Source organism: Niveispirillum sp. SYP-B3756 (genome assembly GCF_009495745.1).
Lineage (GTDB): Bacteria > Pseudomonadota > Alphaproteobacteria > Azospirillales > Azospirillaceae > Niveispirillum.
In genome coordinates this window covers 1-57,671 of the sequence record NZ_WIDQ01000006.1, presented here as the reverse complement: position 1 = coordinate 57,671, position 57,671 = coordinate 1, and the positions used below count along the sequence as shown (strand labels likewise).

Genomic DNA, 57,671 nt, shown 5'->3' with positions numbered 1-57,671 from the left:
GGCATCCTGAAGGCCGGGGGCGCCTATGTGCCGCTGGACCCGGCCCTTCCCCATGCCCGCCTGGACTATATCATCGGCAATGCCGGCTTGGCGCTGGTGGTGGGTTCGGCACCGGAAGGCGGCCTGCCCAGGGGCGCCGAAGCGGTGGCGGTGACGGAGGAGGAGAAAACCGTCGGGCCGCCGGTGGCGAATCTGACGCCGGAACATCTGGCTTATGTCCTCTATACCTCCGGCTCCACCGGCCAGCCCAAAGGCGTGCTGATGCCCCACCGGGCGCTGGTGAACCTGATCCGCTGGCAGGTGGCGGAGCCGTCCTTCGCGCATGGTCTGCGCACCCTGCAATTCACCACCCTGGGGTTCGACGTGGCCTGCCAGGAAATGTTCGCCTGCTGGGCGTCGGCCGGCACCCTGGTGCTGATGGCCGATGCCCTGCGCCGCGACGTACCGGCCATGATCGCCCAAGCCGCGACCTGGGGCATCCAGCGCATCTTCCTGCCCTTCACCGCCTTGCAGCAACTGGCCGAGGCTTGGCCGTTGGCCACCCGCCGCCCCCAGGGTTTGCTGGAGCTGATCACCGCCGGCGAACGGCTGAAGGTCACCCCGTCGCTGCGCGCCCTGTTCCGTGACCTGCCGGATTGCCGTCTGGTCAACCAGTATGGCCCGACGGAAACCCACGTTGCGACCGCCCTGGTCCTGCCGGCCGACCCCGATCGGTGGCCGGAGCTGCCGCGCATCGGCCGGCCAGTGGCCAATACGGCGGTCTATATCCTGGACGAGGATGGCCACCCGCTGCCGGTGGGCGTGCCGGGCCAGCTCTGGATCGCCGGCAGCGCGGTCAGCCGGGGATATCTGGGCCGATTGGACCTGACAGAGCAGAGCTTCCGGCCAAATCCTTACGGACCGGGAATGATGTATGCCACGGGCGACCTGGCCTGCATCCGCTGGGATGGCGCGGCGCCGGAACTGGACTTCCTGGGCCGCATCGACGCCCAGGTCAAAATCCGGGGCTACCGTATCGAGCCGGAAGAGGTGGAGCGCGCGCTGATCGCTCAGGGCCGGGTGCGTGACGCGGCCGTGGTCGCCTGGACCGACGGCAGCGGCGAGAAGCGGCTGGTCGCCTATTACGTGCCGGCCGATGCCGCCGCGGGTGACAGCCGGGTGGTGCGCGACGGGCTGGCAGCGCAGGTGCCCGACTACATGGTCCCCACCCTGTGGGTGCCGCTGCCGGCCCTGCCGCAAACCCGCACCGGCAAGGTGGACCGCAAGGCCCTGCCCGCCCCGGACCGGACGGGTGCCGCACCTGCAGCCCGGATCACCCCGCCCCGCAGCGCCACAGAGCAGGCGGTGGCCGCCATCTGGCAGTCCGTGCTGCAAGTGCCGCAGGTGGGGCTGCACGACAATTTCTTCGATCTGGGCGGCTATTCCTTCCTGCTGCTGCGCGTGCTGGCGGAGGTGCGCCGGCAGTTCCCGGCCGCCCGTCAGGTCACCATGGTCAGCCTGTTCGAACACCCGACCGTGCAGGCACTGGCCCACCTGATCGACGGGGCGCAGGCCGTCGCCCTGCGTCACCGGGCCGCCCAACGTGAAGCCCAGGCGCCCCTGCGCCAGGACTTGAACCAGCGTCGCACCGCTCAGCGCCACGCCACATCCTCTATTGCCCCGGAAGAGATCCCTTCATGACCGCCGCCCCCCAGCCGACGGAAATCGCCATCGTCGCCATGGCCTGCCGTTTCCCCGGCGTCCGTGACGTGCAGGAATACTGGTCCATGCTGCGCGACGGGCGGGAGGCCATCACCAGCTTCAGTGATGAGGAATTGCGGGCCAGGGGCGTGCCGGCCGACCTGTTGGCCGATCCCGCCTATGTGAAGCGCGGCGCGGTGGTGGAGGGCATTGAGGATTTCGATGCGGACCTGTTCGGCTATTCACCGCAGGAAGCCGCGTTGCTGGACCCGCAGAACCGCCTGTTCCTGGAATGCGTCTGGGAAGCGCTGGAGGCGGCAGGCCATGCTGGCGAAGGCGGCACAAGGGATATCGGCGTCTTCGCCGGTGCCGGTGTGAACACCTATTTCCTGAATAATCTGGCCGGCAATACCGAGGTGCTGGAAACCTTCGGCAGCTTTCAGGTCATGCTGGCCAATGACAAGGACTATCTGGCCACCCTGGCCTCCTACAAACTGAACCTGACCGGTCCCGGCGTCACCGTGCAGACCGCCTGTTCCACCTCGCTGGTCGCCGTGCACATGGCCTGCCAGAGCCTGATCAACGGCGAATGCGACCTGGCACTGGCAGGCGGCGTCGCCCTGTCCACGCCGCAAGACCTGGGCTATCTGTACCAGGAAGGCATGATCATGGCCCCGGACGGTCATTGCCGGCCCTTTGATGCACAAGCGGCCGGCACGCTGAACGGTGCGGGCGCCGGCGTGGTGCTGTTGCAACCGTTGGGCGCCGCCCTGGCGCAGGGCGCGCCCATCCTGGGCATCATCAAGGGCAGTGCCGTCAACAATGACGGCGCGCGCAAGGTCGGCTACACCGCCCCCAGCCCGGACGGCCAGGCCCGCGTCATCGCGGAGGCCATGGCCGTGGCCGGCGTCCATCCCGACGAGATCGGCTTCGTTGAGGCCCACGGCACGGCCACCCCGCTGGGCGACCCCATCGAAATAGCCGCCCTGACCCGTGCCTACCGGGCGGGCGGCGGTGGCAACCGCGCCTGCGCCGTTGGCTCGGTCAAGGGCAATATGGGCCATACCGGGGCCGCCGCCGGTGTCGCCGGTCTGATCAAGGCAACCTTGAGCCTGATGCACGGCCAGATCCCGCCGACCCTGCATTTCCAGACACCTAACCCGGCGCTGGCCTTGGCCGACGGTTCCTTCCATATCAATAACCTGCTGACGGACTGGCCCTCGACATCGGGCGACCGTGTGGCCGCCGTCAGTTCCTTCGGCATCGGGGGCACCAATGCCCATGTCGTGGTGGCCGAAAACCGCTTCGCCGCCAGCCAGTTCCTGCCGGCACGGCGCCGCTGGCACCTGCTGCCCCTGTCGGCCAAGACGCCCGAGGCGCTGGCGGCGTTGAGCACGTCCCTGGCCCGATATCTGGAAACGGCGGATGCCGATCCAGCGGACATTGCCCACACCCTGCGCACCGGCCGCCGCACCTTCGCCACCCGCACCTTCGCCGTGGGCCGCACCGTGGCGGAGCTGCGCCAGTCGCTGGCGGCGGCGCCAACGGCGGCGACCAAGCCCGGCCGGGGTGTCGCCTTCATGTTCACCGGTCACGGCGGCCAATCGGCCGGCATGACGCGTGGCCTTTACGAGACGGAGCCCGTCTTCCGCCAGGCGCTGGACGAACGCGCGGCGGCGCTGGCCAACCGCACGGGCCTGGACGCCCTGGCCGTGCTGCACCCCCTCCCCGGACGCGAGGCCTGGGCGGAGGCGCAGTTGGAACGCATGGATGTCAGCCAGCCGCTGATGTTCATCGTGCAGATGGCGCTGACCCGGCTGTGGCAGTCATGGGGCATCACGCCGGTGGCGGTGATCGGCCACAGCAGCGGCGAATATGCCGCTGCCTGCCTGGCCGGCATCCTGTCGGAAGAGGATGCGCTGGCCCTGGTCTCGGCGCGCGGCCGACTGATGGACCAGACTCCGGCCGGGGGTATGCTGGCCCTGCGCAACAGCGAAAGCGAGATCCGCGCCCTGTTGGCCAGCACCCGCCTGAACGACCGCCTGTCGCTGGCGGTGGTCAACGCCGCCGACATGGGCGTGGTGTCGGGCCATGAGGACGCGTTGGTGCACCTGCAGGCGCGATTGGCAGAGATGGGGGTGGATAGCCGCCGACTGCAAGTGTCGCGCGGTGCCCATTCCTGCACCATGGACCCCATCCTGCCGGCCTTCGCCGAGGCGGCGGCGGACGTCAGCTATCACGCCCCTACCCTTCCCTATTATTCCGGCATGACCGGTGGGCGGGTCGATGGCGTAACGGTGGCGCACGCCGACTATTGGGTCCGCCATCTGCGCGACACCGTGCGCTTCGCCGACGGCATCGGCCAGGTGCTGGCGGATGGCGGCGACACGGCGCTGGTGGAGATCGGCCCCGGCACGGCGCTGGGCACATTCGCCAAGGCCCACGCCGGCTTCGATCCCGCACGCCCGGTGGTGCCGTCCATGCCCCATCCACGGCAGGCGGCCGAGGGCGAGCAGGAGGACGAGTTGATCGCCCGCTCGCTGGGCCGGCTGTGGCAGTCCGGCGTGACGGTCGACTGGCAAGCCTATGGCGGCGACGAAGCGCGGCGGCGCGTGCCGTTGCCCACCTACCCGTTCCAGCGCCGCCGCTGCTGGATCGACGCGCCGGACGCGGCGGCGGCACCCCGCAACCTGCCCGCACGCCTGACCCGCAAGGCCGATCCGGCCGATTGGTTCCTGGTGCCCACCTGGCGGCGTGCCGCCCCCCTGGCCACCAGCAATCTGCCGGATCACGCGCTGATATTCGTGGGTGACGCCGGGGCCGATGCGGGCCAGCGGCTGGCCGATCACCTGGAAAGCCAAGGGTGCACCCTCCTGCGCGTGCACCCCGGCGCGCAATACGCCGCCCCGGCGGGCGGGATTGCAACCGTGCGGCCGGACGCGGCGGCGGATTATGCCCGCCTGCTGGCGGATATCGCCGAGCTGCCACGCACCATCATCCACGCCTGGTCCCTGGTCCCCGGCGATACCCGTCGCCTGGGCTTCACCAGCCTGTGCCTGTTGGCGCAGGCGCTGGGCGGTGGCATCCATGACCTGACCATCTTGGCAACCGGCTTGTCCGACGTGACGGGGGCCGAAGAGCTGGACATGGAGCAGGCGCTGGTGGCGGGACCGGCCATGGTCATCCCCCAGGAATATCCCAGCCTGCGCACCCACCTGATAGACATCGCCGCCGTCCCGGCGGCGGGTCTGTCCCAGCGGCTGGCAGCAGAGCTGGCGGCCCCCGATCGCGGCCCCCGTGTGGCCCTGCGCGGATCTCACCGCTGGCTGCCGGCCTATGAGCCGCAGCGTATTGAAACCACGGGATCGCCCCGGCGCGCCCTGCGGCCGGGTGGCGTCTATCTCATCACGGGTGGCCTGGGCGGGGTGGGCCTGGAAATCGCCGGCCATCTGGCCAGCACCGTCCAGGCCCGCCTGGTCCTGGTGGGCCGGCGTGCGGCCAGCCCCGCCCCGACGGTGGTGGAGCGGGTGCGGGCGCTGGAGGCCGCCGGCGCCCAGGTGCGCCTGTTCGCCGCCGATGCCGGCGACGCCGATGCCATGGCGGCCGTGTTCGCGGCGGTGGAGGCGGAGTGGGGTGCCATCCACGGCATCATCCATGCCGCCGGCGCCGTGGGCCAGCACATGCACCAGCCGTTGGACGAGTACGACCCGGCGCAGGCGGCGGAGCAGTTCGGCGCCAAGGTGGACGGCATCGCCATCCTGGCCCGGTTGCTGCGGGAGCGGCCCCAATGGGATGAACATCTGGATTTCTGCGTGCTGATGTCGTCCATGGCGTCCGTGCTGGGGGGGCTGGGCCTCGCTGCCTACGCCGCCGCCAACGCCGCCCTGGATACGGCAGCACAAGCGGCGGAGCGCACGGCGCCCGGCCGCTGGCTCAGCCTGAACTGGGATAGCTGGAACGTTTCCCGGATTGACGGGCGCGGCCCCGGCCGGGATCTGCACGCGCTGGAGATGTCGGCGGCGGAGGGCCTGGCCGCCTTCCTGCGGGTTCTGCACCATGGCACCAGTTCACAGACGGTGGTGACACGCGGCGATCTGGAACCCCGCCTGCGCCAATGGATCAACCTGGGGGGCCGTGACACGGCCCCCGTGGCGGCGGCGCCTCTGGAGGACGCGGCAGAGGATGGTGGCGTTGAGGAGGGCGGGGTTGAGGGTGGCATCATCGCCATCTGGCGCAAACTGCTGGGCCATGAGCACATCCGGCCGGAGGATAATTTCTTCGACCTGGGCGGCCATTCCCTGCTGGCCACCCAGATCCTGGCGCAGATCCGCCACCGCTTCGGCGTGTCGCTGCCCATGCGCGCGCTGTTCCGCGCCCCCACCGCACAGGCCCTGGCGCAGGCGGTGGAAGAGGCGATGGGCCTGGCGCCCGACGCCGACGCCGGGCCTGCGCCCAACCTGCCGGCGGAAGGTCCGCTGCCCCTGTCCTGGATGCAGCAGCAATTATGGGTTGCCCATCAACTGGATGCGCGCTCGGCTGCCTATAACGTGCCCCTGGCTCTGCGGCTGACCGGCGATTTGAACCGGGAGGCCCTGGCGCGCGCGCTGGAGGCGATCTTCCATCGGCATGAGGCTCTGCGCACCCGTTTCCCCCGCCGCAACGGTGTGCCGACGCAGGAGGTGATGCCGCCCACCCCCCTGGATCTGCCGCTGACCTCGCTGGCCCACCTGGGCGTGGCGGCGCGCGTGGCGGCACAGGCCGCCTTCCTGGATACGGCGGCGGCACAGCCCTTCGACCTGGAGGTGGGCCCTGCCGTCCGCACGTATCTGCTGGAACTGGCGGCGGATGAGCATGTGCTGCTGCTGGCGATGCATCACATCGTCACCGACGGCTGGTCCCTGTCGATCTTCATGCGGGAATTGGCCACCCTGTATTCGGCGTTTGCCCAGCGCCGGCCGTCGCCCCTGGCGGCGCCCACGGCACAGTACGCCGATTTCGTCCGCTGGCAGCGCCAGGACCTGGGAACGGACACCTTGGCCCGACAGTTGGACTATTGGCGCGGCCAGTTGGAAGGCCTGCCGGAACGTCACGGCCTGCTGGGTGATCACCCCCTGCCGGAGGAGCGCGGCTTCGCCGCCGACGTGGTCACCCTGTCGCTGGGCACCGATCTGGCGCGACAGGTGCGCGGCTATGCCCAGGCGCGGGGCCTGACGCCCTTCATGGTGCTGCTGGCGGGGTTCTACGGCCTGCTGTTCCGCTATACCGGCCTGGACGATCAGGCCGTGGCGGTCAGCGTCGCCAACCGCACCCAGCATTGGCAGGAAGACATTATCGGCTTCTTCGTCAACCTGCTGGTGCTGCGCGCCCGGCCCCAGCCGGACATGGCGTTCGAGACCCTGGTCGACGCGGTCGGCCGCACGGCGCTGGAGGCCTATGCCAACCAGGACGTGCCCTTCGCCCAGGTGGTGGAGGCATTGGCCCCGCAACGGCGGCATAATCAGCACCCGCTGGCCCAGATCGGCTTCGTGCTGCAAAACCTGCCACAAGCCCAGGTGCCCGCCAGCGACCTGACCGTGGATTTCGTGGACGCCAACAAGCGCGCCAACCAGTTCGACCTGCTGTTTTCCATCACCGAGGCTGGCGACGATCTGGCGCTGAGCCTGGAATATGCGGTCGCGCTGTTCGGCCGCGACACGGCGGAGCGGTTGGCCCTGCATTACCGCACCCTGCTGGCGGGCGCCGTGGCGGCGCCGCAAACCACGCTGTCCCGCCTGCCCCTGCTGCCAGCGGATGAGGCGGCGATGATCCGGGCCCTGTGGGGCACCATGCCCGCGCCGGTACCGGCCGGCATCACGCCCGTGGCCCCACCGGCGGAAACGCCAACCACCCTGGTGGGGCTGTTCGGTGGCTTGGCGCTGCGGCAGCCACAGGCGATGGCACTGCGCTTTGGTGACCAATGCGTCAGCTATGACCGTCTGCAGGCCGATACCGACCGCGTCGCCCACCATCTGGCGGCGCTGGCCCTGCCCGGTGGATCGCCGGTCTGCGTGGACCTGCCGCGCGGGCCGGCGCTGATCACCGCTTTCCTGGGCATCCTGAAAGCGGGCCTGGCCTATGCGCCGCTGGACCCCGCCGCACCGGAGGAGCGCCGCCAGGGCATCCTGGCGGATTTGGGCCATCCACCAACCCTGACGGTGGCGGCGATGGACGCCATCCTGTCCGGCCCGGCAGTGGCGGCCTTCGACAGGGCCCCCGAACCCGGCGACGTGGCCTACATCATCCACACTTCCGGCTCCACCGGCCGGCCCAAGGGCACATTGCTGACCCATGGCGGCCTGCTGGCGCTGGCGCTGGAACAGCGCCGCCTGCTGGGCGTCCAGCCGGGCGACCGCGTGCTGCAGATGGCCAGCGCCGGTTTCGACGCCTCGGTCTGGGAATTCACCATGGCCCTGGGGGCTGGTGCCGAACTGGTGCTGGCACCCGCCGACGCGCTGTTGCCCGGCCCCGGCCTGGCGCGGCTGCTGGATGACCAGGGCATCACCCATCTGACGATCACGCCCGCCGCCCTGGCGGCCCTGCCCTACCGGCCGCTGCCGGCGCTGCGGGTGCTGGTGGCGGCGGGTGCCGCCTTGCCCGCCGACATGGTGGCCTTATGGGGGGCGGGACGCGTCTTTATCAACGCCTATGGCCCCACGGAAACGACGGTCTGTGCCACCCTGGCCCCCTGCGAGGCCATCAATGCAAAACCATTGATCGGCCGCCCCCTGGCGGGCTGGACCGTGCGGGTGCACGACGCCCAGGGCAACATCGTCCCGGCCGGCGTGGCCGGCGAACTGCATATCGGCGGCGTGGGCTTGGCCCAAGCCTATTGGAACCGGCCGGATTTGACCGCAGAACGCTTCATCACCGACAGGACCACGGGGGAGCGGTTATATGCCACCGGCGACCGGGTTGCCTGGCGGGTGGCCCCGGATGGCGGGCCGGCGGCGCTGGAATTCCTGGGCCGGCTGGATGAACAACTGAAAATCCGTGGCTTCCGTGTCGAGCCGGGCGAGGTGGAGGCGCAGTTGCGCCGGAACCCGGCCGTGACACAGGCCGCCGTGATCGGCTATCCACGCAAGACGCCCACCGACCTCGTGGCCTATGTGGTCCCAAGCACCGCTCCTGCGGCGGCGGATTTGGTCTCCCGGCTACGCGCCGACCTGGCCTGCGCGCTGCCCGGCTACATGGTGCCGGGCTTCATCGTCATGGTGGACGATCTGCCGCTGACCCCCAGCGGCAAGATCGATCTGGCCCGATTGCCGGACCCGCGCGGCAGCTTCACCGACGACGACCACCAGCCGCCCCGTGATGCGGTGGAGGAAGCACTGTGCGAACAATGGCGGACGATCCTGGGCATCACCCGCATCGGCACGGCCACCAGCTTCTTCGATGCCGGCGGCACATCGCTGAAGGCGGTCGAGGCGCTGGCGGCGGTGGAGCGGGCGTTTGGCCTGACGCTGCCCATTGCCAGCCTGTTCCGCCACCCCACCATTGCCGCCCTGGCGACGCTGGTGCGTGACGGAGACCCGGCATCGGATAAAGACTGGTCACCCTTGGTGCGGTTGGCCGAGGGCGGGAACAGTACGCCCAGCTTCTGGTTCCCTGGCGTGGGCGGCACCGTCCTGTCCTTCGCAGCCCTGGCGCGGCACCTGGCCCGCCGCCAGGGTGGGCCGGTTTATGCCCTGCAGCCGGCCGGCCTGGACGGCATCACACCGCCCGATCCCGACGTGGAAAGCATGGCGGCGCGGGCAGTGACCGCCCTCCGCGCGGTCCAGCCCACCGGTCCCTATCGCCTGGGTGGACATTCCTTTGGCGCCAAGGTGGCCTTCGCCGCCGCCCAGCGACTGATCGCGGCGGGGCAGGCGGTGGAACTGTTGATGGTCATCGACGGCTACGCCCCGGGCCCGGCCCTGTTGACCGAGGCCCGCGACATGGACGATGGCCAATGGCTGGCCGCCGTTCTGGAGGAACTGGCTGCCGCCGCCGGCCATCCACTGGTGCTGGGGCCCGGCTATTTCGCGGACAAGGATACCGATACAGCGCTTGGCGAAGCCCGTGACCTGCTGCGCACCCATGGCCTGCCCGACGTGGCCGGCGGCCATCTGCGCGGCATGATCCGCCTGATGCGGGCCAACGCGGCCATGGAATACGCGCCGGTGGATTTCAGCCCCGTGCCATTGCTGCTGCTGCGGGCGACGGCCACGCTGGACCGGCCGGACCGCGCGCAACTGCCGGCGGAGCTGCGGGGCGACGATTTGGGCTGGGGCCGGTACAGCGCCGCCCATCCCGCCGCCCATACCCTGCCCGGCACCCATTTCTCCGTGCTGGCCGATCCCGTCGCCGAACGACTGGCCCAGCTTTGCATGGCGCATTGGAGGGCCGATTAGCATGAAAGTTGCGTATTTTATTGACGTCCTCACTCAACCGGTGACCCTGATTCAGGGGGGGGTGGAATGTCCGGTTCACTTGAGGACAGGCTTGGTCATTAGTTGGGTCCGTTGCGGTCTGTGGAGGACCGCATCCCTATACGGGCTCGGCGGGCAAGATCACCAATGGCCAAACCAGGGGGGGTGCCTGTTACGTTTACCGGAACGGCCATGCGAGAGAATACGCCGTTGCTGCCCGGCCGGTCATCCGTTTCGGGCAAGGGCGTTGCGGCTCAGCGACTCTCTCGACGCCATCCCGGTGCGCCCTTCCAGGAACATCGTGATCTGAAGGCTTTGATTGCCATCCCGAACGGCGTTTTCGACCTCGCCATTCGCAACGGTGTGATTGGGGGGCGATAAGGGCCAGCAAATGGATCAGTGGCCCGGTGGGGCGACTCTTATATCGACAGAGACAATGACGGCGTCGTGGCGCCAGCATTCCTGGTCATACTCAACGACACGGCCGGCGGGATCAAAGCTGGTGCGGATGACGGACAAGCCGGGCGAACCGGATCGGGCCCGCAAGGTTTCCGCATCGTCGCCCAGGATGGCACAGGGCTTCATGGCGATGCGGTTGCGCGCGGCCGCCACGCCATAGGCGTTCTTCAGCACGGCTGTCAGCGACCCGTCCAAGGAATGATCGATCAGGCCGGGCGCCAGATCGGGGTTGACATGGATGCGTTCGACCAGCACCGACCGCCCGTCGATGCTGCGCAGGCGGCGGATATCATAAAGCGGCGTGCCCTCGGCCACACCGAAAATGCCGGCCACCGCGTCGGGGGCCGGCACCAGGCGCTTGGACAGGGTCTCTGTTTCCGGCCGGCGTCCCTGGGCCGTGACATAGGCCATGAAGCCTTCCGATCGTGTCGGATCGTACAGGATGGGGGCCGGGCAGACATACCAGCCGCTGCGGTCGCGGCGATAGATCAGCCCCTCCGCCTCCAACTGGAACAAGGCCTCGCGCACCGTACCACGGGCCGAGCCCAACCCGTCTTCCAACTGCCGTTCCGAGGGCAGCCGGTCGCCAACGCCCAGCACGCCCGCCTGGATCTGGGCGGCGATGCGGTCACGCAGTTCCAGATATTGCAACTGGTTGTGGGCGGGTGCGCTTTCCCGCCACCAGGGCTTGGCCCCACTCGTTCCCATTGATGCTCCCGTCGGTTCCGGTATCGCGGCGATTCCGCCGGCCCGGGGCAGAACACCCAGGAAGTGACGCTACGTCAAGCCTGCGTGTCCAGGCGTCATGAAAACGTCGCGCCATCGTAAAATTCCATCTGGTATAGTCCAGTTTACCTTGCAACGGAGCCCAGAGATCATGATGACGCGCAGTACGAGACGGCGTTTCTTCGGCATGGCGGCGGCGGGGGCAACGGCCAGCCTGCTGCCGGCCAGCATCCTGAAGGCGATGGAGATCCCGGCCAACAACCGGACCGGTACGATCCGCGACGTCGAACATATCGTCATCTTCATGCAGGAGAACCGGTCCTTCGACCATTATTTCGGCACGTTGAACGGGGTGCGCGGTTTCGGCGACCCGCGGGCGCTGCGCCTGCCCGGTGGGCGCAGCGTCTGGCAACAGCCCAGCGACCAACATGCCGACGGCCATGTCATGCCCTTCCATGGCGACAGCCGCCGCACCAATGCCTATACGGTGGACGGGTCGGACCAGGGCCATCAGGCGGCCATCACCATCGTCAATGGCGGCCGCTATGACAAATGGGGCGCCAGCCGCGAACTGCACAAGCGCATGGTCTATCACCGGGCCTCCGATTTGCCCTTTTACCATGCGCTGGCGAATGCCTTCACCATCCTGGACCAGTATCATTGTTCGACCCTGACCCAGACCTATCCCAACCGCCTGCACCTGATGACGGGTTGCAATGGCGGCGGCAAGGTGGGCGGCGACCCGGTGATGAGCAATTACGGGGAGGATGAGACGCCCAGCGCCGATCAGACCACCGACAAACCGCTGGCAAAGGGCCCCCTGACCTGGACCACCTATCCGGAGCGGCTGGAAGCGGCCGGGATCGACTGGAAGGTCTATCAGGAATATGACAATTTCGGCGACAATGTCATTTCCGTGTTCAAGCCGTTCCGCCCGGCGCCGAAGGATACCCCGCTTTACACGCGCGGCCGGTCCTGGGTGTCGGAGCATAAGACGGGGCCGGACCGGACCCGGTCGGATGGGCAGCAATTGGTGGAGGCGTTCCGCGCCGATCTGGCCGCCGGCAAGCTGCCGCAGGTGTCGCTGATCGTCACGGCGGCGGACCTGTCCGAACATCCCGCCGCCGAGCCGGCCAAGGGCGAGCATGTCTGCGCCAAGCTGATCGAAGCCCTGGTCGACAATCCGGAGGTCTTTGCCAAGACCGTCTTCATCATCAATTATGATGAGGCTGGAGGCTTCTTCGATCATCTGCCCCCACCCCGCCCGCCCTTGTTCCCAGAGGACGGCCATTCCACCGTGCCCGTGGCCGGGGAAGGCAAGCATTACCCCGATGATGGCAATCCGCATCATCCCAACAAGGGCACCTTCCCGCTGGGCCTGGGCATCCGCGTGCCAGCGATGATCGTGTCGCCCTGGAGCCGGGGTGGTTATGTCTGTTCGGAACTGTTCGACCATACCTCCGTCCTGCGCTTCATCGAGGCGCGGTTCGGCGTGCGGGAAAAGAATATCAGCGACTGGCGCCGTTCCGTCTGTGGCGACCTGATTTCGGCCTTCGATTTCGCCAATCCCAACCGCGACTGGCGCGGGCTGGTGCTGCCGGACACGGCCGATTACATGCAGCGGGTCCGCATCTCCGCCGAAGCGCCGGGCCTGACCATCCCGGAAAAGCAGACGCCCACGGTGCAGGAGGGACCACAGCGCCGGTACCGTCCCCTGCCCTATCGGCTGTCGGCCGATCTGCGGCTGGTGGATGGAAGGCCGCAATTGCTGCTGGACAATAAGGGCCGTACGGGGGCCGTGTTCCAACTGTTCGACAACCAGGACCGGCAGGGGCCCTGGCGCTATACGCTGGGGGCGGGCCATGATTACCGGGCCCAGCCCTGGCAGCCTTTGGACGGGTCGGTCTTCGATCTGAGCCTGCATGGGCCGGCTGGTTTCTTCCGGCATTTCGCCGGCAGCGTCGCCGCCGATCTGGAGGTCAACCTGCGCGAAAGTGCGGCGCGGGGACAGGTCGACCTGTTCCTGCGCAACTGGGGCGCGGGCATGGTGACCCTGTCCGTTGCCCAGGCACCGGTCTATGGCGGCGGCAGCCGGCAAGTGGAACTGCCCGGCGGTGCCGAACAAGTCCTGTCCTGGCCCGTCGTCGCCAGCGATCATTGGTATGATCTGACGGTGACGGCCCTGTCCGGCCCGGATTTCCTGCGCCGCTATGCTGGCCATATCGAAACCGGCCAGGACAGCCGCACCGATCCCGCCATCGGTCCCATGGTACTGGGCGAGGTCACCGCCGGCTGACGCTGGCTTTTTCCTAAAAGAACGCCCGCTGCGAGGGGATCGCGGCGGGCGTTTTTGTTTTCCGGTAGCCATCGCCCAACAAGAAGGGCCGGAGGATCGCTCCCCCGGCCCGTCGCATGATATGCCGAGACTCAGTACGCGTAGGAGACCTTGAACAGGAAAGTGCGGCCCGGCTCCATATAATCCTTCTGATAAGAGGGGTTCCTGCCCTTGGTCGTGTAGTAACGGTATTCGTCCGTCAGGTTCTGGGCATCGAAGCCAACCGAAATCCCGCCCTCGAAACTATAACGGGAATGGAAATCCAGGCTCTTGTTGGGCTGGACCCATTTGTCGATGGCATTGTCGCGCAAATCTTCAATGTAGGAGGAACGGTAATTGTAGGAGAGCAGCAGTTCCAGCCCATCATACTGGTACCCCAGGCCGGCATTATACATCAGGCGCGAGGCGTTGATCAGCGGGATCTTGTTGCCCTGGCGATAGGCCAGGCCCGTTTCCGCCTCGCTATATTGCCAGGTGACATTGCCATAGATTGTGAAGCCATCGAACGGGGCGGCGACCCCGGCCAGATCCTTCACCAGATTCAGTTCCATGCCATAGACCTGGGCCTTGCGGCCATTCTTGGGCTGGGTGATGGTGATATTGCCCTGGCTGGTGTCGGCCGTGATCTCGTTGCCGTTGGCGAAGATGAAGTTCTTGATATTCTTGTAGAACAGGCCCGCCGACACCATGCTGGTCTCTGACAGGTAATATTCGGCCGACAGGTCGATATTGGTCGATTCCGCCGGCTTCAGGTCGGGATTACCCTGGCTGATGGAGACGATCTCGTTGGCAGCATTGCGCCCAATCGACTGGCCGCCGCTGATATAGCCATATTCGGGGCGGGAGAAGCTGGTCCAGACGGCGGCGCGATAGACCTGATCCTCCGTCGGGCGCCAATTCACCGTGGCGCTGGGCAGCACCTCCGTATAGCTGGCGTCGCTGCTGCCCCAATGGCTGTTGGTGTCGAACACCCAGAAGCGGTTATCGACCTGCGTGTTTTCCACGCGCACGCCGGTGATCAACTGCACATCGCCGAAGCGGGCATCGGCCAGGGCATAGCCGGCATAGATGGTCTCGCGGCTGTGCTTGTCATTGCCATTCTGATCACTGACGCTGAAATTCTGCGCGCCCATCTTGTTGATGGCGTTGATCACCTGATCGCGGCCCATCAGGGAGCCGAATTCATAGGTGCCGTGCAGGATGCCGGCCAGGCTGCGCTCGATCAGGCCGGAACTGCCCAGGTTGGCGACGTTCAGATCGCCGGAGAACAGCTTGGTTTCATCATAATCGCGGGTGGAGCGCTGGAACTTTGCCCCGGCCTGCACATGGTGCAGCCAGGAGCCGTCCTGCATGTCATAGCGGACATCGACCTTGCCGCTGTATCGGTCGTTCGTGGTCTTGTCGCGGCTGTGGCTGGCACCATCGGGCAGCAGCAGCCCGTCCCAGCCGGTGATCGATCCGGCCGCCGCCGGGATCTGATACAGCGGGAAACGCGGATCGGCGGAGGAGAACAGGAGACCAGACTTGTTGAACGGCGCCACATTGGCGTTCGACAGGAAGCTGATGCTATAGGCGTCCGGCGTTTCCCGCTCACCCCAGCTATAGGCGGCGTCATAGGTCAGGGTCAGGGCATCGACCTTGGTTTCGCCCCCGGCATTGACGGTGCCCAGATTCTGCTTCTGGTCCTTCACCTCAAAGCTGCGGGAGAATTTGAAATTCTGCGGATCCCAGGTGCCCGACCGGCCGTTCAGCGACCAGTAGGAGCTGGCATTGCGGTCGGCATCGGTGATGATCCCGTCCTTGTCGACATCGACGATCTGGGCCGTGTTGTAGCTATAGACGCGATTGCCATTGGCCTGCACGCCGGTGATGGCCTTGACCGGATCAATCAGGTCGGTGGCTTCCGGATTGACCTGGGTGAAGCGCTTGGTGCGCGACGCCTTGATCATCAGGGAATTGACGTCTTCCACCCGCTTGTACTGTGCGTACTGGCCGCGCAGATACAGCTTGGTATCGCCGCCCTGGTAATCCAGCGAGATATTGCCGCCGATGCGCTCCTGGGCAATGCGGCGATAATCCAGGTCGATGCCGGGCAGATACATCGATTTGTCGTCGATATGCTCCTCGGCATTCTTGCGCCAGCGATAGGGTTCCCATTCGCCGTCATTCTCCGTCTCTTCGGAGACAAGGTGCGACTTGGTGTAATAGCCGGTGGCGAAGATGCCGAACTGGTCATCGGCGCCGAAGCGGCTGCCCAGGTCGATCTGACCGGAATTGGTGCCGGCCGCTTCGCCCTGGCTGTCGGCGCGGTCGTTCCAGCCATAGGTATAGAAGGCGCGGGCCACAGGCTTCTTGAAATCAAAGGCCGTGGGCGTGCGCATGTCGATGGTGCCGCCAATGGCGTCGCCATCCATGTCGGGGGTGGAGCTTTTGGAGACCTTGACGGCCTGCAACCCGTTGGGCGGCAGCACCGACAGCGAGACCTGCCGGCTGGACCCGTCAGTTTCCGCCACGCGCACGCCGTTCACCGAATAGGCGTTGAAGGTCGCGGCCAGGCTGCGGACGGTGACATATTCGCCCTCGCCCGTTTCCTGGTTATTGACGACGGAGATGCCGGGCACGCGCGACAGGGCGTCAGCCATGTTGGCATCCGGCAGCTTGCCCAGATCGTCAGATGAGATGACGTTGGAGACGCCATTGGCGTCCTTCTGCTGTTCCAGGGCGCGCTGGGTGGACAGGCGCTGGCCCGTCACCACCACTTCCTCACTGGTGCCAGTGGCCGGTGTGGCGGCCATTTCGGCCTGGGCGGCATGGGTGCAGATGATGATGGCGGCCAGGCTGGCGCCGGCAAGATGGGCATGGCGGCATACGCGGCCTGCCTGCTGACGATTGCGCATGATAGCTCCCCTTATTGGCTGGTCCGGTGTTCAGGGCGGGCAAGCCGCCATCCCCTGGTCATCCGCGGACGCGGGATCGACGCGTCCAGGCGGTGTCCTCCAAGGCGGCATCGCCCCTGGAACCGCAGCGCAATATGAGGCAAGGAAAACTGGTGTAAACCAGATTTGATTGTCTGTTCTGAAACTTCAAAATTCAGCAACAAATCGACTGTAACGAAATTTACATATCCGCAATGACTGTAAATGAACGGTTCACGTGAAATGAATTGGATGGCGGTCTTGGAACACAAGGGCCGGATCAGGCCTGTCTACAACGATTATGTCTTTGTACGCCAGGATGGCACCGGCCAGCTTTCCGACATGGATTCGACAACTGACAGGAAGGCGCGGACGATGCCCAGGCGGCTGCGGTCGCGCAGGCACAGGACATATTCGTCCATCTCCATCCGCAGACCCTCCAGGGGGCGCAGCGTCAGGTCCGGGTCGCCGGTGAATTCCCCTTCACAGATGAAGGCCAGCCCCATACCGGCCTTCACCGCGGCTAGCTGCGCCTCCCGCGAGGCGATTTCGGTCACATCCGGCAGGGTCAATTCCGCCTCCGCCAGCACGCGTTCGACGACGCGACGCGTCATGGAACCCGGTTCGCGCATCAGGATGCGTTCGCGCAGCAGGGCCACGGGCGGCACCGTGGGGCCATAGGACAGGCGGTGCCCGGCCGGCATGACCAGCATCACCTGATCGCGGCCCAGCGGCAGGCCCGTCAGGCGCGGATCAATGGTGGGGCTGGCCAGAACAGCGACATCCAGGCGCATATCCAGGATGTCGCGCCGGATCGTTTCGGCATTGCCCAGCGACAGGCGCAATTTCACGCTGGGATGGCGGCGGGTGAATTCGGCCAGCAGCGGGATGGCCAGCACGGGCCCGTCGGCCCCGACATTCAGGCTGCCGCCCGTCAGGGCCCGGTGTCCGGCCAGCAGTTCCGCCGCCTCCTGCTCCGCCGCGAACATGCGCGCGGTGATGGCCTGCAGCGACTGGCCCGCCGGGGTCAGCGAGACGCCCCGCCGTTCACGGATAAACAGCAGCATACCGTACCGTTCCTCCAGCGCCTTCACCTCTGCCGACAAGGTGGGCTGGGACACGGACAGCACACGCGCCGCCGCCGTGAAACTGCCTTCACGCGCCACCCAATGGAAGGCCCGCAGCTGGGTATATAGCATGGGAATGTCCTATAGACTGTTTCTATGCCAGCCATTGATACGACGGATTTCCATTATAGGACACCCCCCGTCATGGTGTCGTCCCGACAAGAGCCATCCTGTCGGTGCCCCTGCGCGTGCTTGCCGCGTGCCGGTTCCACCATCCTTCACGGCGTTTCGAGGTTGCCATGCGTCACTGGTTCCGCCCGCTGCCCGCACTTGCCCTGCTGATCGGTCTGGCCGTTCCGGTTGCCGGGGCGCAAGAGCGGACCCCGATCACCGTCTATACCGCGCTGGAGGCCGACCAGTTAAAGGCTTACAAGGCGGCGTTCGAGGCGGCGCATCCGGCGGTGGAGATCCGCTGGGTGCGCGATAGCAATGGTGTCATCACGGCCCGGCTGCTGGCGGAAAAGGCGGCACCCAACGCCGATGTCGTCATGGGCGTGGCCACCACCTCGCTGATGCTGATGGACCGGGAGGGAATGCTGGAAGGCTACGCGCCCAAGGAGCTGGCATCCGTTAAGCCCGCCATGCGCGACGCCAGGCCCGACCCGCACTGGATCGGCATGGATATCTGGGCGTCCGCCCTATGCGTGAACAAGCCGGAGCGGGAGAAGCGCCACCTGCCTTTGCCCCGCAGTTGGGCCGACCTTACCGACCCCGCTTGGGCCGGGCAGATCACCATGCCCCACCCGGCTTCTTCGGGTACGGGCTTCCTGATGGTCAGCGCCTGGTTGCAGATGATGGGGGAGGAGAAGGGCTGGGCCTTCATGGACGCGCTTCACCGTAACATCGCCACCTATACCCATTCGGGTTCCAAGCCCTGCAAGGCGGCGGCAACGGGGGAATTCGCCCTGGGCCTGTCCTTTGAATATCGTGCCAACAAGTTGATTGAGGACGGCGCGCCGCTGGAACTGGTGCTGCCGGCCGAAGGGCTGGGCTGGGACATGGAATCCATCGCCCTGGTCAAGGGCACAGCTCATGAAGCCGCCGCGCGCACCCTGATCGACTGGGCCGTGACCAAGGACGCCAATGCGCAATATGCCAAGAACTTCGCCATTGTCGCCCGGCCGGAAGTATCCACCTCCCTGCCGCATGTGCCGGCGGACCTGGAAAAGCGGCTGATCAAACAGGATTTCGCCTGGGCCGCCGCCAACCGCGACCGCATTCTGGCCGAATGGTCGCGCCGCTACGACGCCAAGTCTGAACCGAAATGACCGCTTCTTCCATCCATCCGGCGGCACACCTTGTCCTGACGGGTGTCGGCCAGCGTTTCGGTGCCTTCACGGCGCTGGACAATGTTGACCTGACGGTCCGGCGCGGGGAATTCGTCACCCTGCTGGGCCCGTCGGGCTCGGGCAAGACGACACTGTTGCGCGCCATTGCCGGCCTGTCGCCGCCCACCGCCGGTTCCATCCAGCAGGACGGGGTTGACGTCACCAAGATATCCGTGGAACGGCGCGATGTCGGTATCGTCTTTCAATCCTATGCCCTGTTTCCAACCTTGAGCGTGGCGGACAACATCACCTATGGCCTGCACGGCCAACCACGCGCCCAGCGTCGGCAGCGGCTGGCGGAGATGCTGGACCTAATCGGGTTGGCGGCGCATACCCACAAATATCCCGGTCAATTGTCGGGCGGGCAGCAGCAGCGCGTGGCGCTGGCCCGGGCGCTGGCCCCCGGTCCCGGCCTGCTGCTGCTGGACGAGCCCCTGTCCGCCCTGGATGCAGAGGTGCGGCGCGACCTGCGGGGAGAGCTGCGCCGCCTGCAGCGCCAGTTGGGCATCACCACCCTGATGGTGACACACGACCAGGAAGAGGCGCTGACCCTGTCCGACCGGATCATGGTGCTGAATCATGGACGTGTCGAACAGGTGGGCACGCCCGCCGATCTGTATGAACGGCCAGCCAGTCTGTTCGTCGCCGGCTTCATCGGCGCCATGAACCGCCTTCCCCTGGAAGTGACCAGCGGCGGCAATGCCAGACTGGGCACCTTGGTCTTGAACCTGCCTGTGCCGGACAGGGCCGCGCCGGGCACCGCCCTGTCGCTGTGCATCCGGCCGGAAGGGGTGGAACTGACCGAGCCGGCCGATCAGGCGCCAGCCCTGTCCGACGGTGCCCTGCATCTGCCGGGCCGGATCATCGACAGCGAATATCAGGGCGCCCAGATTGCCCAGCGGATCGCGCTGGACGGGCTGCCCGGCCTGTCCCTGTCCGTCACCGGCCCCGCGCGGGGCGCCAGGGCGCCGGGGCAGCCGGTGGGGGTGATCCTGCCCCTGGATCGGCTGCATCTATTCGCCGAGGGGGCGGCGGCATGACCATCGCCCCCGCCCTGCCCCCGTCCTTGGCCGCCGGAACCGCGACGGTGCCGCGACCCGGCCTCCGCAGCCCCCGTCCGGGGGCGGTAATGGCCATCCTGCTACCGCTGCTGTTCCTGGTGCCGGCCTTGCTGCTGCCACTGGCGTCGGTTCTTTCCAAGGCCGTGCAGGACCGGGCCGGCAGCTATGTCGGTCTGGCCAACCTGACCGAATATCTGTCCAGCCCGCATCTGGCCCAATCATTGTCCAACAGCCTGACCCTGTCGGGGCTGAGTGCCGGGATCAGCGTTGCCCTGGCCTTCCTTTATGCCTATGGGTTGACCCGCACGCGGGTGCCGGGTCGTGGCTTCTTCGCCCTGGTGGCGCAATTGCCCTTACTGGCCCCGTCGCTGCTGCCGGGCATCAGCCTGGTCTATCTGTTCGGCAACCAGGGTTGGCTGAAGGGCTGGCTGGGCGGGCACAGTATCTATGGTTCCATCGGCATCGTGATGGGCGAGGTGTTCTGGACCTTCCCCCATGCGGTGATGATCCTGACCGCTGCGCTGTCGCTGGCCGATGCCCGCCTGTATGAGGCGGCCCGCGCCCTGAAGGCGGGCCCCTGGCGGCGGTTCCTGACTGTCACCCTGCCAGGAGTGCGGGCGGGTCTGGTTTCTGCCTTTGTTGCCGTCTTCGCCATGGTCATCACCGATTTCGGCGTGCCCAAGGTCATTGGCGGCAACACACCCCTGCTGGCGACCGACATTTACAAGCAGGTGATCGGGCAGCAGAATTTCCAGCGCGGCGCTATCGTGGCCCTGCTGCTGCTGCTGCCGGCCCTGATCGCCTTCCTGGTTGACCGGGCCATGGCAGCCAAGCCTGCCGCAATGATGGGTGGCAAGGCCGTGGCCCTGGTCCCCGACCGGCAGCCTTGGCTGGACCGGCTGTTCTTCCTGTTCTGTGCGTTGATGGCAGTCTGTCTGCTGGCCATTCCCAGCACGGCCCTGTTCGCGTCGCTGGCCAAGCTCTGGCCCTACAATCTGACGCCCGGCCTCTGGCATTACCGGTTCGAGATGATGGATGGCGGTGGCTGGGACGCCTATGCCAATTCCGTCCGCCTCTCGGCACTGGTGGCGCTGTTCGGCACGCTGCTGATCTTCCCCGCCGCCTGGCTGGTGGCCAAGGGACGGGCGCCGCGCCTGCTGCGCCAGGTGCCGCACGCGCTGGCCCTGCTGCCGCTGGCCGTGCCAGGGCTGGTGCTGGGGCTGGGCTATGTCTTCTTCCTGGCCGATCCGGGCAATCCGCTGCGGGTGCTGAACGGCACGCTGACCCTGCTGGTTGTCTGCACCATCGCCCATTATTACAGCGTGCCACACCTGTCGGCGATCACGGCCTTGCGCCGCCTGTCTCCGGAGCTGGAGGAGGCGGGGCGGTCCTTGAAGGTGCCCGCCTTGCTGACCCTGTGGCGCGTGACGCTGCCCATGGCCCTGCCCGTCGTGCTGGACATGGCGGCGTACCTGTTCATGAGCGCCATGACCACCGTATCAGCCGTGGTCTTCCTTTATACGCCCGACACGATGCTGGCGTCGCTGTCGGTGCTGGCCATGGATGACGCGGGCGACACTGCCCCGGCTGCCGCCATGGCCATGCTGATCTTCTTCACCGGGGCCGCCCTGCGTGCGGCCTGGGCCTTAATGACAAGGGGGCTGCTGCGCCGTGCCCGGCGCTGGCAGACGGCCCCCGCCGGAGTGTGATGATATGTGCGATCATTTTGATCTGGTCGTGGTGGGCGGCGGCATTGTCGGCCTGGCCCATGCCCTGGCCGGCGTGCGCCGCGGCCTGTCCGTCGCCCTGTTTGACCGGGACGAACGGGCCAGCAATGCCTCGATCCGCAATTTCGGCTTCGTCACCGTGACGGGGCAGCGGGCGGGCCGTACCTGGGAACGGGCGCGCTATAGCCGCGATGTCTGGGACCGTGTCGCCGGCCCCGCCGGCATTCCCGTCGTCCACAGCGACCTGCTGGTCGTGGCGCATCGTCCGGAGGCGATGGCCGTGCTGTCCGCCTTCGCCGATACTGATATGGGGGCTGACTGCCGGCTGCTGGACCGGACGGGGCTTTACGACCGGCTGCCCATGGCGGCAACCGGGGCGACCGGGGGACTTTACAGCCCGCATGAGCGGCGGGTGGAGCCGCGTACAGCCATCCCCGCCCTCTGGTCCTGGCTGGAAATGCAAGGTGTGCGTTTCTTCCGGCGGGTGGCGGTGCGCGGGGTAGAGCCGGGCTTTGTCGACACGACTGTCGGCCGTTTCCGCGCCGGCCATATCGCCATCTGTCCCGGCCCCGATCTCGCCACCCTGTTCCCCGACCGGCTGGCGGCGCATCGCCTCAGCCTGTGCAAATTGCAGATGCTTCGCGTGGCGGCGCCCGGCTGGCGCCTGCCGGCGGCGGTGATGGGCGATCTGTCCTTGGCCCGCTATGATGGCTATGCCGCCCTGCCCGCCGCAGCACCTTTGCGGCAGCGGTTGCAGGCGGAGGTGACGGATGCGCTGGAAAACGGCATCCACCTGATCATCGTGCAGTCAGCCGATGGCAGCCTGGTCATCGGCGACAGTCACCATTACGGCCCCACGCCGGACCCGTTCGCCAGCCAGCAGGTGGATGACATCATCCTGCGCGAAGCCCGCGCCCTGCTGGACCTGCCGCCCGACCTGGCGGTGCAGGAACGCTGGAACGGCTATTACCCGTCCAGCCCCGACCAGACGGCCTTCATCGACCACCCGGCCGACGGCATCGCCCTGACAATGGTCAGCAGCGGCACGGGCATGAGCACGGCCTTCGCCCTGGGGGAGGAAGCCCTGGCCCAGTTGCTGGGCGAGCCTGACCCGCTGGCAATTTAAAACGACAAGACGCCATCCCGTCCGGGATGGCGCAGACACTGAATGGAGATCATCGGATGACCGATGCAACTGACGGCCGGATCAAGGCCGTGGTGCTGGATTGGGCTGGCACCATGCTGGACCATGGCAGCCTGGCCCCCCTGGGCGTGTTCCGCCGCGCCTTTGCCCGCCTGGGCGTGGAGATCACGGAGGAAGAGGCGCGCGGCCCCATGGGCCTGCCCAAATGGAACCATATCCAGGCCGTAGGAGGGCTGCCGCGCGTGGCCGCCGCCTGGGAACAGGTCATGGCGACGCCCTTCACCGATGCCGACGTTGACCGGCTGCACGCCCTGTTCCTGCCGCTGACGCTGGAAGCCGTGGCAGAGCGGGCGACGCTGATCGACGGGGCGCTGGCGACGCTGGCGGATCTGCGCCGGCGCGGGCTGAAGATCGGGTCCACCACCGGCTATGACCGCCCGACCATGGAAGCGCTTTTGCCGCTGGCCGCCGCCCAGGGCTACAGCCCCGATTGTCTGGTCACCGCCGGCGATCTGCCGCAGGGGCGGCCCAGCCCGTTGATGATGTTCAAATGCTTCATCGACCTTCAGATCTGGCCCGCCCATGCCGTGGTGAAGGTGGATGACACACCACCCGGCATTGAGGAGGGGCGCGCCGCCGGCACCTGGACCGTGGGCGTCAGCGCCACGGGCAACCTGATGGGCCTGGATGCCACCGCCACGGCCGCCTTGCCGCCGGAAGTGTTCGCCGCGCGCAACGCCGCCGCTGCTGGGGTGCTGAGGGAAGCGGGTGCGCATTACGTCATCAACAGCGTCCGCGACCTGCCCCCCGTGCTGGACGATATCAACCGGCGGTTGGCGGCCAGCGAAAGGCCCTGACGGACGGACTTCGCAGTTCCTACTGCGGCGTTAATCTGGTATAGACCAAATATTCCCGACATCTTGACGCACAGGTGCAGAGTGCAGAGTTCGCGCAGCCCGGCCCTTGTCGTGCCGGACGCCATCACCGAGGGCGACATCAACAAGGGCAGCCGCCGGGCCGCCTGGACCGCAGCGCTGGGCCCCACCGCGCGCCAGGCGGTGGCCAGGGATGGGGCCGTGTTCCTGCGCCAGTCCCTGTCCACCCCCTGCCTGTCAGCCGTGCGCAAGGCGGAAGGCATCTGGATCGAGGATATGGATGGCCGCCGGATCATGGATTTCCATGGCAACAGCGTTCACCATATCGGCTATGGTCACCCCCGCCTGAAAGCGGCGCTCGCCCGCCAGATGGATGAACTGCCCTTCGCACCCCGCCGCTTCACCTGTGATCCGGCCATGGAACTGGCGGAGAAACTGTCGGCGCTGGCACCCTGGCCCGGCGGGGCCAAGGTGCTTTTTGCACCGGGTGGATCAGAAGCGGTGGAAATGGCCTTGAAGCTGGCGCGCATCGCCACGGGCCGCTTCAAGACCGTCAGCTTCTGGGATGCTTTCCACGGGGCCGGGCTGGGCGCGTCCAGCCTGGGCGGCGAGCAATTGTTCCGGGGCCATGGGCCGCTGCTGACGGGAACGGAGCATGTGGCACCGTTCGCCTGCTATCGCTGCCCCTATGGTTTCCCTGGCCGTGGCGTGCCCGACCTTTCCCGCTGCGCCATGGCGTGTGCCACCATCACCGAATATACGCTGGACAAGCAGGGGGATGTGGCCGCCCTGGTGGCCGAACCGATGCGGGCGGTGCCCACCATCGCGCCAGCGGGCTTCTGGCCGCGTATGCGCAATGCCTGCGATCGGCAGGGCAGCCTGATGATCTTTGACGAGATCACAACGGGCCTGGGTAAGACCGGCTCCTTCTTCGCCCACGCGCATGAAGACACGCTGCCCGACATGCTGGTACTGGGCAAGGCGCTGGGCGGCGGTATGCTGCCGCTGGCGGCGCTGCTGGTGCGGCCTGATCTGGACGTAGCCGATGCCATCGCCATCGGCCATTACACCCATGAAAAGAACCCCCTGCTGGCCCGCGCCGGGTTGACCACCCTGCAGATTATCGAAGAGGAAGGGCTGGTGGACAATGCCGCCCGCCTGGGCGCCTATGCCATGGAGCGGTTGATGGAGATGCGGCAGCGCCATCCCATCATCGGCGATGTGCGCGGGCGTGGTCTGCTGATCGGGGTGGAACTGACCCGCACCGATGGTTCCCCGGCCCTGGATGCTGCGGAGGAGATGCTCTACCGCTGCCTGACGGCGGGCCTGTCCTTCAAGCTGACCATGGGGTCGGTACTGACCCTGTCCCCGCCGTTGACCCTGACGCGCGTCGATCTGGACCAAGCCCTGTCGATCCTGGAGGAATGCTTAGCAGGACTGGATTGTTATCATACCAACCCACCTAAAGGTTGACCTTTAGGCGGCTTGGAGGCCGGCGGTCGCCGGCCTCCAAGCCGCCCAAACTAGACCTGACTGTCCGGGCTAATCGGGGGCCAGTTCACCAAGGTGGGCCGGACAAAGCCGACCGAAGGGATTGCAGGAACGCATTCGCACGGCTGCTTCGCCCCCTGCGCGCATGGACCAGGGCAACGACATCAGCGGGCGGTGGTGACCATTGCGGCAGTATCTGCCTTAATTCCCCCGCCGCAAGGCTGCTGGCCACGTCCCACTCGCTTCTCACGATGATGCCTGCGCCGGAAAGCGCCCAGTCACGGATGACATCGCCATCATTGGTCGACATTGTCGGCTTTATCCGCACGGTCGCCATCCCGTGCTTTGGATGCGTGAACCGCCATAAGGTCACGTCTTCGTTATTCTCCAGCAATGCCAGACAGCGATGCAGGGCCAGATCTTCCGGTCGTGCAATGGCCGGGTTGTTTTCCAGATAATGGGGGGCGGCGCAGAGAATGCGACGGTTGGGGGCCAGCGTGGTCACCAGCCGGTCGCTTTCCGGCAAGGCGCCGATATGGACGACGATGTCCCAGCTTTCCGACATCTGCCGGATCGGGCTGTCCGACAGTTCAAGCGTCACGGTTGCCGAGGCATGGCGTTGGGCGAAATCCCGCACGATAGGCGCGATATAGCGCCGGCCGAAGCCGTGGGGTGCGGCAATCCGCAGATGCCCGCGCACCTGTGTGGTTCGCCGGGCCAAGCGTTCGGACAGATCATCCACCGCTTCGATGATGGCGGCCCCCTCCGACACCAGCAGTTCGCCTTCGTCGGTAAGGGTAAGACCGCGAGAGGTGCGATCCACCAGATTGACCCCCACCCGTGTCTCCAGCGCCCGCAGCCGCTGGGTTACCGCAGGGGCGGTGACGTTCAGCCGCCGCGCGGCCTCCGCCAGGGAATGAGAGTCGGCGATGGTGGCAAAGAAGACCAGATCGTCGGTGGAGATCATAAGGTCAACCTTAACTAAACATAAATTGATTGTTAATTGTACCCTTGGTGTTTTTGCACAATCCTTCCTTCTGCGCAACGTCCCGGGATCGGTGGTCCCGGTCATTCTCGGTTGGTGCGGAAGGGTCGGACATGGAATTCACGGTCTGCGATCACCACTATATCGGCGGACGCTGGGTCGCTCCGTTAACGCCCCAGGACGGCATCGCGGTCATCAACCCGGCAACGCAGAAGACCATTGGCCGGGTTGTGTCCGGCGGTGCCGATGATATCGAACAGGCTGTCGCGGCTGCGCGCGCCGCCTTTCCGGCATTCTCCACCTGTCCGGTGCGTGATCGTGCCGCCCTTTTGGGGCGAATTCTGACGCTCCTGGAAGAGCGGTCAGAGGAAATGGCCCAGGCGATCACCCGCGAGATGGGGGCCGCGATCACCTTCTCCAGGGCCTCCCAGGTTCCTTTCGGTATCGCGCATATAAGGGCGGCTATCGAGGTGCTGGAAACCTACGCCTTCATCCGCCAGCGGGGAACGACGGCTACGATCAAGGAGGCGATCGGGGTCTGCGGGTTGATCACGCCGTGGAACTGGCCGCTTTACCAGATCACCGCCAAGGTCGCGCCGGCGATTGCCGCCGGATGCACGATCGTGCTGAAGCCCAGCGAGGCGTCGCCCTTCAGCGCGCAGCTGTTCGCGCAGGTCATGCATGATGCGGGGACGCCAGCCGGCGTTTTCAACCTTGTTCATGGCAGCGGCCCGCAGGTGGGGGCCGCACTGGCCGCGCACCCGGATGTGGACATGATCTCGATCACGGGATCGACCCGCGCGGGGGTTCTGGTTGCCCAGGCGGCGGCGCCCACCGTGAAGCGGGTCACGCAGGAACTGGGCGGCAAATCCCCCAACATCCTGCTCGACGATGCCGATTTTGATCGGGTTGTCCCCCTGGGCGTGGCGTCGGCCTTCCGCAATGTCGGGCAATCCTGTTCCGCGCCCACCCGGATGCTGGTGCCGGCCAGCCGGTTGGCGCAGGTTGAGGAACTGGCCGCTGCGGCGGCTGCCAGCATGGTGGTGGGCGATCCGTTGCAGGAGGGCACGAGCCTGGGCCCTGTTTCCACCCAAGCCCAGTTCGACAAGGTCCAGACCATGATCGCCATCGGCATGGCGGAGGGGGCTTCGCTGGTCTGCGGTGGACCGGGGCGACCGGAAGGGCTGGAGCAGGGTTTCTTTGTTCGGCCGACAATTTTCTCCCAGGTCCGCTCCACCATGCGCATCGCCCAAGAGGAGATATTTGGCCCCGTCCTCTGCCTGATCCCCTATGCCGACGAGGCAGACGCGATCCGTATCGCCAACGACACCGTCTATGGTTTGGGCTGCCATATCCAGTCGGCCGACCGCGACCGGGCCCGGCGTGTCGCGGCGCAAATCAGGGCCGGGCAGGTCCATATCAACCATCCGGCCTGGGACGCCCACGCCGCCTTCGGCGGCTACAAACAGTCAGGAAATGGCCGCGAATATGGGGAATTCGGCATGGAGGAATATCTGGAGACCAAGGCCGTCCTTGGATATTTCGCGCAATGAGCGGGGGCAAGTTCACCCGTCGGGCCGTGCTGGGGGCCGCCGGGGCTGGGCTGGCGGCGGCCGGGTTTCAGCTGCTGCAAAAACCCCCAACCGTCGCCCCCCGTCCGGCCGGCGGTTCGTCAGAACCCCGCGTCGGCGGTCGCATCCGGGTGGCCAGCACATCATCATCGACCGCCGACACCCTGGACCCGGCGAAAGGCGCGATGAGTACGGATTATGTGCGGCATTACATGCTGTACAGTGGCCTGACCGAGCTGGACCGCGATCTGAACCCGCACCCCGCCCTGGCAGAGATGATCGTCAGCGACGATCAGATCGTGTGGCACGTGACATTGCGCCAGGGTGTTCAGTTCCATGACGGCAAAAGTTTTGACGCATCCGATGTGGTCTTTTCCCTGCTGCGGCACAAAAATCCCAGCCTGGGCTCAAAAATGCGGGAGATCGCCAAGCAGTTCAAAGAAGTCAGGGCGACAGGCCCGCTGGAACTACTGATCGAACTGACCGGCCCCAATGCGGATTTGCCGGCAATCCTCGCCCAGTCCCATTTTCTGATCGTCCCCCAGGGACAGACCAATTTTGCCACGGCCAATGGCACGGGGCCGTACCGTCTGGTTGAATTTCAGCCCGGCATTCGCACCATCGTCCGGCGGAACCCCAATTTCTGGAAACCCGGCAAGCCTTATCTGGAGGAGATTGAGCTGATCGGCATCCCGGATGAGATGAGCCGGGTCAACGCCCTGCTGTCGGGCGATGTGCAGATCATCAATGCCGTCAATCCGCGTTCAGCCAAACGCATCCGGGGGGAACCGGGATACGACCTGCTGGAGACGCGATCCGGCCTCTATACCAACCTTATCATGCGGCAGGATCACCAACCGACCGCCAACCCCGATTTCACGGCGGCGATCAAGTACCTGCTGGATCGGCCCTTGATCAACCGGGCACTGTTTCGGAATTACGGGACCATCGCCAACGACCATCCGATACCGCCATTCCATCCCTACTACCGCGATGACCTTCCCCAGACCAGCCTCGATCTCGACCGGGCCAAATGGCATGTGCAGCGGGGCGGCTTGTTCGGAATGCGCCTGCCCATGTATGCCGCACCGGTGGCCGAAGGGTCGGTCGAGATGGCGTCCGTGCTTCAGGAATATGCGTCGCGCGTCGGCCTTCAACTGGCGGTCAACCGCATGACGTCGGATGGATATTGGTCGACCCATTGGATGAAGCATCCGCTGAGCTTCGGCAACACCAACCCACGCCCGACGGCGGACATGATCTTCAGTCTTTTCTACAAGTCTGACGCGACATGGAACGAAACGGGTTGGCGAAATCCCCGGTTCGACGGGCTGCTGCTGGAGGCCCGCGCCGAGCCGGACACGGCGCGGCGTAAACAGCTCTATGGCGAGATGCAGGGTCTTGTGCGGGACCATTGCGGCAATGCCATCCCCGTCTTCATGAGTGTTCTGGACGGTTATGATCGACGCGTGAAGGGCTTGTATCCCGTCCCGCTGGGCGGGTTCATGGGCTACACCTTCGCCGAGCATGTGTGGTGGGATGCCTGAGGCATTAAGTTCAGGCTTATCTGTTCATGCAGAAATCGTTAATTGTCTCGCTCCCGCTGCGGGGGCAAAAAAAGATCACCCTATCTGCGAGGATACCTCTGTGACATATGCGGAATTCCAGACCAAGCCAGAGCCGGAGCCGCTGCGTCTGGCCGATCTTGAAACCCCCTGTCTGCTTCTGGATGCCGATTGCATGGATCGCAACATTGCGCGGTTGCGGCAGCGGCTTGATGCTTTGGGGGTGTCGCTGCGCCCGCATCTCAAGACCGCGAAGTCGGTCGATGTGGCCCGCCGCGTGATGAGTTCGGCCGCAGGCCCGGCCACGGTCTCGACCCTGAAGGAGGCGGAGTATTTTGCCGCAGCCGGCGTCCGCGACATGATCTATGCCGTCGGCATTGCCCCCGGCAAACTCGACAAGGTACTGCAACTCCGCCAGAAGGACGTCGATATTGCCGTCGTTCTGGATACGGTGGAACAGGCGCAAGCCGTTGCCGCCGCATCGCGGGCAGCTGGCCAGGCAATCCCGGCGCTGATTGAGATTGATTGCGACGGCCATCGCTCGGGGATTCTTCCCGGCGATGCCGCCTCTCTGCTGGCGATCGCTCAGGCACTCACCGATGGTGCGGAGCTTCGCGGTGTGCTGACCCATGCCGGTGCCAGCTATGGCGCGCGGACCGAACAGGCGCTGATAGAGGCGGCGGCACAGGAACGCCGGGCCGTTGTTCAGGCGGCAGAAACGCTGCGGGCGGCTGGCCATGCCTGCCCCGTGGTCAGCCTGGGCTCCACCCCCACCGCACATTTTGCAACCGACCTTACCGGTGTCAGCGAAGTGCGGGCCGGTGTGTTCGTCTTTTTCGATCTGGTGATGACGGGCATTGGTGTCTGTACGGTCGATGATATCGCCTTGTCGGTCATGGCCACAGTGATCGGGCATCAGCGGGAAAAGGGCTGGATACTGGTCGATGCCGGCTGGATGGCCATGTCGCAGGATCGCGGCACCGCCAAACAGCCGGTCAGCCAAGGGTACGGACTGGTCTGCGACAGCACAGGTACACCCTTTGGCGATATCATCCTGGCAGACGCCAATCAGGAACATGGGATCGTAACGGTTCGGCCCGGTTCCGGCGCGACGCTGCCTGATCTGAAGATCGGTGATCGCGTGCGTATCCTGCCCAACCATGCCTGTGCGACGGGCGCGCAGCATGGCAGCTACCGCGTCGTTCGCGGTACATCCGATATTGTCGAGGCCAACTGGCAGCGGTTCGGAGGCTGGTCATGAACAGCATCGAACCTGTATTCACCGAAGCCGCACCGGCGCCCGCGGGTCACTATGTGCAGGCTATGCGGGCGGGGGAAACGCTTTATATCTCCGGTCAATTGCCCATTCGGGCGGATCGGCAGCCTTTGTCCGACCCCGGCTTCGACGCACAGGCCCGGCAGGCCATCACCAATATGCTGGCGATCCTGAATGCCGCCGGCGGCACGCCGGCAAATCTGGTCCGCGTGACAGCCTATATCGTGGGCGTTGCGAACTGGCCGGAATTTAACCGCATCTATGCGGAAATGCTGCCCGATGCGCGGCCGGCGCGGACGGTGGTGCCGGTGCCGGAGCTTCATTACGGCTTCCTGGTCGAAATCGACGCCGTGGCGCATCTGCCGACGGCCCCCTGATCCATTGCGTCAATGTGGGAACGACAAAAGATGACGAGCAACAGCGAATGCCCTTCCTTCGTCAATCTAGGGATCATGGCCGAACAGATTGCAGCGGCGGCCGGATTAGACCCGTTCGGGGCGGGGGCACATATTCTCCCCGTGCGGGCCGGTCCCTGTGAAGTTTTCACCGCGACGATTGCCGCCGGAACGGGTGAGCATGTGGAAACCCGCGGTGATACGTGGCTATTCGCCAGCAGCGGCGCGCTCACCCTTGATACCGGTTCCGATCGGGCTGTGATCGAACCCGGAAGCAGTGCGGTGATTGCCAAGGGCACGTCGTTCCGCTGGCACGCCGCGCAGCCGGTGACCCTGATCGGTATGCGTTATCTGGAGGCAGTCGACGGGGAGAGCGGGATCTTTGTGATCGATAATGCGGCCCCGCTGTCTCCCTCCAACCCGCCGGCCGATGATGTGCTGATCAGCGAAAGGCCGGCTTGCCGCTCAAACAACGTCTTCCGCTCGGCCAGCGGGGAGTTCCTGTGCGGCACCTGGGATTCCACGCCCTATCAACGGGTCCCGATTTTCTTCCGTCACAGCGAGTTGATGCATCTTCTGGAAGGGGAGGTGTCATTTACGGACGAGGCCGGGCGCACGGGGACGTTCCGAAAGGGCGATACCCTCATCATCGAGCAGGGCGCCCGGTGCAGTTGGGCCAGCTTCGTGACTGTGGCCAAGATCTACGCGCTGTACAAACCGGCGCAGTAACGGGTCGCGCGCCGGCACGGCAGACTGAATCATCCGCACCTGAGGTTTCACCATGGTTCCCGTTGTTCGATCCGTTGCCAGCGACGAAGCGCTTCCGCCGTCAACCGATGTTGTGGTGATCGGTGGGGGCATCATTGGCACTGCCGCAGCCTATTATCTGGCCAAGCGCGGGCTGTCTGTCGCTCTGCTGGAAAAAGGTCACGTCGCCTGCGAGCAGTCGAGCCGGACCTGGGGCTGGTGCCGGCAGCAGAACCGCGATCCCCGCGAAATGCCCCTGTCGCTTCTGTCGATGTCCCTCTGGGACGGTTTGGCGGGGGAGATTGGCCAGGATTTGGGCTTTCGGCGCACCGGTCTGGTCTACGCGACCGACGATGCCGCCATGCTGGCCACCTGGGAAGCCTGGGGGAAGACAACCGCACGGGAGTTCGGGGTTGAAACCTACATGCTGAACGCGGCCCAGGCGGCGCAGCGCATCCCGGAAACCCGCCGCAAATGGTTGGGCGGCCTGCATTCCGTCACGGACGGCAAGGCCGAGCCCGCCTGGGCCGCACCGGTGCTGGCCGAAGGAGCGCGTGCCCTGGGTGCCACCATCCACCAGAATTGCGCCGTGCGTGGCCTGGACATCACCAATGGCCGGGTTACGGGGGTCCGGACCGAAAAGGGCATGATCAGGGCGAATGCGGTTCTATGCGCGGCAGGCGCCTGGGCATCCACCCTCCTGGCGCGCCATGGCGTGGTGTTCCCCCAGGCCAGCGTGCGCCAGACGGCGGTCAGGACCAAGCCGACCCGGAATGTCGGCGACGTGATCTATTGCCCCGATCTGGCGATGACGCGGCGTCTGGATGGCAGTTACACCCTGGCCATCAGCGGGCGTGCCACGCTGGAACTGACCGCACAAGGTATGCGGTTCGCCCGCGGTTTCTTGCCACAATTCCTGAAGCGGCTGAAGGCAGTGCAGATCGGGGTCGGGGAATCCCTGTTTGCGGGCCCTGAATCCCTTTCATCCTGGCTGGGCCGTGATGAAAGGATGTTCGAACGCCATCGCGTTCTGGACCCGGCCCCCAACCGGCGGTTGGTTCAGGCCATCCTGGATAATGTCAGGGGCACCTTCCCCGAACTGGCGGGGATGGAAATTGACAGTACCTGGGGTGCCTATGTCGACTGCACGCCGGATGCCGTCCCGGTTATATCCGGGATCGGCACGGTGGGCGGGCTGTTCCTGGCGGCGGGCTGTTCGGGGCACGGGTTTGGCCTTGGGCCGGGGATCGGCTATCTGGCCGCACAACTGGTCACCAACGAAAAGCCGGTGATTGATCCGACCCATTTCAACCTGTCACGGCTGGTTGACGGGTCCGCCATCAAGGTCGGCGCGCTGTAGGGACGCACAAGTACAGAGCACCTTTAAAGGTCCAGGGGGAACGGATGAGTACAATCACAATGACAGCTTCCGGGCAACACCAGCCCGGCGTGACGGCAACGGTTGCCAAAGTGGCGAGCGGTCGCTTGCGCAGTATTGATGCGCTGCGTGGCTTTGTCATGGTGGTGATGCTGCTGGACCATGTCCGGGAGACCTGGTTCCTGCATGTCGATATCTCCGATCCGGTGGATGCCCGGACCATCATGCCGGCCCTGTTCTTCGCCCGGCTGGCCGCCAGCCTGTGCGCACCGATCTTTGTGGCGCTGACGGGCCTTGGCGTCTTTCTCTATAGTCGCAACCACACAGCACAGGAGACATCATCCTATCTCCTGAAGCGCGGCCTGCTGCTGATGGCGATTGAGGTGTTTTTCCTGTCGCCGCTCTATTGGGGGGTCGCACAGCCGACATTGTGGCTGCAGGTCATCTGGTGCATCGGCCTGTGCATGATCGTGCTGGCTGGTCTTTTCCGGCTGCCCCTGGCGACGCTGATCGTGTTGGGCCTGGTGATTGTCGCCGGCCATAATCTGCTCGATCCCATTCGTCTGGCCCCGGATGCCCCGCTCCATACGCTCTGGGCTTTGCTGCATCAGCGCGACTTCATCGCTTTGCCGTTCGGTCTGGTGGCGAAAACCAGCTATCCGGTGCTGGCCTGGATCGGGGTGATCCTGTTGGGCTTCGGGATCGGCCCCTGGTTCCTGCCGCATGTGTCGCCAGAGACCCGGCAGCGCCGGCTGCTGTTGCTGGGCGGCGGCATGATCGCCCTGTTCATCGGCCTGCGACTGCTGAACATCTATGGTGACAAGCCCTGGTTCATTGTCGAGAGCGACCCGGCGCGCACCGCGATGAGCTTCATGTCATTGACCAAATATCCGCCCTCCCTGGATTTTCTGCTCTTCACCCTGGGTGTCGGATCGCTGTTGCTGGCTTTCTTCGACCGTATCCGCGAGGCTGGCATCACCAGCGCCCTGGCGGTATTCGGCGGCGCACCGATGTTCTTCTACATCTTTCATCTGGCCATGCTGCGTGTGCTGTACCACACCGCCTTTGCCATCTGGGGGCCGACCCAGGGTTCCGTTTTCGGCTTCGACAGCTATGGCTGGGTGTTCGCCTGGTATGTTGGCCTGATCATTCCTTTCTACATACCGACGGTCTGGTTCTCGCGGCTGAAGGCACGGCGCAAGGATATCGCCTGGCTCAAATATTTCTGACCTGGCCGCGTATGTTGCCGGCGCGGAAGAGGGGCATGGTCACGTGGCGGAAGGAAACAAGATGACAGCTTTCGAAATCGAAGACGCAGAGACCGCGACGCCATCCCCCAAGCTGGTCGCACTGACACCGGCCCATCTTCCGCAAGCCCTGTCCCTGTCGCAGGCACTGCAATGGCCCTATCGGCTGGAAGATTGGGCCTTCGCCCTGGCATTGGGGCATGGGATCGCGGTGGAGGTGGCGGACCAGCTGGTGGGCACGGCACTGTGGTGGCCCTATGGTGACAGCCACGCCTCTGCCGGAATGATCATCGTTGCCCCCTGGGCCCAGCGCCGTGGCATCGGCCGAATGCTGATGGATGAGTTGCTGCGACAGGCCGGGGGCCGGACGATCATCCTGAACTCTACCCTGGAGGGGCGGTCGCTCTATGCGCAGCTTGGCTTTGTGGCCTATGGCGCGATCCACCAGCATCAGGCGGTACTTGCCACCAGCCCGGTCGCAGAGGTGGCTTCCGGCACGATCCGGGATTTCCGTGCCGATGACCGTGCCGCCATCCTCGCCCTTGATCGGGCGGCCAGCGCGATGGAGCGGGCGAACCTGATCGATGCGCTGTTCCCTATTGCCACCGTCCGGGTTGTAGAGCGTCAGGGGACGGTTCAGGGCTATGGCTGTGCCCGTCAATGGGGCCGGGGCATCGTCGTCGGGCCGGTCGTGGCCACCGCCCCGGCAGAAGCCCGCGCGCTGATGGCGGATCTGATGGCCCCCCATGTCGGGTACTTTGTCCGCATCGATGTCACCAACGCCAGCGGCCTGACACCCTGGCTGCTGGGCCTGGGTTTGCCAAAGGTTGGCGAGGTCACCTCCATGGTGCGTGGACATCCCCTGCCCTCCGATGGTGCGGCAACGCTTTTTGCGCTTTCTAACCAGTCACTTGGCTGATCCTGGCGTCTTCCCGTCCTGTGGTCGGCATGGTTGAGGAGTTCCGGTGATGAAGATGACCTCCTACTGGCTGGATACAGCCACGCCCTTCGGCGGCGCGATGCAAGGCGGGCCCGAGGGCACAGCCGATGTCGCAGTCATCGGGGCCGGCTTCACGGGCCTGTCGGCGGCTCTCGCCTTGGCCAGGAAGGGGGCAAAGGTTGTCCTGCTGGAAGCTGGCCGTGTGGCCAATGCCGCGTCGGGCCGCAATGGCGGCATGTGCAATAATGGCTTCGCCCAGGACTATTACGCCCTGTCCACCGGGCTGGGCCGGGAGCGGGCCAACATTCTGTACCGGGCCTTTGATGCCGGCGTCGATCTGGTTGAAAGGATCATCACGGAGGAGGGTATCAATTGCCATTTCCGGCGTGTGGGCAAATTGAAACTCGCCGCCAAGCCGGCCCATTACGACAAGATCGCCCGCTCCCAGGAACTGCTGGCCCGTGATGTCGATCCCGACACCTGCATGGTACCAAGATCGGAAATGCGAGCGGAAATCGGCTCCGACCGCTATTTTGGTGGCATGTTGTTCAAGAAAAGTGCCGGGATGCATATGGGCCAGTATGGCCAGGGCCTTGCCGCCGCCGCCGCCCGTCACGGTGCGCGCATCTATGAAAACAACCCCGTCATCGGGTTGCGCCGTGTTGAGGGCCAAGTCCATGAGGTGACCACGCCGCAGGGCAGTCTTCGCGCCAATCAGGTGCTTCTGGCGACCGGAACGTCGCGCATCGGGCCGCTGGGCTGGTTCCGGCGGCGGATCGTCCCCGTCGGGGCCTATATCATCGTGACCGAGCCCTTGCCGGTCAGCCTGCTTGACCGGCTGACCCCCAACCGGCGCAACACCACCGACACCCGCAATTTTGTGAATTATTTCCGAGTGCTGCCGGACAACCGGCTGCTGTTCGGTGGCCGGGCCCGCTTTTCCAGCGCCAGCGATCCGGTCTCCGACGCGAAGAGCGGCGCCATCCTGCGCCGCTCGATGATCGCCTTGTTCCCCGAACTGACCGATGCCCGCATCGATTATTGCTGGGGCGGCATGGTGGAGATGACGCGCGACCGGCTTCCCCGTGCCGGTGAACGCGACGGCCTGTTCTACTCAATGGGCTATAGCGGGCACGGAACGCACATGGCGACCTATATGGGTGCCGTCATGGCGGAGGTTCTGGATGGTCGTGCTGATCTCAATCCCTGGCACGGCATGGACTGGCCCGCCATCCCCGGCTATTTCGGCACGCCCTGGTTCCTTCCCTTTGTCGGGGCCTACTATCGCTATCAGGATTGGGTGAAATAGCGGCAGGGGCGGCAGATCATAGCTGCCAACAAACTGCCGCCACCGCGCGGCGCCAACATCCGTTGGCTTGGCTTCACGCGGCACGGGCCACGCGGCGGCAGTCGCCGCCGTACCAAGTTGCGATGAGTTCACCTCATCGCAACTTGGTATTATATCTTGTTACAGCTGTGCTTGCCTTGCCGGCAATCTTACCGCCGACAACAAGGGCTTTATTGATCAATAACGTGGTTACCCGCGGAGATTTTTGGCGTCAGCCAGCATCCTGCAGGATCAGTTCTGCGGCACGCCAGCCGACAACCATGGCCGGGCCATTGGTGTTGCCGGCGGGCGGAACGGGCATGACAGAGCAATCCACCACCCGCAGTCCCTGGATGCCATGCACCCGCAGCCTTCCATCGACGACGCCATCGGTTGGGCCGCCCATGCGGCAAGTGCCGGTGGCATGAACGCCGGGGCTGGTGAGCCATTCCAACACCTCTGCGATCTGTTCATCGCTTTCAATGCGGGGGCCGGGTACCACCTCTTCCCCGACAAAATGCTTCAGGGCCGGCTGGCGCATGTAACGGCGGACCAGCCGCACCATTTCAACCATGAAAGCCTTGTCCGCCGGATCGCCCCACCAGTTGGCATCCACCTCAATCTGGTCGGTGATATCGGCGCTGCGGATGCACACGGCCCCCCGGCTTTTCGGGCGCAGGGCAATGGCGTTGACGGTGATGCCGGGCTCGTCCTCCAAGGCACCGCGCCCCGGATCGGCCTTGATCTCCTCTGACGAGCGCATGGAGAAGGGGCCAATGCCGAACTGCACATCTGGCCAGTCAGACCGCCCCTGCAGCGATAACAGCGCCGTCACCTCTGGCGAGGTATAGGCCATCAACCCCTTGCGCGTCAGATAATAGCGCAGCGCGTGGGTCATCAGCCGCCAGCCGGAAAACTCCTTATTGAAACCGGGGTCATTATGCAGCCGGTAGGACAGAGAGACCATGGCATGGTCGGCCAGATGGCGGCCCACGGCGGCCAGATCATGCCAAACCGCTACACCGGCGCGGGTCAGCACCTCTGCCGGGCCAATCCCGGACAATTGCAGCAGCTTAGGGCTTTGCAGCGCACCGGCGGACAGGATCACTTCCCGCCCCGCCTTGATGATGCGGGTACCATTGGCGGTGCGGACCTTGATGCCGACGGCGCGCTTGCCATCCAGCTCCACCTTTTCCACCAGGGCATCGGTCAGCACGGTCAGGTTGGGGCGGGACAAAGCCGGCTTGAGAAAGGCGCGGTAGCTGGAGGCGCGACGCCCGCGCCGATCAACGGTGGCCTGGGTGTAGCCGATGCCGAGCGTGCCGGGCGTATTGATATCGCTGAGGCGTGGCAGGCCCATTTCCACCCCGGCCTCAATGCTGGCGGCGATAGCCGGGGAGCGATAGGGCAGTTGCGTCACCTGCAACGGCCCGTCCGCCCCGCGCGTCCTGTGCGCTCCCTCCACGCGATAGCTTTCCATGGCCTGGAAGCAGCGGGAAATCTCCGTCCAGGCCCATTCCTTGTGCCCGGCGGCCCAACCATCATAATCAGCCGGCATCCCGCGCAGATACCAGGTGCCGTTGGTGGAGCTGGAGCCGCCCAGCCCGCGCCCATAGGGCCAGACCTCCCCCGCCGGGCGGCCGGGTTGCGGCTTGATGGGGAAATGCCAGAAATAGGTGGGGTTGCCGAACATCTTCATGAAGGCACGCGGCATGTTGACCAGTTCGGTCTCATTCCGGCCGCCGGCTTCCACCAGCAGCACCTTATGCTTGCCGCTGGCGCTCAACCGGTCGGCCAGCACGCAGCCCGACGAACCCGCCCCCACAATGATAAAGTCGTAAACGGTCTCAGTCATGATCAGGCATTCACAGTTGAGGTGGAGCGGTTGCCCGCCGGGATCAGGCGGGCGAGAAACGCGCAGACCAGGGTGAGGATACCCAGTGCCGTCATGGCAGGGGGCAGGCCGCCGGTCAGGCTGGTGGTGACGGCGACGAGGCCACCACAGGCGAAGGTGCCGCTGAAAAAGGCGGTGGCCCAGATGCCCATGCCGCGCCCGCGCTGTTCCAGCGGCAGGATCGCCTGCCCCCAGGCCATCAGGGCGGGGATGACAAAGCCGCCACCGACCTGCTGAATGACCGCCCCCAGCGACACCACCTGCCAGGTCGGACCCAGGCCGATCACCAGTTGGCCCACGCCAATCAGCACGCCGGTCAGCCCCAATAACTGGCCGATAGACCAGTGATGCACCCGGCGATAGAGAATTGCCCCGCCAATATAGGCGATGCTGGTCGCCGACTGGATCAGGCCGATCTGCGTGGACGATCCCGCCCCCTTGGCATCCAGCACGCGGGCGATGTTCAGCGGTTCCACATAATAAAGTGCGGAGGTCACCAGGGTGACGCCACCGATCAGGAACGCCTCTTTCCAGGGATAGGGAAGCTGGGGCCGCGCGGCGGCAGGGCTGCCGCCGGAAGCCTTGGGCTCGTCAATAAACAACAGCGCCATGATCAGGCCGGGAATGGCCAGCAGATAGATGGCAAAGGGGCCGCGCCAGCTGATATCCGCCAGCGCCCCGCCCGCCGCGATCAGGCCCGTACCGGCCACCGAAATGGAAATGCCAACCCAGGCTGTCCAGCGATGGCGCTGTTCACCGAAATAATCGCCGATCAGGGCGCTGGAAATGGTGATGGCAAAGGCCTCTGCCATGCCCAGTACCGCCCGGCTGGCGATGATCAGGCCCAGATCATTCACGAACAGAGGCACCAGTCCGGCCAGCACATAAAGCGCCATGCCGAAGATGAAACTGCGCCGCCGGCCATAGCGGTCGGCAATGATCCCCGCCACCGAGGAGAACAGCGCCGCACAGAAAGACGGTGCGGTGACAATGGCCGGGATCAGGAAACCGGCATTGGGGTGGGCGCCAAACTCGGCAAACAGTTTGGGGATGGCGGGAAACAGGGAGACAATCGCCATCACCGGCAATATCTGGGCGTAAATCAGGGTGATGCCCTTGGCCGTCGTTCCCTGTCCGGCTGTTGTCAGTTTGCTCATGATCACAGCCCCATCAGACGGCGGTTCAGGGCGCGGTCGGCCCCGGCGGCGGCGAAATCATCGAAGGCTTTTTCGGTGACGCGGATGATGTGCCGGTCGATGAAGGGTGCTCCTTCCGCCGCCCCGGCCTCTGGATGTTTCAGGGCGCATTCCCATTCCAGCACGGCCCAGCCAGGGAAATCATATTGCGCCATCTTGGCAAAGATGGCGGCGAAATCGACCTGTCCATCGCCCAGCGACCGGAACCGGCCCGGCCGGTCAACCCAGCCCTGATAGCCGCCATAAACGCCGCTGCGCCCATTGGGCCGGAATTCCGCATCCTTCACATGAAAGCATTTGATGCGGGCGTGATAGAGGTCGAGGAAGGCCAGATAATCCAGCTGCTGCAGCACAAAATGGCTGGGATCGTAGAGGATGTTGGCGCGCGGATGGTTGCCCACCCTGTCCAGAAACATCTCAAACGTCACCCCATCATGCAGGTCTTCACCGGGATGCAGTTCAAAGCCGATATCGACGCCATTTTCGTCAAACACGTCCAGAATGGGCCGCCAGCGGCGGGCCAGCTCATCAAACGCATCTTCCACCAGCCCCGCCGGACGCTGCGGCCAGGGATAGAGATAGGGCCAGGCCAAGGCACCGGAGAAACTGGCATGGGCCGTCAGGCCCAACCGGCGGGAGGCCACGGCCGCCAGCTTCAGCTGTGCCACCGCCCATTCCTGCCGGGCCGCCGGGTTGCCGCGCACAGCGGGGGCGGCGAAACCGTCAAACTGCGCATCATAGGCGGGATGGACGGCGACCAGCTGGCCCTGCAGATGGGTGGACAGTTCGGTCAATGCCAGCCCATGCCGGGCCAACGTGCCCAGAACCTCATCACAATAATCCTGGCTTTCCGCAGCCTTGGACAGATCAAACAGCCGCTGATCCCAAGAGGGTATCTGCACACCCTTATAGCCCAGGCCAGCGACCCAGCCGGCAATGGCATCCAGGGAATTGAACGGGGCGGCATCGCCCGCGAACTGGGCCAGGAAGATACCCGGCCCCTTGATCGTCCTCATCCGCGTTTCTCCCGAATTTGATTTTTGTCTTGGTTTCAGTCAGCCGGTGAAATCCACCCAGCCCGCATTCTCCCGACTGGCCCGCACCGCCGTATCGATAAAGGCCATGCCGCGCAGCCCATCGGCCAGACCGGGCAGCAGGGGAGCAGCATCGCCCCGCAGCAACCGGGCGAAATCGCGGTAGAGATTGGCGAATGCCTCCAGATAGCCCCCCGGATGGCCGCCCGGCGTGCGGCTGGCCTGCAATGCTGCCGGCGACAGGCCGGGGTCGCCGGCCCGGATCAGCTCGCTGCGCCCATCGGCATGGGACAGCCACAGGCTGTTCGGCTCCTCCTGCCGCCAATCCAGCCCGGCCTTGTCGCCATAAATCCGTAAACGCAGCCCGTTGCGCTCACCGACAGAAATCTGGCTGGCCAGCAACACGCCACGGGCACCATTGTCGAAGCGTAATAATATCTGGCAATCATCGTCCAGCGCCCGGCCCGGCACGACGCTGCCCAGATCGGCCAGCAGCTTGACCAGCTTCAGGCCGCTGACAAACTCCGCCAGATGGAAGGCGTGGACGCCGATATCCGCGATGCAACCGCCAATGCCGGCGCTGGCCGGATCAACCCGCCAGGCCGCCTGCTTGCCCACAGCCTCCCCCGCCAGCCAGCCCTGCGGATATTCCACCACCAGCTTGCGGATGGTGCCGAGCGCGCCTGCGGCGATGCGGGCCTTGGCCTCCCGCACCAGCGGATATCCTGAATAGGTGTAGGTGACGCCGAAGGGCAGGCCGGCCCGCGCCACCACCCCTTCCAGGGTCTGCGCCTCTGCCAGTGTCGCCGTCAGCGGCTTGTCGCACATAACGGCGATGCCGGCTTCCAGGGCAGCACGGGCGGCGGTCAAATGGTGGCGGTTGGGGGTGGCGATCACCACCATTTCAATCCCGTCCGCCCGGTCCCGCTCCGCCACCAGCATGGCGTCCAGCGAGGGATAGGAGCGGTCAGGACCAATGCCATAGGCGGCACCGCCCGCGATGGAGCGGGCAGCATCGCTGGAAAAGGCCCCGGCGACCAGTTCGATCTCCCGATCCATTTCCGCCGCCAGCCGGTGAACCGGGCCGATGAAGGCCCCCGGTCCACCGCCCACCATCCCCATGCGGATACGTCGTTTCATGGCATTGGTCCTTGTTGATCAGCAGGCATTGGCGCGGGCAATGGCGCCCAGCACCGCCGCACTGGGCTTGGGCGTACGGGCGAATGTCTGGCGATCCAGGCTATGCAGCCCGTATTGCGGCTTATAGCCAAAGCCCCATTCGAAATTGTCGATCAGCGACCAGTGGAAATAACCCTTCACCGGCACACCATCTGCCATCGCCTTGTGCAGTTCCGTCAGGGCCGCCGGGATCAGACGCTGGCGCACCCCGTCATCGGGGCTATTCACCCCATGTTCGGTGACGATCACCGGCACCTTGGCCACCGAATGGGCATAGCGCACCACACCGGCCAATGAGGCTGGATAGACCTCCGCCCCGCCCATATTGCGGTCACCACCAGCCGGCGGTTCCACCCGCCCCTTGGCGTCCCACAGGGCACGTTCGTAATTCTGCACGCCGACAAAATCATCCTGCTGTGCGGCGCGCAGCCAGGGGGCGTAGAGCTGTTCGCGCACGCTGTCGCGTTTGCTGGTATCTTTGCCCACAGCCTGATCATCGATCATGGCCAACGTCACGCCGACGGGCAAATTGCTGCGTTCTGCCTTGATGGCCTGCCGGCCCAGCGCATGGCCCTTCAGCAGATGGGCCTGAACGACGACAGGATCGGGGTACCAGACATTGTTACCGGCCAGGAACAGTGGCACGCCAAAGCGCTTGGCCACCGCCTCACACGCCGCCTTGTCCGCCGGCAGCAGCCAGTTGCTCACCGAAGGGGGCAATATTGAGGGCAAATGCCCCGCATGATTGGGTTCATTCAAGGTGGCGGCATAGGCGATGCCATCGCCCAGATGCGCCGCCGCCTTGGCGCAAAAGCGGGCGAACAGGTCCGGCGCCTCTGGGTTATGCCAGCCGCCGGCCAGCGCGAACCAAAGCGGGTTGGAGAAATGGTTGAAGGTCACCACCGGCTTCAGTCCGCGCGTGTGGCAGCCCTCGATGATGCGCTTGTAATGGTTCAGCATGGCGATGGAGAATTCGCCCTGCCGTGGCTCAATCCGCGCCCATTCCAGGCTGAACCGATAGGCGCCCAGCCCCATATTCTTGACCAGATCCAGATCGACCGGCCAGAGCATGAAACTGTTCGCCGCGTCACCCGCCACATCGGCATAGGGAGAACCGGGGGCGCGCTCCGCCGTCCAGACGTCGGAATTGATGTTATTGCCTTCCACCTGATAGGCCGCCGTGGAAGCCCCCCAGAGGAAACCTTCCGGAAACTTATGGGGGCCCGTAGCCGCCATGGCGGGCAAGGCGCGGGTAGCAGCCGCAACACCCAGACCGGCCAGGCCCAAACCCATTTGCCGACGATTCAACATCGCATTTCACTCCCGTGTTTATTGGCATTTTAATTGTCCCGCCATCGATCATTCCCGCCTGCTTTGCACTGGGGAATGACCGATTTCGGTCTTATCCTATTGAAATAACCCACAAAAATTCAGGAATTATCAGGGCAGGATGATCGTGGCGTGGCGCGCATCGCGCACGAAAACCGGCTGGAATTCCGGCGGGAAATAGGGATGGCGGAAGCGGATGGAGCTGGCGACATGGTGGACGCCCGGCGCCAGCCCGCCCGCCTTGGGCACGATCACCGTGAAATAGGTGCCGACATAGAGGCGCGCCACCGTTTCCTCGGCCATCTCAGCATGGCTATATTCCCGGTCACCCACGCGGATGCGGCCCTGTTCGGCGGGATATTCCACCCCGTCAATCACCAGATCGACACCTTCGATCAGGCTGAGGCGGGAGCTGCGGTAATTCGGCTGACGGATACGCACCTCAAAGCCGGTACGCGCCCCCACCGGGCCGATATTGTGGAAACCGGTGCTCTGGATATGGCTGCGCTCAAGCATGGACGTTCCCCCCGTGCGCGGCATCGTATTCGGCTTCAAGCTTGCGGATCAGCGCGTGCTGGCGGCGCACCTGCTCAATCGATACCCAGGGGTCGCGGGCCCCTTCATATTCGCTGGACAGATAGCCGGCATAGCCCAGCTTCTTCAGCATCGGCACGATCCGGTCCCACGGGATGTGGTGATCGTGCAGATTTTCATCGATATGGTGGAACTTGGCCTGGATGAAGGGCACGTACTGGATGACATCCGCCAGATGTTCCACCGGCACCTTGATGCCGTTCAGGAAGCTCAACGCCTTTTTGCGGATTTCATCGGTTTCCCCCCCGCCCCATTTGTTCAAGGGACGGTCCTGGAAAATGCCGGTATCGATCATCAGGCCGAAATTCTTGGTGCCCGTGCGTTCGATGAAGGCGATATAGGCATCCGTCACCGGGTGCTTGATCGGCGTGGGGGAGTGGATTTCCGGCAGGATCACAATGTCCAGCCGATGGGCCAGATCCAGATTGCGTTCCACCGCCGGCTGCCAGATCGGATCGGGCGTCAGCTCGCCATCGATCACGCCGAATTTCGGGCGCAGGAACTTGAAGCCCAGCCGATGGGCCAGCCGCAAATCCTGCGCAATCTGTGCGGCCCCCTCTTCGACGCTCATATTGCGGCCGATGGTGATACGGGTATCCACCCAGGCCGCCATGTTGGTCGGCTCCAGCTGATACCGGTCCAGCAGGGCAAACCAACTATCCAGCCAGGCCGTTGTCGGCTCCGGATATGTCGGAATGCTGGTTTCGCCCAGGATCTCGATACCGGTGGAGCCTGTGCCGGCGACATGGTCGAAGGCATCCTCCAGGCTCATCACCGTGCCCAGATCTTCGGTGTAGCTGTAAAGCGACACCCCATATTTGAACGCGCTCAAGGCGTTGCACTCCCTCTTGGCTCAAGGTACCGGTCGCCCGGCCGGGGGGAATACGCGCCCCCGGCCGGGGCACACTCAGAAGTTCACGCCCATGCGCACGCCAATGGTGCGGACAGAGTCGTAATTGAAGCGCTGAACCAGGGTCAGGGTCTTGGCATTCACCGCATCGCCCGGCTCATTCCCGATATTGAAAGGCCGGATCTGGTTGAAGCAGTTCTTGCAGAACAGGCCGGCTGACCAGGACTCCGCCTTGATGGAGAGATTGAGATCGAACCGGTCGGTGCTGGGGATGGTCATTTCCGGGGCAAAGCCGGAATTCAGCGGCGAGCGATGGTAATAGGTGACGCCCACCGAGCCATCCAGGCTTTCCGTCAACGGGGTGGTGTAATCCGCCGTCAGCGTGCTGGTGAACTTCGCCGACAGGGGCACGCGCCGCCCGCTGGCATCAAAGGTGGCATTGATGGCGCAGCTGGAGTCCGGCTGCGTGGCATAACACTGTGCGCCCGGATAGGAATTGAACTTGGCATCCACATAGGACAGGGATGCGCCAAAGGTCAGCCCACGCGCCGGACGCACCTGCAGGCCGACATCAATACCCTTGGTGGTAGCGGTCGCCGCATTGGCCAGGGTACTGGTCTGCAGCGCCTCATTAAAGGCCTGAACCTGCAAATTGCTGAAGCGGGTGTAGAAGGCGGCGGTGGAGACAACCAGCTTGTGATCCAGCAGGGCCGACTTGATACCGACCTCCCCACCTTTGGAGATTTCCGGCTGCACACTGATATCCGCCCCCCGTGCCGGCGAGGAGTTGGAGAAGCCCGGCCCCTTATAGCCCCGGCCATAGAAACCGTAGAGCAGGGTGTCCGGCACTACATCGTAATCAAGACCAACCTTCCAGCTGAAGTTGGTATTGTCGACCTTGCTCCTGCTGACATTGTTGGGCACGCCGAGCGTGACGAAATATTTTCCGGTATTTTCGATCAACTCGATCGATGCCTTGTCATAGGTCAGGCGCCCGCCGGCGGTCAGTTTCAACTGTTCCGTCAGGGCATAATTGAACTGGCCGAAGCCGGCATAGCTGCGCACCTTGCTCTGCAGACTGGAATCCTGACCCAGGAAATAAAGGTTGTTGACGCTGCAGGCCGGCGGCGGTCCCGCCGTTACGGTAGCGCCAATGCAGAAGGGGAACTGCGGCAAGGCGGGCGCGGGCAGATTATTGAAACCACCACGCTGGACCTGATTATCCGTATTGCTCTGGAAGTAATAAAGACCGGCCTGTCCACCAAACGGCCCGTCATCCGGCAATGCAACGCGCAGTTCTTCAGAGAACTGATTATACTGGCTGGCATTGGTGTTGGTGTTCAGGAAATTGACAGGGGTCTGGTCGGAATCGCTGGCATAAGACTGGTCCAGTTTCCGCCAGGCAGAAATGCTGGATATTTCCAGACCATTGTCGAACGCATAGGCAAATTTGGCCTGTGCACCGCCCATTTCCAGATCGCGCCAGGCCGGGCCATCGGTGGCCATGTCCAGATTGTCGGGACCGGGCACCACACCGGCCGATGCCAGGATGGACCGATATTGGGTATTGGGACCAAGCGACCGGTAGGTGGCGTCCCAGAAGCCGGAAACACCCCGATTTTTAAAGTAATCACCGCCGAGATTGACCGTGAGACCATTGCCGGGATCGGCCAGGAACTTCACACGGATGGCCTTTTGTTCCACATCACCATCATTCCGGCCCACCGGCTTGCCCAGGTTTCGTGTCAGCGCATCCTGTGAGCTGTAGGTTCCGGCAATGCGCAGGGCGCTGGTGTCGGTGATCGGCACATTCAGGGCCGCCTGGTTACGAATGCCCAGCCCGTCGGAACCGGGGCGGCTGCGGCTGGTGCCTTCAGCATTCACATAGCCGCTGGTCTCCCCCAGCTTCGGATCAACCGTGGTGATATTGACAAGGCCGGCCGAAGCGTTCTTGCCGAACAGCAGACCCTGCGGGCCGTTCAACACCTCCACCCGCTGCACATCATAAAGCGCACCGGCAGCGAAAGCGGGGATACCCAGAACAACATCGTCAATGACCTGCGAAACCGTCGATTCGACGGTCGGCGAGAAGGTATTGGTGCCGATGCCCCGGATGGAGAAGCTATCATCGCTGCCCGTCTGCAGGCTGGGCGTCAGCTTGGTGATGGTGCTGAGATCGCTGACCCCATTGGCCGTCAGGACATCTGCCGTGACAACGGATACGCTGGCCGGCACCTTCAGCACGCTTTCGCTGCGGCGCTGCGCGGTGACAATGATCTCGCCGATTACATCCTCTTGCGCAGTGGCTCCCGTCGCACCCTCCTGCGCCTGGGCCATTGCAGGTGCCATGACGGCACAGGATGCCAGCAGCAGCATCTTGATGGTCTTACGGTTTTTCATTCTTGGACCTCCCTCTGTTTTGTCTTGTTTAGGCAACCCCCGCTCAGGTGCGCCGCCGCGATGCCACGGGCATGTGCCGTGACCGACCTTTCTCCCTGCGGCTGATGGACGACCTCCCTGGTTGGGATATTCTCTTGCGTCGATATAGAATTGGAATATAATTTTAGTATGGTGATCAGGAACGGATGTCAAGCGCTCTTGATTGTTCCGTCGCCAAATCACGAAAACCCGCCCGCACGGCGACGGTCGGGAAAACGAAAATAGGGGTCAATGATTTGATATAATTAGATAAAATATAAATTCTGCCTCCCCGTCTCACCGGCACCATTCCTTTGCCGGGGCGGGTATCTTGCGATGTTGCGCAACGGACGGCACTGCCGAGAGAGGTTGCGAAACATGGACGCTTCGGAGTAAGCAATGCTGATGATCAAACAGGTGAAATCGTCCAAGGGCGCACAAGCCGTTCCCCGTGCCCGCCATGCAATGGCGGTGGCACCGGCGGACGATCCGGCGCTTGCGCCCGCGGAACGAGGGCCGGTACAGGGGCGCAGCCAGGCTTCCCTGAAACGGATGCTGGCCGCCGCGCGCAACCTGATGCTGGAACGCGATGGGGAAGATTTCACCCTGAACGATGTCAGCATGACCGGCAAAGTCTCGATCGGCTCCATCTATCACCGGTTTGCCAGCAAGGATGATCTGGTCCGCGCCGTGCTGGAGGCGGAGATGAAAGAGATCGAGGCCGGCGAAACGCTGGTGCAACAGCGTTCGCTGGAGCAGAGCAGCAGCCTTGATCAGTTTATCTCCTTGTATATTCGTGATTTTTTTGAGGTCTTGAAGAAGCACTCCCTGTTCATCCGGTTGAATATCCGTCGCGCTGCCACCGACCCGGCCGCCGCCATGCTGGGTGACACGCATGAACAGCGGGCGGCGCAGCGGCTGCATACGGCGCTGACGGTCTATGCCACGGATATTCCCGGCGATCTGGATCGGAAGGCCTCCTATTCCATGCTGATGATTTTCTTTGCCCTGGCCTGGCAGCTCACCCCCGAAATGCCGCGCCCCACCAAACCGCAGCAGCATCCGGATTGGGTGATCATTGAGCTTTGCACGATGATCACCTCCTATCTGAAGAACTGATCTCTCCCGGCGCCGGCCAACGGCGCCGCTCGCTTCAGGGGCGCCCCCCAGCAGGGCCTGTTCGCCCCCCCCCTTGCACATAAATGAACGACTTTGGAGAGTGAGCCTGATGATCACGCTTCATACCGGCGGCACGAAATCATGACCAAAGGTCACGCTTTCGTGCCCCTCAATCGCCGGCGCCAGCATCCGCTGGCTTGGCTACGCCGCACGAACGGCGCGGCGGCCGTCGCAGCATTACCAACGGTCATGAAGGATGACCGTTGGTATCAGTCCCTGCGCGCCGCTGCCCTGGCCGCAACCCTGCTGCTGCCCCCGGCGGCCATGGCTGCCGATGCCGCCGGCACACTGGAGCAGCAGTTCCGCACCCCGCCCGCCTCCGCGCGTCCCCATGTCTGGTGGCACTGGATGAATGGCAATATCAGCGCGGATGGGGCGAAACTTGATCTGGAATGGATGCAGCGGGCCGGCATCGGCGGCGTGCAGATTTTCGAAGGCAATCTGGAAACGCCGCAGCTGGTCCCCGAACGGCTGATCTATATGTCGCCGGCCTGGAAGGCCGCCCTGCGCAGTGCCGTCGCCAAGGCCCAGGAACTGGGGCTGGAGGTCGCCATCGCCTCTTCACCGGGGTGGAGTGCGACGGGTGGCCCCTGGGTCAAACCCGAAGCGGCAATGAAAAAACTGGTCTGGAGCAGTGTCACCCTGTCGGGCGGAAAGCCGCAGCGGCCCGCCCTGCCCCAGCCCGCCGGCACGGCCGGCCCCTATCAGGATATTCCGCAGGCCACGATCAAGCCGGGGGCGGGTGTGGGGCCGGCCTTCTACCGCGATATTGCCGTGCTGGCCTGGCCGACAAGGGCCAAACCCTTGCCCAGCCCGCACGTCACCGCCAGCAGCGGCACGGTGCCGGCCGGGATGCTGGCGGATGACCAGTTCGGGCCGACCATCGATCTTCCCTTCAGCGGCCCCGAATCCGCTGCCTGGGTGATGCAGAGCTTCGAGAAGCCCGTCACCATCCGCTCTGTGGTGGTCGGCCAGCCCGGTGCCCGCGGCTTCGGCGCCGCCACCCCGCCCTTGATCCGGCTGGAGGCAAGCGATGATGGCGTCTCCTTCCGCCCCGTCGCCACATTGCCGGCCACCCGTTCCCCGGTGCGCTCTGCCGCCTTCGCGCCGGTGACCGCACGGCATTTCCGCCTCACCTTGTCAGTGTCGGCGGCACCGGCCGGGGGGCCGCCGCCCTTTGCGGCCGGTGTCGTGATGCCGCGCTTTCCGGCACCGCCGGCCCTCTATCGCCTGTCGGAATTCCGGCTGGACAGCGCACCGCGCGTGCACCGCGCGGAGGAAAAGGCGGGGTTTGCCGCTGCCGATGATTATGACGCCCTGGCCACCCCGGCGGCGGCGGTGGACAGCGCCCCCGCTGCGGCCGATGTGGTAGATCTGACCAACCGGCTGCGGCCCGACGGCACGCTGGACTGGACCCCGCCGGCCAGACAATGGCGCGTGGTCCGCTTCGGCTATTCCCTGACCGGGCACCAGAACGCCCCCGCCCCAGCGGAGGCGACCGGGTTGGAGGTGGACAAGCTGAGCGCCCAGCATGTCGCCGATTACGCCAACCATTATTTCGGCCTGTACCGCGCGGCGGTGGGGGATGGGCTGATCGGCGACAAAGGTATCCGCGCCCTGCTGAGCGACAGCATCGAATCCGGTCCACAGAACTGGACGGAAAATATGCTGGCCGAATTCCGCGCCCGTCGCGGTTATGATGCTCTGCCCTGGCTGCCCGCCCTGACCGGCCAGATCATCGGCGGTGCCGACGAAAGCGACCGTTTCCTCTGGGACTTCCGCCGCACCATCGCGGAACTGCTGGCGGAAAAACATTATGGCACCCTGGCGCGGGTGGCGCGGGAAAATGGGCTGCGCTATTACGCCGAAGCGCTGGAGGATCATCGCCCCCAGCTGGGCGATGATATGGAGATGCGGCAGCACGCCGACATTCCCATGGGCGCCATGTGGACCCTGCCGAAGGGCGGCGCGCCGAAACCCACCTTTGTTGCCGATCTGCAGGGGGCGGCCTCCGTCGCGCATATTTACGGCAAGAAACTGGTGGCCGCCGAGGCCTTCACGGCCTTTGGCCAGCCCTGGGCCTTTTCCCCCCGCGACCTGAAGCCCACCGCCGATACCCTGTTCGCCCTGGGTGTCACCCGGCCGATCATTCATACCTCACCGCATCAACCCTTCACCGACGGGCGGGCACCCGGCCTGGCGCTGGCCCCGGTGCTGGGGCAATATTTCAGCCGCACAGAGACCTGGGCGGAGCAGGCGCGCGGCTGGACCGACTATCTCGCCCGCTCCGCCTATCTGCTGCAACAGGGCCGCTCCCGGCAGGACATCGCCTATTTCTATGGGGAGGAGGCGCCGATCACCGGGCTTTACGGTGATGCGCCACCGGCCGACCTGCCGGCGGGCCATGGCTTTGATTTTGTCGGTGCCGATGCGCTGCTGAACCAGCTCTCCGTGGATAAGGGCGATCTGCTGGCCAAAAGCGGGGTCCGTTACAAGCTGCTGGTGCTGGGCGGCAGCAGCCAGCGGATGACCCTGCCCGTACTGCGCCGGATTGCCGAGCTTGCGGCAGCCGGGGCCACGATTGTCGGTGCCAAGCCGCTGGGCTCCCCCAGCCTTGCCGATGATGCGGCGGCTTTCCAGGCGCTGGCCAACCAACTTTGGGCATCAGGCCGCATCCTGCCGGACCTGCCATCGGCGCTGCAGGCCCGGCAACTGACACCGGACTGGGATGCCGGCCCGCTGACGGCAAATCTCGCAGTGCTGCACCGGCAGTTGGATGATGGCGATCTTTACTTTGTCAGCAACCGCAGCGCCGAGCGCCTGACCGGCCCCATCCGCTTCCGGGTCAGCGGCAAGGCGCCGGAACTGGCGCGGGCGGAAACCGGGTCGATCGAACCGGCCGCCTACCAGATCGCCGATGGCCGCACCCAGGTGCCATTGTCGCTGGAAGGGCACGAGGCGCTGTTCGTGCTGTTCCGCAAACCGGCCACAGCCGACAGTCTGGCCCTGACAGCACCCGCCCTGCGCCCCGCCCTGCCCTTGACCGGCCCGTGGGAGGTACGCTTCCAGCCCGGCCGGGGTGCCCCGGCCGCACACCGGTTCGACACGCTTGTCTCCTGGACGGCGATGCCGGAACCGGGCATCCGCTATTTCGCCGGCACCGCCCGCTATCACCGCGAATTTGACCTTCCCGCCACCATGACTGCGCACAAGCAGCCAATCTGGCTGGACCTGGGCGACGTGCGGGAGATGGCGGAGATCATGATCAATGGACAGGCGGCGGGCCTGTTGTGGCACCCGCCTTACCGGACCGAGATCACATCCCTGCTGAAGCCGGGCCGCAACCGGATAGAGGTACGGGTAACCAATCTCTGGGGCAATCGTCTGATCGGCGACGCCCAGCCCGGTGCTGAGAAAATCACCTATACGCAGGCACCCGCCTATACCGCAGAGGCTCCACTGATCCCGTCAGGCCTGCTGGGTCCGGTGCAGCTCTTGACCCGGTAACAATCGATGGGAACCGTGACCTTGAGCCTTTACCGTTGGTGCTTGGTTCCTCGCCATGCTGTCAACAGCATGGCGAGCAGGCCATAGCCCAGGGCCAGCCCCCACAGCAGGGCCACATGCCGACCGATATCGGCCGGCGAGGCCCCCATCTGCGCCACCGCCACCAATGCCTCAATGGCGGTGCTGCTGGGCAGCAGGTGGCCGGGCAGTCGTACGAATTCCGGAATCGCCTCCGGTGGCCAGGCAAAGCCAGCCATGAAGAAGAAGGGCAACCCCATTGCGGCCATGACCAGCTGCACCGTCAGCGGTTTGCGGAACAGGGCGGCGATCACCTGCCCCAGCCCCGCCACAGCCAGCACAAAAGGCAAGGCGGTGAAGAGGATCAGCCATACCGGGCCCAAGCGCGGAATGCCCAGAAACCAGGGCATGGCGACCAGATAGAAGCATAAGGCCAGACATTGCAGCGGCAGCACGGCCAGCAACCGGCCCAACACCAGGGCTGCCGGTCCGACCGCCACAGCATCCTGCCCGCGCGGCAAGGTGCAGAGCAGCCCGGTGCCGATCAGCAGGATCTGCTGAAGGATCAGCACGAAGGCCGCCGGCAGCAAATAGGTGGCATATCCCCCTTGTGGGTTGAACAGGGCCACGGCGGTCAAGGGCAGCGGGTCGGTGGCCGCCGCGGCCACCCCTGGATCGACACCCGTGGCGACCAGCCGGCCTGCCTCCACCTCCGCTCCGAAGGCACGCGCCACACCTGTGACACCGCCTGCCAGGCGCTGATAGAGCAGAAGATAGGACGCATCGGCGTAAAGGGCCACGGGCGCCGCCCTTCCATGTAGCAGATCGCGCTCAAAATTGCGGGGTATCAGCAGCACCCCGTCCAGCTGTCGCGCCAGAACCTCCCGCTCCGCCGCCGCCAGATCGGGCAGCACGGCGGCCACCGCCACGTCGGACGAGGCATCGACGCGGCGCACGAACTCACGGCTGGCGACAGTGCCATCCTGATCCACCACGGCCAGCGGCACGTCACGCAAGGCCTCGTTCAGATAGGGCTGCGGGTAGAAGGCGGCGTAGATCAGCGGGGCCAGGACCAGCACGGAAAAAACCGGCCGCAGCCGGAAGATGCGGCCCAACTCCCCCCAGGCAATGGCAAGCAGCTCCCGCATTCATACCTCCCGCTTGCCGGCCTGCCGACGCAGTTGCAGCAGCCGCGCCACCGACAACAATCCCAGCGCCAGGACGAAGACAGCCAGAATGCCGACCGGCTGCCAGGACAGGGCCAGCGGCGTTGTCCGCAATGTCTGGTCAATCCGGGCGGTCAGATACCAGGTGCCGGGCAGCAGCGCCCCCCAACCCTGGGCAAAGGCGTTCATCCCGATGCGGGGAAAGCCGATCCCCATATAGCCAAAGGCCGGTGCGGTCAGGATACTGGCAATGCTGACCGCCATGGCCGTCGGCCGCAACAGCAGGGCCAGCAGCAGCCCCGCAAGCTGGCAGGCCAGGATGAACAGCACACTGGCCAGCAACAGCAGCCAACCTTGCCCGCGCAGCGGCAGGCCCAGCACGTCGAAAAGTACCGCATCCGCCAGGCCCAGCACGGCCAGATAGATCAATGTATAAGGCAGCAGCTTGCCCGCCAGGGCCGGCCCGATCCCGCCGCCCAGCCGGCGCAGAATGCGCACCCGGTGCATCGTCTCCAGATCCAGGCCAGCGGCATAGGCCATGCCGGTGAAGATGGCCACCTGCAGCAAGCTGGGGATCAGCGCTGCCAGCAGGAAATGGGCATAGTTCAAGGTGGGGTTGAACAGGGCGTGGTTCTGCACCGGGATCGGGGCGATGGCGGCGCGGGCCCCTTCCACCGGCTGGCCCTGCGCCGTGCGCAGCGACAGGCGGATTCCAGCCGCCACGGTGGACAGGGCCCCGTTGACCCCGCGCAGCACCAGCCCCCCGCTGGTCATGGTCTGATTATTATAGAAAAACACCACTTCCGGCCGACGTCCGGCCCGCGCATCGCGCTCCAGATCATGCGGCAGCATCAGCAAGCCGTGAATGCGCCCGGAAAGGATCATCCGCCGCCCTTCCGCCAGATCGGCCACACGTACCGCTACAGCCGTTTCCGGTGCGGCATCGACGGTGCGCACGATGGTGCGCGACAGGTCCGATCCGTCGAGATCCAGCACGCCGATGGCCAGCCGCGTGGCCAGTCCCTGACTGAAGATCAGGATCAGCACGGTCATCAGGGCCAGCGGCACCAGCGTGGTCAATGCCAGCAGCAATGGCCGGCGGCGCAGACGCGCCAGTTCCCGCCGGAAGACCAGGGTGAAACCCGGTTGATGGCCGCCATGTCCCTTCATTTCAGCGATCCCGCGCCGCCCAATCGGCAATGGCACTCATCCCCGGTCGCAGGCCGGTGACCGGTTCTGCCGGCTTGGCCCGCACCTCGAAGGTGCGCAGGTCGAAATCACCCGTGGCACGGGTCGCCCGCCAAGTCGCATACTGCCCCTGAACATTGATCATGGTGACCCGCACAGGAAGCGGCTTGGTGCCCACAGCCGGCACGGTCACCGTGAACCCGTCCCCCACCTTCAGCCCTTTCAGCAGATCTTCCCGCAGATTGAAGGTGAACCAGACATCGCTCAGATCGACCAGGGAAAAGATCGGCGAACCGGGGCTGAAATTCTCCCCCAGTTCGGCAATACGGGTGGTGACCTGCCCATCCACCGGAGCGCGAATAATCAGTTCGGCAACGTCAACCTCCCGCTGGTGCAGGGCGGCCTCCGCCTGTTTCACCTGCGCTTCGGCCAGGGCCTTTTCCTCCGGGCTGGCGCCGTCGGTGGCCAGTTTGACGGCCGCCCCCGTCGCGTCCCGCTTGCGCAGGGCCGCTTCCAGGTTGCGGGCGGCCTCATCCAGCCGGGACTGGGCGCTAACCCCGGAACTGATCAGCTTGACCTGACGGTCATAGCTTTCCTGATAGAGCTTGACGTCGGCGGCAGCGGCCGCCATTTCCGCCCGCCGCGCCGCGATGGTTTCCGGCCGGGTGCTGCTGACCCGCGCCAGATCGGCATTGGCCACATTAAGTGCCGCCCGCGCCGCCAGCAGGCTGGCCGCCAGCTGCGGGCTTTCCAGCTCCGCCAGGACGGTACCCTTCTTGACATTGTCACCCACATTCGCGGCCAGCGTCAGCACACGGCCGGCCACACGCGGGCTGATATCATAGCGGTCGGCCGACACCTCGCCCTGCACCGTCAGCGGTGGCGGGCGGGTCGCCAGCCAGAGGATGATGACCAGTGCCAGCAGCGCCCCGACTGCGGCGATCTTGCGCATCGACTTCACGTCCCGATCCTTTACTGACAGAGATCAGAGTTCATTTGGTTGCTGGACTGCCCCAGGATATTATCCCGGTAGTGTGCTGTATGGATTTCTGGAACCTATTAGTATGGCGAGTAAACCATATAGCTCTCGGATAGGTTTGCCAGCTTATTTGACATATTTACCGGTTAAATGCTTATTTCGCAACTGCACACTTTTCGCTAACGGCCACGCGGCATGGAGAAACCTGATGTCCCTGGCGCCATCAACCGACAAGATGTCATCCCCCCTGCCCGTCTCGCCCGACGCCGGTGTTTTTCTGGCGCGGCTGCGGGAAATTGTCGGGCGGCGGCATGTGCTGACCGATGATGCAGCCACCCGGCGTTACCGCATGGGCTATCGGTTCGGTGGGGGACGGGTGCTGGCGGTTGTCCGGCCCGGCAGTCTGGTGGAGCAATGGCGGGTCGCCCAGGCCGCCGTGGCGGCCGGCAAGATTATCATCATGCAGGGGGCCAATACCGGCTTGACCGGTGGCTCCACCCCCGATGGCGATGACTATGACCGCGACATTATTCTGATCAATTGCTTACGCCTGCGGAAGGTACAGTTGATCCAGGACGCCCGACAGGTCATCTGCCTGCCGGGCGCAACACTGGACCAATTGGAGAAACTGCTGAAACCCTTGGGGCGGGAACCCCATTCCGTCATCGGCTCCTCCTGTATCGGCGCCTCCGTCTTTGGCGGTATTGCCAATAATTCCGGCGGCTCCCTGGTCCAGCGCGGCCCGGCCTATACCGAACTGTCGCTGTTCGGCCAGGTCGGGGCGGATGGGGTGCTGAGGCTGGTCAATCATCTGGGGGTGACGCTGCCCGATGATCCGGAACAGATGCTGACCCGGCTGGAGGCGGGTGCCTATGCGCCGTCCGACATTGATCCCGATGCCGGGGCCGCGTCAGACCGCTTCTACAAGGAGCATGTGCGCGATATCGATGCCGACAGCCCGGCCCGTTTCAATGCCGATCCGTCGCGTTTGCGGGAAGTGGCGGGTTGCGCCGGCAAGTTGCTGATGTTTGCGGTGCGGCTGGATACGTTTCCGGCCGAACCGGAAACCCGGGTTTTCTATATCGGCGGCAACCAGCCCCAGACGCTGACCGGCATCCGCCGCCACATCCTCTCTACCTTCAAGCATATGCCCGTGGCGGGGGAGTATATGCACCGTGATGCCTATGACATCGCGGAACGCTATGGCAAGGACACGTTCCTGGCCATCAACCATTTCGGCACCACGCGGATGCCTTTCCTGTTCGGTCTGAAAAGCCGCTTCGATGCCCTGGCCGACCGGTTGGGTTTCCTGCCCGCCCATCTCAGTGACCGGGTGCTGCAGGCGATCAGCCGCCTGTTTCCCCCGCATCTGCCCCGGCGGATGGCCGAATTCCGCCACCGCTATGAACATCACCTGATCTTGAAAGTCGCCGGCCCCGGCATCGCGGAAACAGCGGCCTTCCTGAAAGAGTTCTTCCAGACGGCCGAGGGGGCTTATTTCGAATGCACGGCGGAAGAAGGAGCGAAAGCTTTTCTACATCGCTTCGCCGCCGCCGGAGCAGCCATACGTTACCGCGCGGTCCATGCCAGCACCACGGGCGGCATGGTGGCGCTGGATGTGGCGCTGCGCCGTAATGATGCGGACTGGCTGGAACAATTGCCTGCCGCGTTGGATCGGCTGCTACCGGTAAAACTCTATTACGGGCATTTCCTCTGCCATGTCTTTCATCAGGATTACATCGTGGCGCCGGGATGCGATCCGCTGGCCATTGAACATCAGATGTGGAAATTGCTGGACGCGCGGCGGGCCGAATATCCGGCAGAACATAATGTCGGGCATCTCTATCAGGCCAAGCCGGCCCTGCGGGCGTTCTACAAGGCGCTGGACCCTTGCAACTGCCTTAACCCCGGTATCGGGCAGACAAGCAAGGCCGCCCATTGGGCTGATGAGGGGACGGACACGGCTTTTTGAGGGCGGGCGACAGGTGATGAGGCTGCCCCATGCATGATCATACCTGTCTCCCTTGATCGTGACCGATCCGGGGAGATTTTGCATTCCCTCAATTGCCGGCGGCACATGCCTTACGGCAACAGTGGCCGCGATACCAAGCTACGACGGGTGGGACTCATCGCAGCTTGGTATTAATGGTGATGGTTTGGCCGGGGGCAAGGGTCAACCCTATAGCGGATGCAGGCTCCTCTAGCGCCACCTGCGTTCGGCTAAACGCAGGTGGCGTTATGCTATGGTTTGTTAACCGAACCACCCGGCTACGTCGCCGGTCTGGCCCAGGATGGTGATGGTTTGGCCGGCGGCAAGGGTCAACACGGTGTTGCCGTTTACCACCGTGGCGGAATTGATGATCGCCGCCATATCCATGCTGGGATCGTAAAGGG

General features: G+C 64.9%; 37 protein-coding genes (1 of these 37 running past the window's edge). 22 read left to right on the top strand and 15 right to left on the bottom strand.

The window, feature by feature from the left end; genetic code table 11:
• The 3 genes from GE253_RS13995 to GE253_RS25860 form a co-directional block, all read left to right on the top strand.
• Window positions 1-1,680, top strand: the 3' end of a protein-coding gene (locus tag GE253_RS13995; protein ID WP_153204748.1) for a non-ribosomal peptide synthetase. It extends 8,082 nt beyond the left edge of the window; the window shows 1,680 of its 9,762 coding nt (coding positions 8,083-9,762); its start codon lies off the left edge, out of view; its stop codon occupies window positions 1,678-1,680.
• Window positions 1,677-10,109, top strand: a complete 8,433-nt coding sequence (locus GE253_RS13990) for a non-ribosomal peptide synthetase/type I polyketide synthase (protein ID WP_153204747.1) — start codon at window positions 1,677-1,679, stop codon at window positions 10,107-10,109. The genes GE253_RS13995 and GE253_RS13990 overlap by 4 nt, the downstream gene beginning before the upstream one ends.
• 210 nt (window positions 10,110-10,319) lie before the next feature.
• Window positions 10,320-10,508, top strand: coding sequence for a hypothetical protein (locus tag GE253_RS25860; protein ID WP_173012639.1), 189 nt, complete (start codon window positions 10,320-10,322; stop codon window positions 10,506-10,508).
• A 15-nt stretch (window positions 10,509-10,523) separates the two neighbouring features.
• On the opposite strand, the gene GE253_RS13985 is transcribed toward GE253_RS25860, so the two are convergent.
• Window positions 10,524-11,294 (bottom strand): UTRA domain-containing protein, encoded by a 771-nt coding sequence (locus tag GE253_RS13985; RefSeq protein ID WP_153204746.1) that lies wholly within the window; start codon window positions 11,292-11,294, stop codon window positions 10,524-10,526.
• Window positions 11,295-11,463: 169 nt separating this feature from the next.
• Between GE253_RS13985 and GE253_RS13980 the strand changes: the two genes are divergently transcribed.
• Window positions 11,464-13,608, top strand: coding sequence for a phospholipase C, phosphocholine-specific (locus tag GE253_RS13980; RefSeq protein ID WP_211101458.1), 2,145 nt, complete (start codon window positions 11,464-11,466; stop codon window positions 13,606-13,608).
• Between the two features lie 131 nt (window positions 13,609-13,739).
• Here the strand turns inward: GE253_RS13980 and GE253_RS13975 are convergent, their stop codons facing one another.
• On the bottom strand, window positions 13,740-16,544 hold the full coding sequence (locus GE253_RS13975; protein ID WP_153204745.1) for a TonB-dependent receptor: 2,805 nt from the start codon (window positions 16,542-16,544) through the stop codon (window positions 13,740-13,742).
• A 317-nt stretch (window positions 16,545-16,861) separates the two neighbouring features.
• Window positions 16,862-17,761 carry a LysR substrate-binding domain-containing protein gene (locus GE253_RS13970; RefSeq protein WP_153204744.1) on the bottom strand — a complete coding sequence of 300 codons (900 nt, stop codon included), beginning with the start codon at window positions 17,759-17,761 and terminating at the stop codon, window positions 16,862-16,864.
• 167 nt (window positions 17,762-17,928) lie between these two features.
• Here GE253_RS13970 and GE253_RS13965 point away from each other — a divergent pair, with 167 nt between their 5' ends.
• The 6 genes from GE253_RS13965 to GE253_RS13940 all read left to right on the top strand — a co-directional run bounded on the left by GE253_RS13965 (window position 17,929) and on the right by GE253_RS13940 (window position 25,297).
• Window positions 17,929-18,957 carry a putative 2-aminoethylphosphonate ABC transporter substrate-binding protein gene (locus GE253_RS13965; RefSeq protein ID WP_153204743.1) on the top strand — a complete coding sequence of 343 codons (1,029 nt, stop codon included), beginning with the start codon at window positions 17,929-17,931 and terminating at the stop codon, window positions 18,955-18,957.
• Window positions 18,954-20,057 carry an ATP-binding cassette domain-containing protein gene (locus GE253_RS13960; protein ID WP_153204742.1) on the top strand — a complete coding sequence of 368 codons (1,104 nt, stop codon included), beginning with the start codon at window positions 18,954-18,956 and terminating at the stop codon, window positions 20,055-20,057. The genes GE253_RS13965 and GE253_RS13960 overlap by 4 nt, the downstream gene beginning before the upstream one ends.
• A complete protein-coding gene (locus GE253_RS13955; RefSeq protein ID WP_153204741.1) occupies window positions 20,054-21,787 on the top strand; it encodes a putative 2-aminoethylphosphonate ABC transporter permease subunit in 1,734 nt (577 codons plus the stop codon). The genes GE253_RS13960 and GE253_RS13955 overlap by 4 nt, the downstream gene beginning before the upstream one ends.
• A 4-nt stretch (window positions 21,788-21,791) precedes the next feature.
• Complete coding sequence (locus GE253_RS13950) at window positions 21,792-22,931, top strand: TIGR03364 family FAD-dependent oxidoreductase (RefSeq protein ID WP_153204740.1); 1,140 nt, start codon at window positions 21,792-21,794, stop codon at window positions 22,929-22,931.
• A gap of 56 nt (window positions 22,932-22,987) precedes the next feature.
• A complete protein-coding gene (gene phnX / locus GE253_RS13945; protein ID WP_153204739.1) occupies window positions 22,988-23,806 on the top strand; it encodes a phosphonoacetaldehyde hydrolase in 819 nt (272 codons plus the stop codon).
• 81 nt (window positions 23,807-23,887) lie between these two features.
• Entirely contained in the window at window positions 23,888-25,297 is a 1,410-nt protein-coding gene (locus GE253_RS13940) for an aspartate aminotransferase family protein (RefSeq protein ID WP_348770855.1), read from the top strand.
• An 85-nt stretch (window positions 25,298-25,382) separates the two neighbouring features.
• On the opposite strand, the gene GE253_RS13935 is transcribed toward GE253_RS13940, so the two are convergent.
• Window positions 25,383-26,282 (bottom strand): LysR family transcriptional regulator, encoded by a 900-nt coding sequence (locus GE253_RS13935; protein ID WP_153204737.1) that lies wholly within the window; start codon window positions 26,280-26,282, stop codon window positions 25,383-25,385.
• A 131-nt stretch (window positions 26,283-26,413) separates the two neighbouring features.
• On the opposite strand from GE253_RS13935, the gene GE253_RS13930 reads away from it, so the two are divergent.
• From GE253_RS13930 to GE253_RS13890, 9 genes are all read left to right on the top strand, one after another.
• Complete coding sequence (locus GE253_RS13930; protein ID WP_153204736.1) at window positions 26,414-27,853, top strand: aldehyde dehydrogenase family protein; 1,440 nt, start codon at window positions 26,414-26,416, stop codon at window positions 27,851-27,853.
• Complete coding sequence (locus tag GE253_RS13925) at window positions 27,850-29,418, top strand: ABC transporter substrate-binding protein (RefSeq protein WP_153204735.1); 1,569 nt, start codon at window positions 27,850-27,852, stop codon at window positions 29,416-29,418. The genes GE253_RS13930 and GE253_RS13925 overlap by 4 nt, the downstream gene beginning before the upstream one ends.
• A gap of 100 nt (window positions 29,419-29,518) precedes the next feature.
• On the top strand, window positions 29,519-30,697 hold the full coding sequence (locus GE253_RS13920; RefSeq protein WP_348770854.1) for a DSD1 family PLP-dependent enzyme: 1,179 nt from the start codon (window positions 29,519-29,521) through the stop codon (window positions 30,695-30,697).
• Entirely contained in the window at window positions 30,694-31,089 is a 396-nt protein-coding gene (locus GE253_RS13915) for a RidA family protein (protein ID WP_153204733.1), read from the top strand. Before GE253_RS13920 ends, GE253_RS13915 begins: the two co-directional genes overlap by 4 nt.
• Before the next feature lie 30 nt (window positions 31,090-31,119).
• Complete coding sequence (locus GE253_RS13910; protein ID WP_153204732.1) at window positions 31,120-31,836, top strand: cupin domain-containing protein; 717 nt, start codon at window positions 31,120-31,122, stop codon at window positions 31,834-31,836.
• Window positions 31,837-31,888: 52 nt separating this feature from the next.
• Window positions 31,889-33,214 carry an FAD-binding oxidoreductase gene (locus tag GE253_RS13905; RefSeq protein ID WP_153204731.1) on the top strand — a complete coding sequence of 442 codons (1,326 nt, stop codon included), beginning with the start codon at window positions 31,889-31,891 and terminating at the stop codon, window positions 33,212-33,214.
• A gap of 44 nt (window positions 33,215-33,258) precedes the next feature.
• Complete coding sequence (locus GE253_RS13900) at window positions 33,259-34,461, top strand: heparan-alpha-glucosaminide N-acetyltransferase domain-containing protein (protein WP_211101457.1); 1,203 nt, start codon at window positions 33,259-33,261, stop codon at window positions 34,459-34,461.
• Window positions 34,462-34,522: 61 nt separating this feature from the next.
• Window positions 34,523-35,398 carry a GNAT family N-acetyltransferase gene (locus GE253_RS13895; RefSeq protein WP_153204730.1) on the top strand — a complete coding sequence of 292 codons (876 nt, stop codon included), beginning with the start codon at window positions 34,523-34,525 and terminating at the stop codon, window positions 35,396-35,398.
• 49 nt (window positions 35,399-35,447) lie between these two features.
• Window positions 35,448-36,728 carry an FAD-binding oxidoreductase gene (locus tag GE253_RS13890; protein WP_153204729.1) on the top strand — a complete coding sequence of 427 codons (1,281 nt, stop codon included), beginning with the start codon at window positions 35,448-35,450 and terminating at the stop codon, window positions 36,726-36,728.
• Between the two features lie 250 nt (window positions 36,729-36,978).
• Here GE253_RS13890 and GE253_RS13885 read toward each other — a convergent pair whose 3' ends face one another.
• The 8 genes from GE253_RS13885 to GE253_RS13850 all read right to left on the bottom strand — a co-directional run bounded on the left by GE253_RS13885 (window position 36,979) and on the right by GE253_RS13850 (window position 47,222).
• A complete protein-coding gene (locus GE253_RS13885) occupies window positions 36,979-38,601 on the bottom strand; it encodes a GMC family oxidoreductase N-terminal domain-containing protein (RefSeq protein WP_153204728.1) in 1,623 nt (540 codons plus the stop codon).
• A gap of 2 nt (window positions 38,602-38,603) precedes the next feature.
• Entirely contained in the window at window positions 38,604-39,797 is a 1,194-nt protein-coding gene (locus tag GE253_RS13880) for an MFS transporter (RefSeq protein WP_153204727.1), read from the bottom strand.
• A 2-nt stretch (window positions 39,798-39,799) separates the two neighbouring features.
• Entirely contained in the window at window positions 39,800-40,852 is a 1,053-nt protein-coding gene (locus GE253_RS13875; protein ID WP_153204726.1) for a sugar phosphate isomerase/epimerase, read from the bottom strand.
• A 39-nt stretch (window positions 40,853-40,891) separates the two neighbouring features.
• The gene (locus tag GE253_RS13870) at window positions 40,892-42,010 is read right to left on the bottom strand and encodes a Gfo/Idh/MocA family oxidoreductase (RefSeq protein WP_211101456.1); all 1,119 of its coding nucleotides are present in this window, start codon (window positions 42,008-42,010) and stop codon (window positions 40,892-40,894) included.
• Between the two features lie 18 nt (window positions 42,011-42,028).
• On the bottom strand, window positions 42,029-43,360 hold the full coding sequence (locus GE253_RS13865) for a family 1 glycosylhydrolase (protein ID WP_153204725.1): 1,332 nt from the start codon (window positions 43,358-43,360) through the stop codon (window positions 42,029-42,031).
• A gap of 129 nt (window positions 43,361-43,489) precedes the next feature.
• A complete protein-coding gene (locus GE253_RS13860; protein ID WP_153204724.1) occupies window positions 43,490-43,894 on the bottom strand; it encodes a DUF6379 domain-containing protein in 405 nt (134 codons plus the stop codon).
• The gene (locus GE253_RS13855; protein WP_153204723.1) at window positions 43,887-44,804 is read right to left on the bottom strand and encodes a TIM barrel protein; all 918 of its coding nucleotides are present in this window, start codon (window positions 44,802-44,804) and stop codon (window positions 43,887-43,889) included. The genes GE253_RS13860 and GE253_RS13855 overlap by 8 nt, the downstream gene beginning before the upstream one ends.
• A gap of 75 nt (window positions 44,805-44,879) precedes the next feature.
• Window positions 44,880-47,222 (bottom strand): TonB-dependent receptor, encoded by a 2,343-nt coding sequence (locus GE253_RS13850; RefSeq protein WP_211101455.1) that lies wholly within the window; start codon window positions 47,220-47,222, stop codon window positions 44,880-44,882.
• Between the two features lie 417 nt (window positions 47,223-47,639).
• On the opposite strand from GE253_RS13850, the gene GE253_RS13845 reads away from it, so the two are divergent.
• The gene (locus GE253_RS13845; protein ID WP_153204722.1) at window positions 47,640-48,359 is read left to right on the top strand and encodes a TetR/AcrR family transcriptional regulator; all 720 of its coding nucleotides are present in this window, start codon (window positions 47,640-47,642) and stop codon (window positions 48,357-48,359) included.
• A 249-nt stretch (window positions 48,360-48,608) separates the two neighbouring features.
• Window positions 48,609-51,926 (top strand): glycosyl hydrolase, encoded by a 3,318-nt coding sequence (locus GE253_RS13840; protein WP_153204721.1) that lies wholly within the window; start codon window positions 48,609-48,611, stop codon window positions 51,924-51,926.
• A gap of 29 nt (window positions 51,927-51,955) precedes the next feature.
• On the opposite strand, the gene GE253_RS13835 is transcribed toward GE253_RS13840, so the two are convergent.
• The 3 genes from GE253_RS13835 to GE253_RS13825 are packed head-to-tail and all read right to left on the bottom strand — an operon-like array spanning window position 51,956 to window position 55,250.
• Window positions 51,956-53,092: an ABC transporter permease gene (locus tag GE253_RS13835; RefSeq protein ID WP_153204720.1), complete on the bottom strand. Its 1,137-nt coding sequence runs from the start codon at window positions 53,090-53,092 to the stop codon at window positions 51,956-51,958.
• The gene (locus GE253_RS13830) at window positions 53,093-54,280 is read right to left on the bottom strand and encodes an ABC transporter permease (RefSeq protein WP_153204719.1); all 1,188 of its coding nucleotides are present in this window, start codon (window positions 54,278-54,280) and stop codon (window positions 53,093-53,095) included. It lies immediately after the preceding gene.
• A 1-nt stretch (window position 54,281) separates the two neighbouring features.
• On the bottom strand, window positions 54,282-55,250 hold the full coding sequence (locus tag GE253_RS13825) for an HlyD family secretion protein (RefSeq protein ID WP_153204718.1): 969 nt from the start codon (window positions 55,248-55,250) through the stop codon (window positions 54,282-54,284).
• Between the two features lie 262 nt (window positions 55,251-55,512).
• On the opposite strand from GE253_RS13825, the gene dld reads away from it, so the two are divergent.
• Window positions 55,513-57,249 (top strand): D-lactate dehydrogenase, encoded by a 1,737-nt coding sequence (gene dld / locus GE253_RS13820; RefSeq protein ID WP_153204951.1) that lies wholly within the window; start codon window positions 55,513-55,515, stop codon window positions 57,247-57,249.
• The last annotated feature ends 422 nt before the right edge of the window (window positions 57,250-57,671 follow it).

Bases quoted from the DNA above. Each gene is read 5' to 3' on its own strand.
- GE253_RS13985 (WP_153204746.1), bottom strand. From the start codon at position 11,294: ATGGGAACGAGTGGGGCCAAGCCCTGGTGGCGGGAAAGCGCACCCGCC.
- GE253_RS13965 (WP_153204743.1), top strand. From the start codon at position 17,929: ATGCGTCACTGGTTCCGCCCGCTGCCCGCACTTGCCCTGCTGATCGGT.
- GE253_RS13960 (WP_153204742.1), top strand. From the start codon at position 18,954: ATGACCGCTTCTTCCATCCATCCGGCGGCACACCTTGTCCTGACGGGT.
- GE253_RS13865 (WP_153204725.1), bottom strand. From the start codon at position 43,360: ATGTTGAATCGTCGGCAAATGGGTTTGGGCCTGGCCGGTCTGGGTGTT.
- GE253_RS13930 (WP_153204736.1), top strand. From the start codon at position 26,414: ATGGAATTCACGGTCTGCGATCACCACTATATCGGCGGACGCTGGGTC.
- GE253_RS13875 (WP_153204726.1), bottom strand. From the start codon at position 40,852: ATGAGGACGATCAAGGGGCCGGGTATCTTCCTGGCCCAGTTCGCGGGC.
- GE253_RS13905 (WP_153204731.1), top strand. From the start codon at position 31,889: ATGGTTCCCGTTGTTCGATCCGTTGCCAGCGACGAAGCGCTTCCGCCG.
- GE253_RS13860 (WP_153204724.1), bottom strand. From the start codon at position 43,894: ATGCTTGAGCGCAGCCATATCCAGAGCACCGGTTTCCACAATATCGGC.
- GE253_RS13895 (WP_153204730.1), top strand. From the start codon at position 34,523: ATGACAGCTTTCGAAATCGAAGACGCAGAGACCGCGACGCCATCCCCC.
- GE253_RS13870 (WP_211101456.1), bottom strand. From the start codon at position 42,010: ATGAAACGACGTATCCGCATGGGGATGGTGGGCGGTGGACCGGGGGCC.
- GE253_RS25860 (WP_173012639.1), top strand. From the start codon at position 10,320: ATGCGAGAGAATACGCCGTTGCTGCCCGGCCGGTCATCCGTTTCGGGC.
- GE253_RS13900 (WP_211101457.1), top strand. From the start codon at position 33,259: ATGAGTACAATCACAATGACAGCTTCCGGGCAACACCAGCCCGGCGTG.
- GE253_RS13880 (WP_153204727.1), bottom strand. From the start codon at position 39,797: ATGAGCAAACTGACAACAGCCGGACAGGGAACGACGGCCAAGGGCATC.
- GE253_RS13925 (WP_153204735.1), top strand. From the start codon at position 27,850: ATGAGCGGGGGCAAGTTCACCCGTCGGGCCGTGCTGGGGGCCGCCGGG.
- GE253_RS13840 (WP_153204721.1), top strand. From the start codon at position 48,609: ATGAAGGATGACCGTTGGTATCAGTCCCTGCGCGCCGCTGCCCTGGCC.
- GE253_RS13845 (WP_153204722.1), top strand. From the start codon at position 47,640: ATGCTGATGATCAAACAGGTGAAATCGTCCAAGGGCGCACAAGCCGTT.
- GE253_RS13850 (WP_211101455.1), bottom strand. From the start codon at position 47,222: ATGAAAAACCGTAAGACCATCAAGATGCTGCTGCTGGCATCCTGTGCC.
- GE253_RS13910 (WP_153204732.1), top strand. From the start codon at position 31,120: ATGACGAGCAACAGCGAATGCCCTTCCTTCGTCAATCTAGGGATCATG.
- GE253_RS13890 (WP_153204729.1), top strand. From the start codon at position 35,448: ATGAAGATGACCTCCTACTGGCTGGATACAGCCACGCCCTTCGGCGGC.
- GE253_RS13950 (WP_153204740.1), top strand. From the start codon at position 21,792: ATGTGCGATCATTTTGATCTGGTCGTGGTGGGCGGCGGCATTGTCGGC.
- dld (WP_153204951.1), top strand. From the start codon at position 55,513: ATGTCATCCCCCCTGCCCGTCTCGCCCGACGCCGGTGTTTTTCTGGCG.
- phnX (WP_153204739.1), top strand. From the start codon at position 22,988: ATGACCGATGCAACTGACGGCCGGATCAAGGCCGTGGTGCTGGATTGG.
- GE253_RS13990 (WP_153204747.1), top strand. From the start codon at position 1,677: ATGACCGCCGCCCCCCAGCCGACGGAAATCGCCATCGTCGCCATGGCC.
- GE253_RS13980 (WP_211101458.1), top strand. From the start codon at position 11,464: ATGATGACGCGCAGTACGAGACGGCGTTTCTTCGGCATGGCGGCGGCG.
- GE253_RS13835 (WP_153204720.1), bottom strand. From the start codon at position 53,092: ATGCGGGAGCTGCTTGCCATTGCCTGGGGGGAGTTGGGCCGCATCTTC.
- GE253_RS13915 (WP_153204733.1), top strand. From the start codon at position 30,694: ATGAACAGCATCGAACCTGTATTCACCGAAGCCGCACCGGCGCCCGCG.
- GE253_RS13970 (WP_153204744.1), bottom strand. From the start codon at position 17,761: ATGCTATATACCCAGCTGCGGGCCTTCCATTGGGTGGCGCGTGAAGGC.
- GE253_RS13935 (WP_153204737.1), bottom strand. From the start codon at position 26,282: ATGATCTCCACCGACGATCTGGTCTTCTTTGCCACCATCGCCGACTCT.
- GE253_RS13885 (WP_153204728.1), bottom strand. From the start codon at position 38,601: ATGACTGAGACCGTTTACGACTTTATCATTGTGGGGGCGGGTTCGTCG.
- GE253_RS13955 (WP_153204741.1), top strand. From the start codon at position 20,054: ATGACCATCGCCCCCGCCCTGCCCCCGTCCTTGGCCGCCGGAACCGCG.
- GE253_RS13975 (WP_153204745.1), bottom strand. From the start codon at position 16,544: ATGCGCAATCGTCAGCAGGCAGGCCGCGTATGCCGCCATGCCCATCTT.
- GE253_RS13830 (WP_153204719.1), bottom strand. From the start codon at position 54,280: ATGAAGGGACATGGCGGCCATCAACCGGGTTTCACCCTGGTCTTCCGG.
- GE253_RS13825 (WP_153204718.1), bottom strand. From the start codon at position 55,250: ATGCGCAAGATCGCCGCAGTCGGGGCGCTGCTGGCACTGGTCATCATC.